This is a genomic window from Azospirillum rugosum (assembly GCF_017876155.1).
Taxonomy (GTDB): Bacteria; Pseudomonadota; Alphaproteobacteria; order Azospirillales; family Azospirillaceae; genus Azospirillum; species Azospirillum rugosum.
Window position 1 is genome coordinate 1 of the sequence record NZ_JAGINP010000022.1, and the last position, 56,567, is coordinate 56,567.

At 69.9% G+C, this 56,567-nt stretch carries 49 protein-coding genes, 1 rRNA gene and 1 pseudogene (1 of these 51 running past the window's edge); 33 read left to right on the forward strand and 18 right to left on the reverse strand.

Annotated features, from left to right (window positions below; genetic code table 11):
* Positions 1–267: ribosomal RNA gene (locus J2851_RS25905) — 16S ribosomal RNA — on the reverse strand; the annotation flags it as partial.
* 728 nt (positions 268–995) lie between these two features.
* Between J2851_RS25905 and J2851_RS25910 the strand changes: the two genes are divergently transcribed.
* The 3 genes from J2851_RS25910 (at position 996) to J2851_RS25920 (ending at position 4,028) form a co-directional block, all read left to right on the forward strand.
* On the forward strand, positions 996–1,541 hold the full coding sequence (locus tag J2851_RS25910) for a MarR family transcriptional regulator (RefSeq protein WP_209769924.1): 546 nt from the start codon (positions 996–998) through the stop codon (positions 1,539–1,541).
* Positions 1,542–1,786: 245 nt separating this feature from the next.
* Entirely contained in the window at positions 1,787–2,167 is a 381-nt protein-coding gene (locus tag J2851_RS25915; protein ID WP_209769926.1) for a response regulator transcription factor, read from the forward strand.
* Positions 2,168–2,312: 145 nt separating this feature from the next.
* Positions 2,313–4,028 carry a monovalent cation:proton antiporter-2 (CPA2) family protein gene (locus tag J2851_RS25920; protein ID WP_209769927.1) on the forward strand — a complete coding sequence of 572 codons (1,716 nt, stop codon included), beginning with the start codon at positions 2,313–2,315 and terminating at the stop codon, positions 4,026–4,028.
* A gap of 1 nt (position 4,029) precedes the next feature.
* Here the strand turns inward: J2851_RS25920 and J2851_RS25925 are convergent, their stop codons facing one another.
* Positions 4,030–5,781, reverse strand: coding sequence for a hypothetical protein (locus tag J2851_RS25925; protein ID WP_209769929.1), 1,752 nt, complete (start codon positions 5,779–5,781; stop codon positions 4,030–4,032).
* A 226-nt stretch (positions 5,782–6,007) separates the two neighbouring features.
* Here J2851_RS25925 and J2851_RS25930 point away from each other — a divergent pair, with 226 nt between their 5' ends.
* Positions 6,008–6,700, forward strand: a complete 693-nt coding sequence (locus J2851_RS25930) for a uracil-DNA glycosylase (RefSeq protein WP_209769931.1) — start codon at positions 6,008–6,010, stop codon at positions 6,698–6,700.
* A 77-nt stretch (positions 6,701–6,777) separates the two neighbouring features.
* Here the strand turns inward: J2851_RS25930 and J2851_RS25935 are convergent, their stop codons facing one another.
* The 4 genes from J2851_RS25935 to J2851_RS25950 all read right to left on the reverse strand — a co-directional run bounded on the left by J2851_RS25935 (position 6,778) and on the right by J2851_RS25950 (position 10,599).
* On the reverse strand, positions 6,778–7,818 hold the full coding sequence (locus tag J2851_RS25935; RefSeq protein ID WP_209769932.1) for a sulfate/molybdate ABC transporter ATP-binding protein: 1,041 nt from the start codon (positions 7,816–7,818) through the stop codon (positions 6,778–6,780).
* A 14-nt stretch (positions 7,819–7,832) separates the two neighbouring features.
* Positions 7,833–8,690, reverse strand: a complete 858-nt coding sequence (cysW, locus tag J2851_RS25940; RefSeq protein ID WP_209769933.1) for a sulfate ABC transporter permease subunit CysW — start codon at positions 8,688–8,690, stop codon at positions 7,833–7,835.
* On the reverse strand, positions 8,680–9,465 hold the full coding sequence (cysT, locus tag J2851_RS25945; RefSeq protein ID WP_246500941.1) for a sulfate ABC transporter permease subunit CysT: 786 nt from the start codon (positions 9,463–9,465) through the stop codon (positions 8,680–8,682). The genes cysW and cysT overlap by 11 nt, the downstream gene beginning before the upstream one ends.
* 108 nt (positions 9,466–9,573) lie before the next feature.
* Positions 9,574–10,599 carry a sulfate ABC transporter substrate-binding protein gene (locus J2851_RS25950; protein ID WP_209769935.1) on the reverse strand — a complete coding sequence of 342 codons (1,026 nt, stop codon included), beginning with the start codon at positions 10,597–10,599 and terminating at the stop codon, positions 9,574–9,576.
* 323 nt (positions 10,600–10,922) lie between these two features.
* On the opposite strand from J2851_RS25950, the gene J2851_RS25955 reads away from it, so the two are divergent.
* A complete protein-coding gene (locus tag J2851_RS25955; RefSeq protein WP_209769936.1) occupies positions 10,923–12,086 on the forward strand; it encodes a hypothetical protein in 1,164 nt (387 codons plus the stop codon).
* Between the two features lie 95 nt (positions 12,087–12,181).
* Here the strand turns inward: J2851_RS25955 and J2851_RS25960 are convergent, their stop codons facing one another.
* On the reverse strand, positions 12,182–12,634 hold the full coding sequence (locus J2851_RS25960; RefSeq protein ID WP_209769937.1) for an RrF2 family transcriptional regulator: 453 nt from the start codon (positions 12,632–12,634) through the stop codon (positions 12,182–12,184).
* Between the two features lie 158 nt (positions 12,635–12,792).
* On the opposite strand from J2851_RS25960, the gene J2851_RS25965 reads away from it, so the two are divergent.
* Positions 12,793–13,425 (forward strand): MBL fold metallo-hydrolase, encoded by a 633-nt coding sequence (locus J2851_RS25965; protein WP_209769938.1) that lies wholly within the window; start codon positions 12,793–12,795, stop codon positions 13,423–13,425.
* A gap of 21 nt (positions 13,426–13,446) precedes the next feature.
* Here J2851_RS25965 and J2851_RS25970 read toward each other — a convergent pair whose 3' ends face one another.
* On the reverse strand, positions 13,447–14,940 hold the full coding sequence (locus J2851_RS25970) for a hypothetical protein (RefSeq protein WP_209769940.1): 1,494 nt from the start codon (positions 14,938–14,940) through the stop codon (positions 13,447–13,449).
* 172 nt (positions 14,941–15,112) lie between these two features.
* Positions 15,113–15,625, reverse strand: a complete 513-nt coding sequence (locus tag J2851_RS25975; protein WP_209769942.1) for an OsmC family protein — start codon at positions 15,623–15,625, stop codon at positions 15,113–15,115.
* Positions 15,626–15,813: 188 nt separating this feature from the next.
* Between J2851_RS25975 and J2851_RS25980 the strand changes: the two genes are divergently transcribed.
* From J2851_RS25980 to J2851_RS26000, 5 genes are all read left to right on the forward strand, one after another.
* The gene (locus J2851_RS25980; RefSeq protein WP_209769944.1) at positions 15,814–16,905 is read left to right on the forward strand and encodes a TRAP transporter substrate-binding protein; all 1,092 of its coding nucleotides are present in this window, start codon (positions 15,814–15,816) and stop codon (positions 16,903–16,905) included.
* 267 nt (positions 16,906–17,172) lie between these two features.
* Positions 17,173–18,183 (forward strand): quinolinate synthase NadA, encoded by a 1,011-nt coding sequence (gene nadA / locus J2851_RS25985; RefSeq protein ID WP_209769945.1) that lies wholly within the window; start codon positions 17,173–17,175, stop codon positions 18,181–18,183.
* A 23-nt stretch (positions 18,184–18,206) separates the two neighbouring features.
* Positions 18,207–19,856 carry an L-aspartate oxidase gene (locus tag J2851_RS25990; protein WP_209769946.1) on the forward strand — a complete coding sequence of 550 codons (1,650 nt, stop codon included), beginning with the start codon at positions 18,207–18,209 and terminating at the stop codon, positions 19,854–19,856.
* The gene (gene nadC, locus J2851_RS25995) at positions 19,841–20,674 is read left to right on the forward strand and encodes a carboxylating nicotinate-nucleotide diphosphorylase (RefSeq protein WP_209769947.1); all 834 of its coding nucleotides are present in this window, start codon (positions 19,841–19,843) and stop codon (positions 20,672–20,674) included. The genes J2851_RS25990 and nadC overlap by 16 nt, the downstream gene beginning before the upstream one ends.
* A 115-nt stretch (positions 20,675–20,789) precedes the next feature.
* On the forward strand, positions 20,790–22,070 hold the full coding sequence (locus tag J2851_RS26000) for an acetylornithine deacetylase/succinyl-diaminopimelate desuccinylase family protein (protein ID WP_209769948.1): 1,281 nt from the start codon (positions 20,790–20,792) through the stop codon (positions 22,068–22,070).
* Positions 22,071–22,213: 143 nt separating this feature from the next.
* Here the strand turns inward: J2851_RS26000 and J2851_RS36395 are convergent, their stop codons facing one another.
* A complete protein-coding gene (locus J2851_RS36395) occupies positions 22,214–27,607 on the reverse strand; it encodes a trifunctional serine/threonine-protein kinase/ATP-binding protein/sensor histidine kinase (protein ID WP_209769949.1) in 5,394 nt (1,797 codons plus the stop codon).
* Between the two features lie 492 nt (positions 27,608–28,099).
* On the opposite strand from J2851_RS36395, the gene J2851_RS26010 reads away from it, so the two are divergent.
* Positions 28,100–28,465: a DUF427 domain-containing protein gene (locus J2851_RS26010; protein WP_209769950.1), complete on the forward strand. Its 366-nt coding sequence runs from the start codon at positions 28,100–28,102 to the stop codon at positions 28,463–28,465.
* 12 nt (positions 28,466–28,477) lie between these two features.
* Here the strand turns inward: J2851_RS26010 and J2851_RS26015 are convergent, their stop codons facing one another.
* Entirely contained in the window at positions 28,478–28,684 is a 207-nt protein-coding gene (locus J2851_RS26015) for a DUF6494 family protein (RefSeq protein ID WP_209769951.1), read from the reverse strand.
* Between the two features lie 261 nt (positions 28,685–28,945).
* Here J2851_RS26015 and J2851_RS36050 point away from each other — a divergent pair.
* Positions 28,946–29,122, forward strand: a pseudogene (locus J2851_RS36050) (acyl-CoA dehydrogenase family protein); the annotation flags it as partial.
* A gap of 298 nt (positions 29,123–29,420) precedes the next feature.
* Positions 29,421–30,215 carry an SDR family NAD(P)-dependent oxidoreductase gene (locus J2851_RS26025; RefSeq protein ID WP_209769953.1) on the forward strand — a complete coding sequence of 265 codons (795 nt, stop codon included), beginning with the start codon at positions 29,421–29,423 and terminating at the stop codon, positions 30,213–30,215.
* 18 nt (positions 30,216–30,233) lie between these two features.
* On the opposite strand, the gene J2851_RS26030 is transcribed toward J2851_RS26025, so the two are convergent.
* The 5 genes from J2851_RS26030 to J2851_RS26050 all read right to left on the reverse strand — a co-directional run bounded on the left by J2851_RS26030 (position 30,234) and on the right by J2851_RS26050 (position 34,378).
* A complete protein-coding gene (locus J2851_RS26030) occupies positions 30,234–32,540 on the reverse strand; it encodes a hybrid sensor histidine kinase/response regulator (RefSeq protein ID WP_209769955.1) in 2,307 nt (768 codons plus the stop codon).
* Positions 32,541–32,798: 258 nt separating this feature from the next.
* Positions 32,799–33,236 (reverse strand): diheme cytochrome c, encoded by a 438-nt coding sequence (locus J2851_RS26035; RefSeq protein ID WP_209769956.1) that lies wholly within the window; start codon positions 33,234–33,236, stop codon positions 32,799–32,801.
* 11 nt (positions 33,237–33,247) lie between these two features.
* The gene (locus J2851_RS26040; RefSeq protein WP_209769958.1) at positions 33,248–33,691 is read right to left on the reverse strand and encodes a DUF1924 domain-containing protein; all 444 of its coding nucleotides are present in this window, start codon (positions 33,689–33,691) and stop codon (positions 33,248–33,250) included.
* A complete protein-coding gene (locus J2851_RS26045) occupies positions 33,688–34,236 on the reverse strand; it encodes a cytochrome b/b6 domain-containing protein (RefSeq protein WP_209769960.1) in 549 nt (182 codons plus the stop codon). The genes J2851_RS26040 and J2851_RS26045 overlap by 4 nt, the downstream gene beginning before the upstream one ends.
* On the reverse strand, positions 34,223–34,378 hold the full coding sequence (locus tag J2851_RS26050; protein WP_209769962.1) for a hypothetical protein: 156 nt from the start codon (positions 34,376–34,378) through the stop codon (positions 34,223–34,225). Before J2851_RS26050 ends, J2851_RS26045 begins: the two co-directional genes overlap by 14 nt.
* 113 nt (positions 34,379–34,491) lie before the next feature.
* On the opposite strand from J2851_RS26050, the gene J2851_RS26055 reads away from it, so the two are divergent.
* From J2851_RS26055 to J2851_RS26065, 3 genes are read left to right on the forward strand one after another with little or no spacing between them, the layout of a single operon-like run.
* A complete protein-coding gene (locus J2851_RS26055) occupies positions 34,492–34,845 on the forward strand; it encodes a PepSY domain-containing protein (RefSeq protein ID WP_246500933.1) in 354 nt (117 codons plus the stop codon).
* A 4-nt stretch (positions 34,846–34,849) separates the two neighbouring features.
* The gene (locus J2851_RS26060) at positions 34,850–35,509 is read left to right on the forward strand and encodes a response regulator (RefSeq protein WP_209769963.1); all 660 of its coding nucleotides are present in this window, start codon (positions 34,850–34,852) and stop codon (positions 35,507–35,509) included.
* Complete coding sequence (locus J2851_RS26065) at positions 35,506–36,918, forward strand: sensor histidine kinase (protein WP_307420199.1); 1,413 nt, start codon at positions 35,506–35,508, stop codon at positions 36,916–36,918. The genes J2851_RS26060 and J2851_RS26065 overlap by 4 nt, the downstream gene beginning before the upstream one ends.
* A 48-nt stretch (positions 36,919–36,966) precedes the next feature.
* On the opposite strand, the gene J2851_RS26070 is transcribed toward J2851_RS26065, so the two are convergent.
* Positions 36,967–37,137 (reverse strand): hypothetical protein, encoded by a 171-nt coding sequence (locus J2851_RS26070; protein WP_209769964.1) that lies wholly within the window; start codon positions 37,135–37,137, stop codon positions 36,967–36,969.
* Positions 37,138–38,005: 868 nt separating this feature from the next.
* Between J2851_RS26070 and J2851_RS26075 the strand changes: the two genes are divergently transcribed.
* From J2851_RS26075 to J2851_RS26085, 3 genes are all read left to right on the forward strand, one after another.
* A complete protein-coding gene (locus J2851_RS26075; protein WP_209769965.1) occupies positions 38,006–38,725 on the forward strand; it encodes a LuxR C-terminal-related transcriptional regulator in 720 nt (239 codons plus the stop codon).
* 188 nt (positions 38,726–38,913) lie between these two features.
* The gene (locus J2851_RS26080) at positions 38,914–40,806 is read left to right on the forward strand and encodes a PAS domain-containing protein (protein ID WP_209769966.1); all 1,893 of its coding nucleotides are present in this window, start codon (positions 38,914–38,916) and stop codon (positions 40,804–40,806) included.
* Between the two features lie 5 nt (positions 40,807–40,811).
* Positions 40,812–41,180, forward strand: a complete 369-nt coding sequence (locus J2851_RS26085; RefSeq protein ID WP_209769967.1) for a response regulator — start codon at positions 40,812–40,814, stop codon at positions 41,178–41,180.
* A 17-nt stretch (positions 41,181–41,197) separates the two neighbouring features.
* Here the strand turns inward: J2851_RS26085 and J2851_RS26090 are convergent, their stop codons facing one another.
* Positions 41,198–42,880 carry a methyl-accepting chemotaxis protein gene (locus J2851_RS26090; RefSeq protein WP_209769968.1) on the reverse strand — a complete coding sequence of 561 codons (1,683 nt, stop codon included), beginning with the start codon at positions 42,878–42,880 and terminating at the stop codon, positions 41,198–41,200.
* Between the two features lie 368 nt (positions 42,881–43,248).
* On the opposite strand from J2851_RS26090, the gene J2851_RS26095 reads away from it, so the two are divergent.
* The 13 genes from J2851_RS26095 to J2851_RS26155 all read left to right on the forward strand — a co-directional run.
* A complete protein-coding gene (locus J2851_RS26095; RefSeq protein ID WP_209769969.1) occupies positions 43,249–44,067 on the forward strand; it encodes a prepilin peptidase in 819 nt (272 codons plus the stop codon).
* A gap of 338 nt (positions 44,068–44,405) precedes the next feature.
* Positions 44,406–46,289 (forward strand): secretin N-terminal domain-containing protein, encoded by a 1,884-nt coding sequence (locus J2851_RS26100; protein ID WP_209769970.1) that lies wholly within the window; start codon positions 44,406–44,408, stop codon positions 46,287–46,289.
* A gap of 18 nt (positions 46,290–46,307) precedes the next feature.
* Positions 46,308–46,775, forward strand: a complete 468-nt coding sequence (locus J2851_RS26105; protein ID WP_209769972.1) for a hypothetical protein — start codon at positions 46,308–46,310, stop codon at positions 46,773–46,775.
* 16 nt (positions 46,776–46,791) lie between these two features.
* Complete coding sequence (locus J2851_RS26110) at positions 46,792–47,496, forward strand: hypothetical protein (RefSeq protein WP_209769974.1); 705 nt, start codon at positions 46,792–46,794, stop codon at positions 47,494–47,496.
* Between the two features lie 76 nt (positions 47,497–47,572).
* Positions 47,573–48,193 (forward strand): type IV pilin protein, encoded by a 621-nt coding sequence (locus J2851_RS36400; protein ID WP_209769976.1) that lies wholly within the window; start codon positions 47,573–47,575, stop codon positions 48,191–48,193.
* An 8-nt stretch (positions 48,194–48,201) separates the two neighbouring features.
* Positions 48,202–49,839, forward strand: coding sequence for a bifunctional serine/threonine-protein kinase/formylglycine-generating enzyme family protein (locus J2851_RS26120; RefSeq protein ID WP_209769978.1), 1,638 nt, complete (start codon positions 48,202–48,204; stop codon positions 49,837–49,839).
* Positions 49,836–52,160: an ATPase, T2SS/T4P/T4SS family gene (locus J2851_RS26125; RefSeq protein WP_209769980.1), complete on the forward strand. Its 2,325-nt coding sequence runs from the start codon at positions 49,836–49,838 to the stop codon at positions 52,158–52,160. Before J2851_RS26120 ends, J2851_RS26125 begins: the two co-directional genes overlap by 4 nt.
* Positions 52,161–52,179: 19 nt before the next feature.
* Entirely contained in the window at positions 52,180–53,223 is a 1,044-nt protein-coding gene (locus tag J2851_RS26130; protein WP_209769981.1) for a type II secretion system F family protein, read from the forward strand.
* Between the two features lie 41 nt (positions 53,224–53,264).
* Positions 53,265–53,945 (forward strand): type IV pilin protein, encoded by a 681-nt coding sequence (locus J2851_RS26135; RefSeq protein ID WP_209769982.1) that lies wholly within the window; start codon positions 53,265–53,267, stop codon positions 53,943–53,945.
* Between the two features lie 8 nt (positions 53,946–53,953).
* A complete protein-coding gene (locus J2851_RS26140) occupies positions 53,954–54,712 on the forward strand; it encodes a type IV pilus modification PilV family protein (protein ID WP_209769983.1) in 759 nt (252 codons plus the stop codon).
* Positions 54,709–55,437, forward strand: coding sequence for a prepilin-type N-terminal cleavage/methylation domain-containing protein (locus J2851_RS26145; RefSeq protein WP_209769984.1), 729 nt, complete (start codon positions 54,709–54,711; stop codon positions 55,435–55,437). Before J2851_RS26140 ends, J2851_RS26145 begins: the two co-directional genes overlap by 4 nt.
* Positions 55,434–56,306: a hypothetical protein gene (locus J2851_RS26150; protein WP_209769985.1), complete on the forward strand. Its 873-nt coding sequence runs from the start codon at positions 55,434–55,436 to the stop codon at positions 56,304–56,306. Before J2851_RS26145 ends, J2851_RS26150 begins: the two co-directional genes overlap by 4 nt.
* Before the next feature lie 34 nt (positions 56,307–56,340).
* Positions 56,341–56,567, forward strand: the 5' end (the start) of a protein-coding gene (locus tag J2851_RS26155; RefSeq protein WP_209769986.1) for a hypothetical protein. Its footprint extends 1,783 nt past the window's final position; the window shows 227 of its 2,010 coding nt (coding positions 1–227); it begins with the start codon at positions 56,341–56,343; its stop codon lies beyond the right edge, outside the window.

A 56,567-nucleotide genomic window follows, 5' to 3' on the forward strand; every position in this document is an offset into this window, starting at 1 on the left:
CTCTCAGACCAGCTACCGATCGTCGGCTTGGTGGGCCGTTACCCCGCCAACTACCTAATCGGACGCGGGCCCCTCTCTCGGCGTAAACTTTCCCCCGAAGGGCACATCCGGTGTTAGCGTCCGTTTCCAGACGTTATCCCGAACCATAAGGCAGGTTCCCACGTGTTACTCACCCGTGCGCCACTGAGGCCGAAGCCTCCGTTCGACTTGCATGTGTTAGGCATGCCGCCAGCGTTCGTTCTGAGCCAGGATCAAACTCTCAGGTTCAAGATGGGCCATCGATCCATGAAGGACCAGCCCACTTGATCAGGACCGCTCAAAGCGTCCCTACCCAAGCTTTCGAAACTGTACGTCTCATACTGCTTGACCAGGATGCTCCAGGCGATCCCGCGATTTGCCGATCCCCAACCGGAGACCAGCCCGCGGACCACAACGGCTCATCACCGCCGCCTGCGCATCCCTTCTCGATTTCACGTTTTACAATGTCCAAGATCCGAACCCGATCGACCCGACGGCGTCGCATCCGGTGAACCGGCTGCTGTGCGCCCAAAGGTCTGGAAGATCGGAGAGGCACGATCGAATGTCGCGCCGGCAGAGGGTTTATTTAGCGCTTTCGGCAGAGGGCGTCAAGCCCTTTGTTTCGTTTCGGCCAAACCGTCTAGCCACTTTCGTGCCGGACGGCCCAACACCGCGCCAATCCCCTGCCCCGTTCTTCCGGGGTTTTCCCCGTCGGTCCAAGGCCTTGCTGGCCGTGTCCGCCGGGGAGCGGGTGTTTAAGGGAACGGCGGACCTGAGTCCAGGAAAAAAGCCCAGGCGAATAGACCTGACCCGGATTTTGCCACAGGCCCTGCGATGGGTCTCGCCCGCGGGCCTTGCCAAAGGGCCTGGCACCCACCTTTTGCGCGACATGGCGCCCGATGGACAGGCTCGCCCTCTCCTCTTATGCTTCACGGGAATCGTTGCGAACATCGAAACGGCGTCTGGCGCTTTCGGGCATGAATTCGTTTTCCGGCAAGAAGGAACTCGGCAGGCGCCCCAACGCACGCGCGACGGCCGAGGTGATGGCGCAGGTGCTGCGGACCACGGCCAATCTCGCCTTCACGGAAGGCCTCAACCCGGCGCAATGGGCGGCGCTGCGCTATTTTTCGCAGGCGAACGCAACCGCGTGCAGCGTCGTCGCCTTCGCCCGCCACCACGGCACCACGAAGGGCACGGCGAGCCAGACGATCGCCGCCTTGCAGAAAAAGGGATTGCTGGACCGGCAGCGCAGCGAGACGGACCGGCGGTCGATCAGCCTGGCCCTGACGGACCGCGGCCGCTCCATCCTGACCCACGATCCCCTGAACGAGGTGGCCGCGGCCATCGCGAGCCTCAGCGATCCCCAGCACGGCGCGCTCGCCGACGGGCTGGACCAGGTGCTGCGCACGCTGCTGGTCCGCCGTGCGCAGCGGTCCGGCGACCGGGCGGGAGATCCGGCCGAAGAGTTGGGCGGAGATTTGGAAGACGGTGGCGGCGGGGAAGAGGGTGCGGCGGCGGATTGACCGTCGTGGTCGCAGTCGCTAAAGCGAATTTGCATTCGCTTTAGATTCATATGGCCTCATTCGCCGGCCGGGCTTCGGTCGCACGTGCGACCGGGCCCGCGGTCGCGGTCCAAAGCGGATTGCAATCCGCTTTAACACCTCGCATGGTTCTTGTGCAAAGCATCATCGCGCCCCTCGCGCAGCCCTGGGGCATAGCCGGCTCCGCCCCCGCTCACGGCAATCACGATTTTTGAAAGGCGTCGTCGATGGCTCGGATTTTGGTGATCGATGACGTGCCTTCGGTCACGGCTCTGCTGCGCCTGCTGCTGGAAGGCCGGGGCCATGCGGTCGCCGAGGCGCATGACGGCGCCGCCGGGCTGAAGGCGATGGAGGCGGCCCCCTTCGACCTCGTCGTCGTCGACATGATGATGCCGGGCATGGACGGAATTGAATTGGTCAAGCGCCTGCGCGACCGCGGCGACCACCCGGCGGTGATCGCCATGTCCGGCGGCAGCGACGAGTTTCCCGCCGCCTATGCCTTGAAAATCTCGGAGATGCACGGCGCCGACCGGCTTCTCTACAAGCCGTTCGGCAACGACGAGTTCCTGGACGCGGTTGCGGAGCTGCTGGGCCATCCGTCGTCATGACGACGAGCGGGGTGGCCCCACGTCCTTTGTGAACATTCCATTTTCGGTGCCGGTGCACTTGCGGTGACCGGCGTTCCCGCCGCATACAGTGCGTGCCCGCCCCGACCGGAGCGGAAACCCGCCTGCCCTCCGACCATTTGCGGCCATGCACGATCCTCGCCTTCTTCTCGACGTCCTGTCCCTTCTGCTGGCCGCGGTGGTGATCGTGCCGGTGTTCCAGAGGCTGCGCGTCCCCGCGGTGCTGGGATACCTGGTGGCGGGCGCCCTGTTGGGACCGCACACGCCGGGACCGGTGGTCGATGTCGAGCTGCCGCAGCTCCTGTCCGAGTTCGGCGTGGTGTTCCTGCTCTTCGCCATCGGGCTGGAGCTGCCGCTGTCCCGGCTGCGGGCGATGCGCCGCTACATCTTCGGGCTGGGGCTGATGCAGGTGCTGCTGACCAGCGCGGCCATCGGCGGCGCGGCCCTGGCGCTGGGCGAGAGCGCGGCGGCGGCGCTGGTGATCGGGGGCATGCTGGCCTTCTCCTCCACCGCGACGGTGCTGAAGCTGCTGGTCGAGCGGGGGGAGACGGTGGCCCGCTTCGGCCGCATCTCCGTCGCCGTGCTGATCTTCCAGGATCTGGCGGTGGTGCCGCTGCTGGCCCTGCTGCCGCTGCTGGCGGGCGGCGACACCAGCATTCCGGAGGCGCTGGCGCTCGCCGCGGCCAAGGCCGTCGGGGCGGTCGGGGTGATCATGCTGCTGGGCCGATTCGTGGTGCGCCCGGCCTACCAGTTCGTCGCGTCGGCCAAGAGCCCGGAGGTCTTCACCGCCGCCAACCTGTTCGTGGTCCTGGCGGTCGGCTGGCTGACCGCCGAGGCCGGCATGTCCATGGCGCTGGGCGCCTTCCTGGCCGGCATGCTGCTGGCCGACACCGCCTTCCGCCACCAGGTGGAGGCCGACATCGAGCCGTTCCGCGGCCTGCTGCTCGGCCTGTTCTTCATGACGGTCGGGATGACGCTGGACCTGCCGGCCATGGTGGCGCGGGCCGACGACATCCTGGCGCTGACCGCCGCGCTGCTGGCCGGCAAGAGCATTCTGCTGTTCGCGCTGTGCCGGCTGTCCGGGCTGGGGCTGGCCACCGCGCTGCGAGTCGGGCTGCTGCTGTCGCAGGGCGGCGAGTTCGCCTTCGTGCTGGTCGGCAAGGCCACGGGTCTGGCGGTTCTGGACGCCGAGACCGGCCTGCTGCTCTCCTCCTCCGTCGCGCTCAGCATGGCGGTGACACCGCTGATCGGCCTGCTGGCGCACCGGCTCGCCCAGGCGATCGAGGCGCGGCTGGGTGCGGAGGCCTTCGGGATCGAGACCAACGACCTGAAGGGGCATGTGCTGATCGCCGGCTACGGGCGAGTCGGGCGGGCCATCGCGCGGCTGCTGATGGACCACAACATTCCCTTCGTCGCGCTCGACCTCGACCCGCAGCGCGTCGCCCGGGCGCGGGCCGATGGGCTGCCGGTCTATTATGGCGATTCGAGCCAGGTCGGCGTGCTGCGCGCCGCCGGCATCGAGCGGGCGCGGGCGGCGGTGATCACCGTCAACCGGCCGGAGATGGCGGAGCGCGCGCTCGACTCGATCCGCCGCACCGCCCGCAGCGTCACCATCGTCGCCCGCGCCCACGACCTGGAGCGCGGTGCGGCGCTGACGCGGGCCGGCGCCACCGCCGTGGTGCCGGAGACCATCGAGGCCAGCCTGCAGATGGCCAGCCTCGTCCTGCGCAGCGCGGGCGTGGAGGCCGAGGCCGTGGACCGCAGCCTGAAGGCCGTGCGCGACCGCGGCTACGCCGACCTTGCCGAACGTCCCGGCGACGAGAGCCAGGACAGCGCGGCCTGAGTTATTTGCTCACCTTCCAGAGGTCGAAGACCGTGCCGCGGTAGCGCTCCTCCACCCCATCCGGCGTCTTCAGGCCGAACTGGTGGAAGGTGTTGGAGAACATCAGCAGCACGTAGTCGTACTTGTCCTTCCAGCCGACATAGTGCGCGCAGGGCTCCACATGGTCGCGCTGGGTGGCCAGTTCCGGATGGTCGAGCAGCCGCACGTCGACCGGCACGCCCTCGTAGATCGCCATGCAGCGGTCGCGGAAGGGCTGGGTCACGGTCAGCGGCTGCTTGCCGGGGTGGCTGAACAGGGTCGGCACGAAGGCGCGCCGCTCGATGGTGATCAGCGACGGCAGGTGGATCAGGCTGGGCAGCGCCACCAGGGCGGAGCGCCAGGGCGGCTGGGTCTGCACGAACTCCTTGGTGTTGCAGCAGCCCGCCTGCTCCCCGGCCCAGACGAGCAGGACGTGGCTGCCCGGCTCGATCCGTTCCGCGGCCCGGCGCAGGTCCGCCACATCGTCCTGATAGCCGTACCAGTTGGACAGCAGCACGCCGGTGCGCAGGGTCAGCAGGCCGAGCAGGCCGACCGCGAAGACCGCCGCCGCGCGGGGCCCGCCGAAGCGGATGTCGGTGCCGGCGACCAGCAGGAAGGCCGCCAGGATCCAGAAGCGGATGGAGACGAAGTAGGTGCCGAAGAAGGGGTCGGGGACGACGAAGAAGCAGACGGCGAACAGGGCCACCGCCACCATCATCGCCCGCGACGCCCGAAGCCGCCGCGTCAGCGCCGCCAGAGCCACGCCGCCGACGACCAGGAGCAGCGTCACGGTGTCGAGCAGCGTGTTGTAGTTCAGCACCGGCGCCAGCATGTCGTTGATGCGATAGCCCCACTGCTTCAGTTCCGTCAGCTTCTTCAGGCGCCAGTAGATCTGCTTCAGCAGCAGAAGCGGCGACTGGTCCTGCGCCCCCACGGCGGCGGCATCGGAATGCAGAAGCTGCGTCCCCACCGTCACGGCGAACAGCAGGATCGGAAGCGCCAGCAGCGCCGCGAAGCGCAGCGCGTCGCGTCCGACGTTGCCGATGGTGATCGGCTTGCGGCCGGGGCCGACGTACTTGGTCGCCTCCACCGCGAAGAGGCAGAGCGCGTAGGAGCCCAGCACGATGGCGTGGGAGAAGTACAGGAACAGGGCGAACAGCGCCGCCACGGCGAGCTGCCAGCGGTTGCCCTCCAGCCGGAGCCACAGCGACACGCCGATCAGCAGGAAGGCGATGCCGAGCGAGAAGCTCATGAATCCGCCGATCAGCGTGGCGTTGTAGACGAACAGCGCCCCGCACAGCGGCCACAGGCTCCAGCGGCCGAACAGCGTCCGGTGCAGCATCAGCACGCCGACCATCGTCAGCACCGCGGCCAGCGCCACGTACAGCCGCCCGGCGACGTACAGCGGCAGGACGCTGGCCAGCGGCAGCATCACCGCTTCCATCAGCAGGTTCGGCACGGGGGTCAGCGACGCCGTGTAATGCTCCGCCAGGAAGGGGTCGCTGCGGAAGTTCAGCAGCACGTCCACCCGCGCCAGATGGTTCGGGTAGTCCAGCATCGGCGGCATGTCCACCAGAAGCAGCGGCAGCACCAGCAGGACCAGGATGATGGCGAGCGGCAGCGCCATCGTCAGGGATTGGGCCCCCAGGGACCGGTTCGACAGGGATCCGGATGGGGCGCCGGTTCCAACCCTTGCCCCGATCCAGACCCCCTCGTGCCGGGGTGCCTGCGTCATTCCGGGGTGCTCCATCCGCCTCTCCAGCTTTGGGTGCAATGCGGAAGGGACAACACCCCGATGCTGCTGATCGTCAAAAAGCAATGGCGGTATAGCTTAGGCTTCGGAATTAGCCCCCCGCTCCGGACGGGACCTGGGCTATGGTCGAAATGACTACACCCGGCGGGCGCCGCCCGCCGTTTCCCTCACCCGAGATGACGAGCGCCCCGCCTCGCCGGACAAGCCTATGGACAGCCTGGACCGTTTCCTGGACACCCTGCGCCGCCGCGCCGTCGGGCCCGGCGTGTTCCGCCCCTGGACCGATTGGACGGCGGGTGTGGACATCGGCCGCGACGCGCCGGACATCCGGCTCGCCAACCTCAGGGCCTATCTGGCGGCGAGGGTCGGGCGGGCCGATCTGGTGCTGATCGCGGAAGCGGTGGGCTACCAGGGCGCCCGCTTCAGCGGCGTGCCGATGACCTGCGAGCGCACGCTGCTCGGCGCCAAGCGGCAGGTGCCCCACGAGGCCGTGTTCGCCGGCCCGAAGCGCCGCACCAGCGCCGACGCCATCGCCCGAAGTGCTGCGGAGCGCACGGGCGGCTTCTGCGAGCCGACGGCGACGATCGTGTGGACGACGCTGCTCGGCCTGGGTCGGCCCGCCGACCGCTTCGCCCTGTGGAACAGCTTCGCCTTCCACCCGCACCGTCCGGGGGAGCCGCTGACCAACCGGACGCCCACCGACCGCGAGGTGGCGGAGCAGGCCGACCTTCTGGACGCCTTCCTAGCGCTGTTCCCGGGCGCGCGGGTCGTTGCGGTGGGGGAAACCGCGCGGCGGCGGCTGGCGGAGCACGGGACGAGCGTGCCCGCCGTGCGCCATCCGGCGAATGGCGGGGCCACGGCCTTCCGGGAGGGGGTGGCGAGGATCGTCGGCGGGGGGTGAGGGTGGGCTGGGTGGGACGTGGTCGCGCTGGGCCCCCACCCTAACCCTCCCCCATCTTCGACGGGGGAGGGGACTGGTCACCGCCGCGGGAACACCCGGGCGCGGTCGATGTGGACGGCGCAGCGGTCGCCGGGGCGCAGGCCCAGGAAGGACAGGCGCTCGCGGTCCATCTCCGCCTCCAGGGTCAGGCCGGCGAGGTCCACCTCCACGCGCGCGTCGGGGCCGACCACGTGGATGCCCGACACCCGGCCGGGGCCGCCGGCGCTGGGGCTGAGGCCGAGGTCGTGCGGGCGCACGTAGGCGATGGCCTCGCCCTGCACCCCGTTCTCCGTCGGGATCGCCAGGGCGCCGTTGGCGACGCGCGCCACGCCGTCCGCCACCGTGCAGTCGAAGCGGTTCACCTGCCCCAGGAACTCGTAGACGAAGGCCGAGGCCGGGTGGTCGTAGACGTCGGCCGGGCTGCCCACCTGCTCGATTCGGCCCTGGCTCATCACCACGACGCGGTCGGCCAGCTCCAGCGCTTCCTCCTGGTCGTGGGTGACGAAGACGGAGGTGATGTGGATGTCGTCGTGCAGCTTGCGCAGCCAGCGCCGCAGCTCCTTGCGGACCTTGGCGTCGAGCGCGCCGAACGGCTCGTCCAGCAGAAGCACCTTGGGCTCGATGGCCAGCGCGCGGGCCAACGCCACGCGCTGCCGCTGCCCGCCCGAGAGCTGTGCCGGGTAGCGGTCGGCGAAATGGGCGAGCTGGACCAGCTCCAGCAGCTCCATGACGCGGCGCTTGATCTCCGACCGGCCGAAGCGCTGGGCGCGCGGGCGCACCTTCAGGCCGAAGGCGACGTTCTCGAACACCGTCATGTGGCGGAACAGCGCGTAGTGCTGGAAGACGAAGCCGACCTGCCGTTCCCGCGGGCTGAGGCCCAGCGCCTCCTCCCCGTGCAGCTGGAGGCTGCCGGAGTCGGCGCTTTCCAGCCCCGCCATGATGCGCAGCAGCGTCGTCTTGCCCGAACCGGAGGGGCCGAGCAGGGCCAGCAGCTCGCCGGAGCGGACCTCAAGGTCCACCTGATCGAGCGCGCGGTAGTGGCCGAACTGCTTGGTGATGCCGGAGACTTGGATTGCCATGGCCTGACGTCGCCTCAATGCCGGGTCGCCGCCAGCTCGGCCCCGAAGCGCCACTCCAGCACCGTCTTCGCCACCAGAGTGACGAGGGCAAGCATGGCCAGCACCGAGGCCACCGAGAAGGCGGCGACGAAGTTGTATTCGTTGTAGAGAATCTCGACGTGCAGCGGCATCGTGTTGGTCTCGCCCCGGATGTGGCCGGAGACGACCGACACGGCCCCGAATTCGCCCATCGCGCGGGCGTTGCACAGCAGCACGCCGTACAGCAGGCCCCACTTGATGTTGGGCAGCGTCACCCGCCAGAAGGTCTGCCAGCCGCTGGCGCCCAGCACCAGCGCGGCCTCCTCCTCCTCCGTGCCCTGTTCCTGCATCAGGGGGATCAGCTCGCGCGCGACGAAGGGGAAGGTGACGAAGATGGTGGCGAGCACGAGGCCGGGCACCGCGAAGATGATCTGCACGCCCTGCGACTTCAGGAACGGGCCCAGCACGCCGTGCAGGCCGAACAGAAGCACGTAGATGATGCCGGAGATGACCGGCGACACCGAGAAAGGCAGGTCGATCAGCGTGATCAGCAGGCCCTTGCCGCGGAAGTCGAACTTGGAGATGCACCAGGACGCGGCCACGCCGAACACCAGGTTCAGCGGCACGGCGATGGCCGCGACGATCAGCGTCAGTTGGATCGCCGACAGCGCGTCGGGCTCGACCAGCGCGTCCCAATAGGCGTCGACGCCGCGGTGCAGCGCCTCCACGAAGACGGCGACGAGCGGCAGCACTAGGAACAGCAGCAGGAACCCCAGCGCCGACAGGATCAGAAAGCCGCGCACCCAGCTCCGGTCGTCCAGCGCCGGGCGTTGTCCGCTGGTCTTAGCGAGCATGGCGCGACCTCATCCAGGCTTGCAGAAGGTTGAGGAGCAGCAGCAGCGCGAAGGACGCCGCCAGCATCAGCGTGGCGACGGCGGCAGCGCCGGCATAATCATACTGCTCCAGCTTGATGACGATCAGCAGGGGCACGATCTCCGACACGCCGGGCATGTTGCCGGCGATGAAGATGACCGACCCGTATTCGCCGACCCCGCGGGCGAAGGCCAGCGCGAATCCGGTCAGCAGGGCCGGGAACAGCGACGGGAAGACGACGCGCCGGAAGCTCTGCCAGCGCGTGGCGCCGAGCGAGGCGGCGGCCTCCTCCTCCTCCGGCGGCAAATCCTGCAGGATCGGCTGCACCGTCCGCACCACGAAGGGCAGGCCGATGAAGGTCAGCGCGATCGCGATGCCCAGGGGCGTGAAGGCGACCTTCAGCCCGAACCAGTCCATCAGCAGCTTGCCCACCCAGCCGTTCGGCGCGTAAAGCGCGCTGAGCGCGATGCCCGCCACCGCGGTGGGCAGGGCAAAAGGCAGGTCGACCAGCGCGTCCACGATCTTGGCCCCGGGAAAGCGGTAGCGGACCAGCACCCAGGCGACGATGAAGCCGAACACCGCGTTGATCGCGGCGGCCAGCAGCGACAGGCCGAAGCTGATCTGGAAGGCGGCCAGGACGCGCGGGGTCAGGACCGCGTTCCAGAAACCGGCCCAGCCGAGCCCGGCGGCCTTCACCGCCAGCGCGGCGAGTGGCAAAAGGACGATCAGGCCCAGATAGGCCAGGGTGAAGCCCATCGTCAGGCCGAATCCGGGAATGACGCTGGGTTTCTTCAGGACGCTCAACACCGCGCGCCCCTGCGAGGGGAGCGCGGCACCGTCGGTTGAGGATGCCGCGACCACGGATCAGCGGCCCTTCTGGTAGATCTGGTCGAAGACGCCGCCATCCGCGAAATGGGTCTCCTGGGCCTTGCGCCAGCCGCCGAAGGTCTGGTCGATGGTCACCAGATTAACATTGGCGAAGCGGTCCGCATACCGGGTTGCCAGTTCCTTCAGGCGCGGGCGGTAGAAGTTCTTCGCGGCGATCTCCTGCCCTTCCGGGCTGTAGAGGAACTGGAGATAGGCCTCGGCGAGCTTGCGGGTGCCCTTGCGATCCACGACGGAGTCCACCACGGCGACCGACGGTTCGGCCAGGATCGACAGGGACGGCACGACGATCTCGAGCTTGTCGGCGCCGAACTCCTGGAGCGACAGGTAGGCCTCGTTCTCCCAGGCGAGCAGGACGTCGCCGATGGCGCGCTGGGTGAAGGTCACCGTGGCGCCGCGGGCGCCGCTGTCCAGCACCGGCACGTTCTTGAACAGGTCGGCGACGAAGGCCTTGGCCTTGCCCTCGTCGTTGTTGTTCTGCGCCAGCGCGTAGGCCCAGGCGCCCAGGTAGTTCCAGCGGGCGCCGCCGGACGTCTTCGGGTTGGGCGTGACGACCGCCACGCCCGGCTTCACAAGGTCGTTCCAGTCCTTGATCTGCTTCGGATTGCCCTTGCGCACCAGGAACACGATGGTGGAGGTGTAGGGGGCGCTGTTGTCCGGCAGGCGCTTCATCCAGTCCTTCGGCAGCAGCCCGGCGTCGGCGATGGCGTCGATGTCGTAGGCGAGCGCCAGCGTGACCACGTCGGCGTCCAGCCCGTCGATGACCGAGCGCGCCTGCTTGCCCGAGCCGCCGTGCGACTGCTTGATGGCGACCTTGCCGCCGCCGTCCTTCTGCCACTTCTGGGCAAAGGCCTTGTTGATCTCGACGTAGAACTCGCGCGTCGGGTCGTAGGAGACGTTCAGCAGCGTGTTCTGCGCCTTGGCGGCGGTCGCCCCCAGGGTCGTGCCCAGGACAGCGAAGAGAACGCCCGCGGCCAGGACGGACAGGCGGTGACGGAACGGCATGACGCTCTCCCTCTGTTGAACCGCCCCTTTTTTGAAGAGGACTGGCTGTGCGAAACCGGCGGGTGGCGGAGGGCAGCGACGCCCTCATACCACAGTATTTACCGGAATGGACTGTGTTATATTTTCTATATCTCCCGTAGAGTTTGCCAAATCGCACGGGATGGCGCAAAGCCATTTTTTGCCACGCCGCGCGCAAGGCAAGCCGATTTCACAGATGCCCCCGTTCGCGCAGCCCGACCTTGCCAGACGGATCCCGTTGGTAGCGAAGCCCTGCTTCGGTATCATGAAAGAAGTCCACCCGCCCTTTGCCGATGCCGACCGCCATGACGCCAGCACCCCTTTCCCCCGCTTTCCTGACCGCCCTGCTGGAGGCCGAGCGCGCGCTCGGCCGCTTGGCGGAGGTGGTGGAGGAGCCGGTGCGCCGACAGCGCCTGTGGGCCGACGCGGCGCGGCGCGAGGCCTGCGCCGCGGCGCGCCTCGACGGCGTCGCGGTGGACGCTACCGAGTTCCTGGTGGCGACCGTCAACACCGACCTCGTCCCCACCGCCGGCCGCGGGGCGGCGCAGTCGGTCCGGGCCCTGTGGCAGGGCGCCTTGTTCACCCAGGGCGTCATCACGGCGCCCGCCGCCTATGACCAGGATGCGGCGCGGCCCGCTCCCGCCGCGGGTGCGGCGGCCGACGCGTGGCGGGCGGTGGCGGAGCTGGAGGCCAGCCTGGCCGATCCCGGTCTCCTCGATCGCCTTGGCCTGGACGACGAGGACGGCGACTCGGACGATGGCGAGGCGGCGCCGCGCACCGAGGCGCCGCAGCCCTGGACGCTGCGCTGGGTGGAGGCGCTGTGGCGCTGCCTTCAGGCGGAGGTGTCGGGGCGCGATCCCGGCCGCCTGGTCCTGTCGCCGGAGCGCGAGGACGATGCCGCCACGCTCCTCCAGCGGCTCGACACGGCCGGGCAGGATCCGGGGATGCTCGGCGCGGTCGGCACGCTGGCGGACCTGCTCCGCCCGGCGCCGGACCTGCGCATCCCGACCTGGGCCGTGCCCGCGGCGCGGCTGATGGGCGCGCTGGCGGTGGCGCGGACCTGCCGGGTGCCGCAGGTCTGGCTGCCGATGTCGGTCGCCTTGCAGACCGAGCGGACCGCCGCCGGCATCGCCGCGCGCGGGCGCGACGAGGCTTGGCGGCTGTGGCTGACCGACGCGGTGGCGGAAACGGCACGGCGTGAGCGGCGGCGCGCCCTGGCGCTGGACCAGACGGCGGAGGGCTGGCGGCGGCGGGTCGGGTCGAAGCGCCGCAACTCCCGCCTGCCGGACGTGCTGGATTTCCTGTTCGAGGAGCCCGCCTTCACCGTCCGCCGCGTGCAGAAGCGCCTGGGCAGCACCTTCCGCGGCGCGCAGTTGCTGGTGGACGAGCTGCTGGAGGCCGGCATCGTCCGCGAAGCCACGAACCGCGCGCTCGACCGCGTCTTCGTGGCGACGGACCTGATGCCGTAAGAGGGCTATGTCGGGTTGCGCTTCGCTCCACCCGACCTACGAGGGTCGAACCGTAGGTTGGGTGCAGCCGCAGGCGGAACCCAACACCGCGCCCGTCAAATGTCGAAATTGACCGGCAACCCGCCGGTGGCCTGCCGGTGGCGCAGCGCGTCGGCGAGCGACTGGTTGTCCAGCACGTTCGCGGTGGCGTCGCGGACCTGCACCATCAGCCAGCGCACCGAGCAGGTGGCGGGGTCGATGCAGTCGTCGCAGGGACGGAAGGAGTTCTTGCTGGCGCAGGGGATCGGCGCCAGATGCCCGTCGATCAGGCGGATCACCTCGCCGAAGGAGATCTCCGCGGCCGGGCGCGCCAGGCGGTAGCCGCCGCTCTTGCCCCGCTTGGCGAACAGCAGGCCGTGCTTGCGAAGCTCGACCAGGATGGCTTCCAGGAACTTGCGCGGGATGTTCTCCCGCTCCGCGATCTCCGCGATCAGGACCAGCTCGTCGTCGGTCCGTTCGGCGAGCATGATCAGCGCGCGCAGGGCGTATTTGGCTTTTTGCGACAGCATTCGGTCCGGATCCGCTCCTGGCGGCGGCTTGGAAAGGAAAATGGAGAAGCCTACCCCATATAGCCGCGCCGTTCGGGAAATGGTACCGGATCTTGCCCCGCCCAACGCCGGCGCGTAAGGTCCAGGCCGATTTATCACCGATTCGCGAAGGACGCGGCATGCAGACCATCATTGTCCCGGTCACTCCGTTCCAGCAGAACTGCACGGTGCTCTGGTGCCCCGAAACGATGAAGGGTGCGGCCGTCGATCCGGGCGGGGAGATCGACCGCGTCCTGCGCGCCGCCGAATCGAAGGGCGTGACGCTGGAGAAGATCCTGGTCACGCACGGCCACATCGATCACGCCGGCGGCGTCGCCGACCTCGCCGACCAGTTGAAGCTGCCCATCGAGGGGCCGCATCCGGAGGACAAGTTCTGGATCGACGGCATGCCGATGCAGAGCCAGATGTTCGGCTTCCCGCCGGTGCGCGCCTTCACCCCCGACCGCTGGCTGGACGAGGGCGACACGGTGACCGTCGGCAACCTGACGCTGGACGTGCACCACTGTCCGGGCCACACGCCGGGCCACGTCGTCTTCGTGCACAAGCCGAGCAAGCTGGCCATCGTCGGCGACGTGCTGTTCCAGGGCTCCATCGGCCGCACCGACTTCCCCAAGGGCAACCACGGCGACCTGATCGAGTCGATCCGGACCAAGCTGTTCCCGCTGGGCGACGACGTCGCCTTCATCCCCGGCCACGGCCCGATGTCCACCATCGGGGAGGAGCGGCTCTACAACCCCTTCCTCAACGACTGATACGGACGGCGCGGCGGTGTCTCACGCCGTCACCCCGTGCTTGAACAGGGGCAGGTCCATCAAGCTGTTGACATAGGCGCCGCCGGTGAGCGCCTTGGCGTCGACCTTGTCCTTCTGGGCGTCCATCGCCCCCTTCAGCATGCGCGCCAGGGGTGAGACGCTGTCGACGCGTTCGGGCGTCGCCCCTTTCCGGCTCATGCTGCTCTCATAGCCGAACTGGGCCGCCGCCCGCTTGACCGACCAGTTGACCGAGGCCTTTTCCTCGCCGCTCGCCGTGTCGAGGAAGGCGACCGCGGCGCGGTAGGCCGCGGCCGGGTCGGTGCCGGTGGGGTCGGCGGCGGTCATCGCCTCCTTCTGCTGGCGGGCCATGACGGACTGGGCGGCCGCCTGCTCGTTCTTGGAGAAGCCGCCGCCGCTGTTGCTGGCGATGGCGAAGAGGGAGCGCCGGTCGAATCCGCCGAACAGGGCGTTGACGTCCGCCTCGTTGTTGAGGTTCACCCCCTTGCCGGCCTTGGCCATGGCGGCGTAGCCGGCGTCCAGCACCGACCGGGCCTCCGCGGTCACCGCGGTGAAGCTGGCGAGGCCGGGCGCCTCCTCCTGCGTCACCTTGACAATGGTGCGCAGCGCAGCCTTGCCGGTGGCCGCCTCCTCCTCCGCGGCGGAGGGTTCGGACTCGGGCAACCGGTCCTTGACCGTCCCGCGCCCGACGCCGGGAATGTCCACGTCCGCGGCGTAATCGGCCAAACCGTTGCGGTACAGCTTCGGGATGAAGCCCAAATCCATCATCTTGTCGGCCGCCGCCTTGCCCTTCACGTCATTCTTCGGCAGCAGGCCGAAATCCTCGTCGCCTTCCTCCAGGCCGGTGAAGTCGAGCGCCTGGAACTGCTCCGTCCCCTTCTTCAGGAAGTGGCTCATCACCGTGCCGAGCACCTCCAGCGGATTGCCGCCGGCCGTTTCCTCCTCTTCCCGATTGATGTCCGCCGTTTCCTTGCTGAACTGCTCGTAGGGACCGACCATGCGCGCCTGGAAGGCCTCCTGGTCCTTGTCCTGTTCGAAGGCGGCGTGGGCGGCGTCCCGTTCCGCTCCGAGGGCCTGCATGGCCTTTTCCATGCGCTCCATCTTGTGGTGGAGCGCCTTGTCGGCGGCCGCCCCCTTGGCCGCCCAGGCCTTGTCCTCCTCGTCCTGGGGTCGTTCCCGCATGAAGCGGCTCTTGACCGCGTCGGTGGCGAGGGAGCGCAGGCCGAGCGACACCTCCTTCTCAGTCATCTGGCCGGATTTGACGAAGCCATCCAGCATCGCGCGGGCCTTGGAGCCCAGGGAGGCGAAGACCTTGCCCGCCACCCCGGTCAGGGACTTGGCGAGCCCGCTGACCTCGACGCTGTCGTCAAGAACGGTCTGCGTCTTCGTCGCCGTCACCGCCTTCCAGGTGCCGGTGGCCACGTCGTTGGCCGAGATCGGCTTCCACTTGGCGGTGGCGGCGCTGGCGGTTCCGAACAGCCCGTCGATGGCAGACATGAGCTCCCCCCTTCGGTGTTGCGCTTCCACCGCCCAGCGCCGCAGCCGGCCGCCGCAGGATGAAAGATTAATAGCGTGTCCTGGTAATTTTTCTCCCGATACCGTTATCAGGTCGTTAATGATTCTACCGTGGATTACACTTTCCCGGAGAAAGTTCACCCTTCCCGCGCCATCACGCCCCGGCGTTGATGCTCAGCGCGAGCGGCGGCGGGCTGGCGAGCGTCTGGTAGACGACGCAGTAGCGCTCCGTCAGCTTGGTCAGCGTGGCGATGCGTTCCGGCGGTTCGTCGGTGTCCAGGTCGAAGCGCAGGCGGATGGACCGGAAGCCGACCGGCGCGTCCTTCGCCACGCCCAGCGTGCCGCGGAAGTCCAGGTCGCCTTCCGCCGAGACGGTGCCGCCGCGCAATTTGAACTCCAGAGCGGTGGCGACGGCCTTCAGCGTCACGCCGGCGCAGGCGACCAGCGCCTCCAGCAGCATGTCGCCGGAACAGGCCTGGGTGCCCGGCCCGCCGGTCGCCGGGTGCAGCCCGGCCTCCACCAGCGCGCGGCCGGTGTCCACCTTGCAGGCGATGCCGGTGTCGTCCAGCGCCCCCTTGGCCTTCAGCGTGACGACCGCCGATTCCGGCGCGTCCTTGTACTTGTCCTTCAGCGGCGCCTGAAGCGCCCGCAGATCCTGCGCGTCCATGCCCGTGCGTTCCCTCATTGCCATTCTGATTGTGGGCGGAACGGATGATGGCCCGCGCGCAAGATCAAGACAATGATGCTTTTGACGGCGCACGGCGGCCCTGCGTCCTCGCGGGTGGCGGCCGGCGACATTTTCGGCTAAACCCCGCGCCATAAACAGAATGAAAAGGGACGGGAGTCACCCCTGCCATGAAACGTCGTGCCTTTCTGACCAGCGCTGGCGTCGGCCTCGCCGCCACCTCCGTCGCCGCACCGGCCATCGCGCAGAGCCAGCCGGAGATCAAGTGGCGCCTGGCGTCGAGTTACCCGAAGAGCCTGGACACCATCTACGGTGCGGTGGATCTGATCGCGCGGCGCGTCGCCGCGGCGACCGACAACAAGTTCCAGATCCGCACCTTCGCCGCCGGCGAGATCGTCCCGGCGCTCCAGGTCCTGGACGCCGTGCAGAACGGCACCGTCGAGTGCGGCCAGTCCGCCGCCTATTTCTACATCGGCAAGGACCCGACCTTCTGCTTCGACACGGCCATGCCCTTCGGCCTGAACACGCGCCAGCACATCGCCTGGATGATGCACGGCGGCGGGCTGGAGCTGATGCGGGAGCTGTTCCGGGAACACAACATCTACAACATCCCCGCCGGCAACACGTCCGCCCAGATGGGCGGCTGGTTCCGCAAGGAGATCAAGACCACCGAGGACCTGAGCGGCCTGAAGATGCGCGTCGGCGGCTTGGCCGGCACGATCATGGGCAAGCTGGGCCTCGTGCCGCAGCAGTTGGGCGGCGGCGACATCTACCCGGCGCTGGAGCGCGGCACCATCGACGCGGCGGAGTTCGTCGGCCCCTACGACGACGAGAAGCTGGGCTTCCACAAGGTCGCCAAATACTACTACGCGCCGGGCTGGTGGGAGGGCTCCGCCCAGATCCCGCTGATGATCAACATCACGGCGTGGGAGCAGCTGCCGGCCTCCTACAAGGTCATCCTGGAGCAGGCCTGCTGGGAGGCCAACGCCTGGATGATCGCCAAGTACGACACCGTCAACGCGGCGGCCCTGAAGCGGCTGGTCGCCAGCGGCGTGCAGCTGCGCGCCTTCCCGCGCGAGGTCATGCAGGCCTGCGAGAAGATCGCCTACGAGCTGTACGACGAGCTGTCGGCCAAGAACCCGCGCTTCAAGAAGGTCTACGACGCCTGGAAGCCCTTCTGCGAGGAAGAGCGCCTGTGGTTCCGCGTCGCCGAGAACTCCTTCGACGCTTACATCTACGCCCAGTCGGCGCAGCGGAAGTAAAACCACAGAGGCACGGAGACACAGAGAAGGCCGTAGGTTGGGTGGAGCACAGCGTAACCCAACAGGGTCTTCCATGCGGAAATGTTGGGTTGCGCTGCGCTCCACCCAACCTACGGAACCCTTTCTCCGTGCCTCTGTGTCTCTGTGGTGAAACCGGCTGCGAAAAAGGCGCCTCCCGCCCCGGGTGGCGCCTCTCATTTTCCCCCTTGATATGCTCAGTTCGAGCATTTATGGTTTTGCTCATACAGAGCATTAAGGGGATGCGTCATGCCCGCCACCAGCGCTCTCGCCTACACCGCTGACATCGCCGAGGCCACGCGGCCGATCTATGAGCGCGTGAAGCGCGTGATCCCCGCCGTCGAATGGCCGTTCCACGCCCCGCTGGTCCACGAGATCAACCGGCTGAAGCGCGAGCGGAACGCCGTCATCCTGGCCCACAACTACCAGACGCCGGAGATCTTCCACGGCGTGGCCGACATCGTCGGCGACAGCCTGGCGCTGGCCGCCAAGGCCACGCAGACCGACGCTGATGTCATCGTGCTGGCCGGCGTGCATTTCATGGCGGAGACGGCGAAGCTGCTGAACCCGGCCAAGACCGTGCTGATCCCCGACACCGGCGCCGGCTGCTCGCTCGCCGAATCGATCACCGCCGCCGACGTCCGACTGCTGCGGGAGCGGTATCCGGGCGTGCCGGTGGTCGCCTACGTCAACACCTCGGCCGAGGTGAAGGCGGAGGTGGACATCTGCTGCACCTCCGGCAACGCGGTGGAGGTGGTGGAGTCGCTGGGCACGCCGCGCGTCATCATGCTGCCCGACGAGTATCTGGCGAAATACGTCGCCACCCAGACCAGCGTCGAGATCATCGCCTGGAAGGGCCATTGCGAGGTGCATGAGCGCTTCACCGGCGACGAGATCCGGGAGTTCCGCGGCCGCTTCGACGAGTTGGTCGTCATCGCCCACCCGGAATGCCCGCCGGACGTGCTGGAGGCCGCCGACTTCGTGGGTTCGACCGCCCGCATGGTCGATTTCGTCGCCGACCGCCGGCCGCCCCGCGTGCTGATGGTCACGGAATGCTCGATGAGCGACAACGTCGCCGCGGCCTCGCCGGAGACGGAGTTCGTGCGGCCCTGCAACCTGTGCCCGCACATGAAGAAGATCACGCTGGCGAACATCCTGGAGTCCTTGCGCACGCTGGAGCCGCAAGTGTCCATCGCGCCGGAAGTCGCCGAACGGGCGCGCCGCTCCGTCGAGCGGATGCTCGCCGTCAAGCCACGCTGATCGTCATCAATAGGGAGGCCGCCATGGTCACCCCCTACACCGTCCCCTACACCGTCCAAGACTCGGACGTGGTCGTCATCGGCTCCGGCCTCGCCGGGCTGATGACCGCCCTTCACCTCGCCCCGCGCGCCGTCACGCTGCTGACCAAGACGGCGGACCTGCCCAGTGGGTCGAGCAACCACGCCCAGGGCGGCATCGCCGCCGCGGTCGGCCCCGGCGACGGGCCGGAGGCGCACGCCGCCGACACCGTCGCGGCGGGCGCCGGCTTCGTGAACGCCGACGCCGCCCTGCTGCTCGCCCGCGAGGGGGCGGTGCGGGTGCGCGCCCTGCTCGACGCCGGCCTGCCCTTCGACCGTGCCGCCGACGGCGCCCCGTTGTTGGGGCGGGAGGCCGCTCATTGCGCGGCGCGCATCGTCCACGCCGGGGGCGACGCCACCGGCCCGACCCTGGTCGCCGCCCTGGCGGAACGGGTGCGCGCCACGCCGTCGATCACGGTGGAGACGAACGCCTTCGCGGTGGACCTCGCCGTGCGGCACGGGCGGGTCTGCGGCGTGCTGGCCTGCCATCCCGAGGGGTGGGTGTTCCACCGCACGCCGCGCGTCGTGCTGGCGACCGGCGGCATCGGCGGAGCCTTCGCCCGCACGACAAATCCGCCGGAGGCCACCGGCGACGGGCTGGCGCTGGCCGCCCGCGCCGGGGCGACGCTGGCCGACGTGGAGTTCGTGCAGTTCCACCCCACCGCCCTGGCGGTGGACGCCGACCCCGCGCCGCTGCTGACCGAGGCGTTGCGCGGCGCCGGCGCCCTCCTCCTCGACGGGCGCAGCAGGCGCTTCATGGCGGACGAACACCCGCTGGCCGAGTTGGCCCCGCGCGACGTGGTGGCCCGCGCCATCGGCGCGCGGGTCGCGGCCGGGGAGGCGGTGACGCTGGACCTGCGCCCGGCGCTGGCCGCCAAGCCGGACGGCTTCCCCACCGTGCTGGCGCTCTGCGCCGCGCACGGGCTCGATCCCTGGAAAGAGCCGATGCCGGTGGCGCCGGCCGCCCATTACCACATGGGCGGGGTGGTCACCGACCGTCTGGGCCGCACCGACCTGGACGGGCTGTGGGCCTGCGGCGAGGTCGCCTGCACCGGCGTGCACGGAGCCAACCGTCTCGCCAGCAACTCCCTGCTCGAGGCCCTGGTCTTCGGCGCCCGCGTCGCCCGCGACGTGGCGGAGCGCCCGCTGCCCGCGCTGCCGCCCTTCGCCCTGCCCCAGCCGCCCGCGGTGGCCGGCGGGGTGGGTGCTGCGCTGATCGACGCCATCACGGCGGAGGCACGGGGCACGCTCTACCAGGGCGCCGGGCTGGTGCGCGACGGCGCGGGCCTGCGGGCCGCGCGGCAGCGGCTGGACCGGCTGGCGGTCGCGCTCGACGTGCTGCGCGGCGACGGGCCCACGGATGTGGCGTCGGTGCGGCGCTGGGGCGAGGCGCGCAACCGGCTGCTGGTCGGGCGTCTGGTCGTCCACGCGGCGCTCGACCGTTGCGAGAGCCGCGGCGCCCACTTCCGCACGGACTTCCCCGCCGAGGATCCGGCGGCCCAACGCCACGCTTTCACCCTGAAGGACCTCGCCGGCAGCGCCGGCGCCCTGATCACCCAGATCGGCACGGGAGACGCCGCATGCTCCATCCTCTGATGTTTGAACCGATCGTCCGCGCCGCGCTGGCGGAGGATCTCGGGCGGGCCGGCGACGTCACGACCGACAGCATCATCCCGGCCGACGCCATGGCCACCGCCCGGCTCAATGCGCGCAAGGACGGCCGCGTCGCCGGGCTGGAGGTCGCCATCGCCGCCTTCCGCACGCTCGACCCGGCCGTGGAGGTGACCATCGAGCGCCCGGACGGCAGCGACGTCGCCCCCGGCGGCACCATCGCCACGGTGACCGGCCGCGCCCGCGCCCTGCTGACGGCGGAGCGCACGGCCCTGAACATCATGGGCCGCCTGTCCGGCATCGCCACCGCCACCCGCGCCCTGGTGCGGGAGGTGGAAGGCACCCGCGCCCGCATCGTCTGCACCCGCAAGACCACCCCCGGCCTGCGCGTCCTGGAAAAGCACGCGGTGCGGCTCGGCGGCGGCTTCAACCACCGTTTCGGGCTGGATGACGCGGTGCTGATCAAGGACAACCACATCGCCGTGGCCGGTGGCATCCGCCCGGCGGTGGAGCGCGTCCGCGACGCCATCGGCCACATGGTGAAGGTGGAGGTGGAGGTCGACACGCTGGAGCAGCTGGAGGAGCTGCTGTCCCTGCCGGTCGATGTGGTCCTGCTCGACAACATGGACCCGGCGACCCTGCGCCGCGCCGTCGCCCTGGTGGACGGCCGGCTGGTGACGGAGGCGTCGGGCAACGTCAATCTGGCCACCGTGCGGGCCATCGCGGAGTCGGGCGTGGACATGATCTCCGTCGGCTGGCTGACCCACAGCGCCCCGAACCTGGACATCGGCCTCGATATTTGAAGCCGTTCCTGTGCGACGTGTGTTGGGTTGCGCCTGCGGCTCCACCCAACCTACGGGCTCGACATCGGGCGGGCCTTGCCCGATCCTTCCGCGAAAGGATACGCGGGAGGACGCATTGTCGGCTGACGTGAAGGAGTCCCTGTTCCGCCGGATCGAGGAGCGGCGCGACGAGCTGGTCGCGCTGACCCGCGACCTGATCCGCATCCCCACCGTGAACCCGCCGGGCGACGTCTATACCGATTGCGCGGAGTTCATCGGCCGGCGGCTGGCCGCCCGCGGCTTTCAGCTGGAGTATGTGCGGGCCGAAGGCGCGCCGGGCGACAGCGACCGCTACCCGCGCACCAACGTCATCGCCCGGATCGAGGGGCGGCGCCCCGGCGCCTGCGTGCATTTCAACGGCCACATCGACGTGGTGCCGGCCGGGCGCGGCTGGACCGTCGACCCGTTCGAAGGGGTGGTGAAGGACGGGCGCGTCTATGGCCGCGGCGCCTGCGACATGAAGGGCGGCATCGCCGCCTCCATCATCGCGGTGGAGGCGATCCTGGAGGAGGGCATCCCCTTCGCCGGCGCCCTGGAAATCTCCGGCACGGTGGACGAGGAGTCCGGCGGCTATGGCGGCGTCGGGCATCTGGCGAGGCTCGGCTACTTCTCCCGCCCGCGCGTCGACCATGTGATCATCCCGGAGCCGCTGAACGTCGACCGGGTGTGCATCGGCCACCGCGGCGTCTGGTGGGCGGAGATCGAGACGAAGGGGCGCGTCGCCCACGGCTCCATGCCCTTCCTCGGCAACTGCGCGGTGCGCCACATGGGCGCCGTGCTGCACCGGATCGAGACGGAGCTGATCCCGCGCCTGGCATCCAAGCGCACCGCTATGCCCGTGGTGCCGGAGGGTGCCCGCCAGTCCACCCTGAACGTCAACGCCATCCACGGCGGCCAGCCGGAGGACCGCGAGGGCCTGCCGAGCCCGGTCGTGCCCGACAGCTGCCGCATGGTGATCGACCGCCGCTACCTGATCGAGGAGGACCCGGAAGCGGTGAAGGCGGAGATCGTCGGCATCCTGGACGACCTGCGGCGCGAGCGCCCCGGCTTCGACTACGAGCTGCGCGAGGTGCTGGCCTTCCTGCCGACCATGACCGACGCGGACGCGCCGGTGGTGCGCGCGGTGGAGGCGGCAATCCAGACGGTGCTGGGCCGCCCGGCGGTGCAGGTGGTGTCCCCCGGCACCTACGACCAGAAGCACATCGTGCGCGTCGGCCACCTGAAGGACTGCATCGCCTACGGCCCCGGCATCCTCGACCTCGCCCACCAGCCGGACGAGTATGTCGGCATCGACGACATGGTGCATTCGGCGCAGGTCATGGCGCTGGCGACGTTGGAGTTGCTGGGGGCGCGCTGATCCCCTCTCCCTGCCCCGCAGGGAGAGGGAGGGGCCCGCACCGAAGGTGTGGGAGGGTGAGGGCAAAGTCTTCCCGAAAAACCAAGCCCTCACCCTCCCGCTTCGCGGGCCCCTCCCTCTCCCGCCGGAGGCGGGCGAGGGGATTAGACCGGCGCCACCCGCGGGAAGCGCAGCGTGAACCGCACCCCGGCCCCCAGTTCGCTCGTCACCTTGATGGTCCCGCCCAGGCGCTGGGCGACGAGGTTGTAGACGATGTGCAGGCCGAGGCCGGTGCTGCCCTGGGCGCGGCGGGTGGTGAAGAAGGGGTCGAAGATGGCCGGCAGGCTGTCCGGTGCGATGCCGCGGCCGTCGTCGGTGTAGACGATCTCCACGCTGTCGGCGTCGGGCTCCGTCACCGCGATGCCAAGCTGGCCGACATGCCCGGCCTCGAAGCCGTGGACCAGCGTGTTGGAGATCAGGTTCGTCAGGATCTGGGCGAGCGCGCCCGGGTAGTTGTCGAGCTGGATGTGCTCCGGGCAGTCCACGGTCAGCTTGTGGCCCGGCTTCTGCCACATGGGGCGGAGGCTGAGCACGAGGTCGCCGATCCAGTCGTCCAGCGTGAAGACGCGCCGTTCGTCGCTGGTCTGGTCGGCGGCCACCTGCTTGAAGCCCTGGACGAGGTCGGCGGCGCGGCTGAGGTTGGCGAGCAGAAGGGTCGTGGAGTCCACCGCGGTCGTCGCGTAGGCGTCGAACTCGGCGCGGCGCAGCTTGCCGGCCTCGATCCCCTTGGCGATGCGCTGGGTCTCGTCGGACAGGAAGGAGGCCGCGGTCAGCGCCACGCCCAGCGGCGTGTTGATCTCGTGCGCCACGCCGGCCACCAGCTGGCCGAGTGCGGCCATCTTTTCCGCCTGGACCAGCTGCTGCTGGGTTTCCTGCAGGCGGGCGTGAGCGGCGCTGACCTCGTCCAGCGTCCGGCGCAGCACCTCCGACTGTTCGCTGAGCGCCCGGGTGCGGTCGGCCACCTGCCCTTCCAGGTTCCGGTTGAAGGCGGCCAGCTCGTCGTAGAGGCGCGCGTTCTCCAGCGAGATGGCGATCTGCGCCGCCAGCAGCCGCGGCGCCTCCAGCCGCTGGTCGACGAAGGCGTTGGTGACGAGGTTGTTCTCCAGATAGAGCAGGCCGACCAGCTGCCCCTGGCGGGCCAGCGGCAGGGTCAGCACCGACTTCGGCCGGCGCGCCCGGATGTAGGGATCCTCGGCGAAGCGCGGGTCGGCCACGGCGTCGGCCAGCACCACCGGTTCCAGCACGCGGGCGGTGTAGGCGACGACCGTCGCCGGCAGGCGCGGCCCGCCGTCGTCGGCCGGGCTGTCCGGGTCCAGCGCCGGCAGGGCGCGGTAGACGTCCGCCGACTCGTCGCCCTCCGCCGCCAGCACCAGATGGCCGTCCGAGCGGCACAGCAGGAGGGAGCCGCGCTCCGCCCCTGCCACCTCGAACACCGTGCGCAGCAGCCGGTCGACCAGCGCCTCCCGGTGGATTTCGCCGGAGATGGCCTGGGCGGCCTTCAGCACCGCCTCGATGTCCAGCGCCCCGGTGTTCAGCCGGTCGGTGGAGGAGGAGCGGCGCGTCGCCCCCCGCTGCGTCCCGTGCCCCTGGGCCGCCAGCTCGGGAAAGCGGCGTTCCATCTCCGCCACCTTGGCCCAGGCTTCCCAGCGGCGGTAGACGTCGCGGGCCTGGGTGCGGTGGAAGAGGGAGAGCGCGCCCATGCCGCGCTCCGCGTAGAAGTCGGCGGCGCGCTCGTTGGCGGCGGCCAGTTCGTGCGTGAAGCCGGACTCGCCGGCCGCGGCGATGGCGGCGGCGTAGCGCAGGGCCGCGGCCTCCGGCTTGTTCAGCAGGCGCAGCTGCTCGGCCTCCAGCAGCAGCAGCCGGTGGCGGTGGTTGGCCGGGCCGACGGCCGTGCTCTTGCGGAACCAGCGGATCGTCCGGTTCAGCGCCCGCCCGGCGCGCCGCCGCTCCGCCTGGGTGGAGAAGGGGCCCATCGCCTCCACCAGCCCGCTCTCGAACAGGGCGACGGCCTGCAGGTAGTTGCCGCGCTGGGCCTGGGTGTAGCCGGCGAACTCCTTGCGGATCGCGCGGGCCTCGGTGGCGGCGCCGAACATGCGGGCGATCTGCATCTTGACCAGCAGGAAGCCGGCGACCGCGAAGCTGTTGTTGGCCGCCTTCAGATCGGCCAGCGTCTTCTCCTCGTCCAGGTAGCGGCCGGTCAGGCGCCAGGGCGTGGCGGTCCCCTGGCGCAGGTTCTCGATGGCCTGGGACAGCCCGGCGACCAGCGGCGTGTAGAACTGGAAGCCGATGCGGGTCAGCCGGCGCAGCACGTCGTGCGACTCCGCCTCCAGCCGCGACAGCTCCGTCCCCATGTGCCAGCCGATGCGCAGCCACGTCACCAGCGTGTAGCCGGCGTCGTCGCTTTCCCCGCCGTTCAGCGCCAGCTGGTGCGCCTCCAGCATCGCCGGGCGGATCTCCGACAGCGGCTTGACCCAGTGCAGGCCGTAGTAGTTGGAGACGTACATGGCCTGCCCGGCCCGAATGGACCGTGTGCCGGCCTCGGCCAGATCCATCGTGCGCTTGGCCGAGCGGTAGGCGGACCGGCGCAGGCCGGCGCTGGCGGCGATGGCCGCCCAGGTGACGTGGGCGCCGGCCGTGAAGGTCGGAACGCCGGACCCCAGCGCGATCCGGATGTTGCGCATGGCGATCGGCACCATCAGGTCGCGCCGTGCGACGAACGCGGCCGTTTGGAGGACCGACAGCAACCGGATCGCCATCTGGACGCGCGCCAGCTCCGCCGGGTCGGTGGCGGGCCGCGCCGGCCGGCGGCTGTGGCGCAGCATGGCCCAACCGCCGCGAGCCAGCGCGGAGAGGATCGACAGCGCGCTGCCGCGCCTGGGCAGATGGACGCCCAGCGCCCGCACCGCCCCCAGCCCCAAGTCCAGCGCCTGGCGCAGGTCGCCGCGCACCGTCGCCGCGCTGACCTGGAAGAAGCGGGCCGGCACGGCGTCCGCCGGGTCGCGGACCTTGGACACCAGCGCCTCCGCCAGCGCGTCGGCCTTGGCGTAGTCGCTGCCCATGCAGGCGGCCCCGACCGCCGCCAGCGACAGCTCCAGCATCAGGGGGTAGTCGGCGGCCCAGCCCTCGTCCCCCATGAAGGCCAGCCCCGCCTCCGCGTAGAGGGCGGCGGGCTCGAAGGCGGCCGAGGCGTTGGCCTGCTTGGCGGCCTCCAGGTTCAGCCGCGCCATGCGGTGCCGTTCCTCGGCGTCGGTGACCAGCGCCACGCCCTGGTTGACGTGGGCGATGACGTCGAACAGCCGTTCGCTGCGTTCGCCGGCTTCGCCCCCACCGGCGCCGCGGGCGAGCAGCAGCCGACCGATGGACAGGTGGGTCGCCGCCCGCTCCGCCTCCGGGATCAGGGCATAGGCGGCCTGCTGCACGCGGTCGTGCAGGAAGCGGTAGCGGCTGGTGAGCAGCGCGCTCGCCTCGTCCTCGGACATCGCGCGCGTGCCGTCGGAGGCGTAGCGGTAGGCGTCGCCGACGGGGAGGACCATCTCCTCCCGCAGGCCGGGCCACAGCGCGCCGGCCAGGTCCGGCACCGGCCGGTCGGCGGCCACCGCCAGGGTGCCCAGGTCGAAACTGTTGCCGACGCAGGCCGCGAGGCTGAGCACCCGCTGCGTCTCCGCCGGCAGGCGCTGCATCTTGGCGACCATCAGTTCGACCACGTTGGCCGTGCTGGCGTGCCCGGCCACCGCCGCCTGGTCCCAGCCCCAGGCGCCGGCCGCGGGGTCGAATCGGACCAGCCCGGCCTCGACCAGTGACAGCAGGAACTGCGCCAGGAAGAAGGGGTTGCCCTCGGTCTTGGCGCGGCACACCTCGGCCAGGGCGGCCACCTCCCGCTCCTCGCGGCGCAGCGTGTCGGCGACCAGCCGGCGCACCGCCGTCTCGTCCAGCGGCCCCACGGCCAGCGACTCGACGTGCGTGCCGGAGTCGCGCACCGCCTCCACCATCTTGTGGAAGGCGTGGCCCGGCGGCACCTCGGCATCGCGGAAGGCGCCGATCAGCAGCATGTGGCGCAGGTCGGTGCAGCCCGCCAGCTTGGCCAGCAGGTCCAGCGACGGGCGGTCGGCCCATTGCAGGTCGTCCAGGAAGACCACCAGCGGCCGTTCCGGCGTGGCCAGCGCCATCACCAGGTTTTGGAAGGTCATCTGGAAGCGGAACTCGCTCTCCACCGGCCCCAGCGGCGGCACCGGCGGCTGTTCCCCCAGGATCAAGGCCAGCGACGGGATCAGCTCCGTCACCACGGCACCGGTGGAGCCCACCGCCTGCGCCAGCACGGCGCGCCGTTCGGCCAGTTCCGCCTCCGGCTCCGCCAGCAGGCGGCGGGCGAGCTGGTCGAAGGCCTGGATCAGCGCGGAATAGGGGATGGCGCGCTTGACCTGGTCGAACTTGCCCTCGACGAAATGGCCGCGCTTGGCGGTCATCGGCTTGTGCACCTCGTGCACCAGCGCCGACTTGCCGATGCCCGGCGACCCGCCGACCAGCAGAAGCTCCGCCCGCCCGCCGCACACCCGCTCGTAGGCGGCGAGCAGGAGCCGCGCCTCCTCCTCCCGCCCATAGAGGCGTTCGGGGATGCGGAAGCGCTCGCTGCGGTCCTGCCGGCCCAGCGCGAAGGCGGGCACGGGCCGGCCGGCCTCCAGCGCCTCGATGCAGGCCTCCAGGTCGGCCTTCAGGCCGTGGCCGCTCTGGTAGCGCGCCTCCGGGTCCTTGGCCAGGAGCTTCAGCACGATGTCGGACACCAGGGCGGGCACCGACGGGTCGAGCTGGCAGGGCGGGACGGGTGCCCGGGCGATGTGGCCGTGCACCACGGCCAGCGTGTCCTCCCCTTCGAAGGGGACGTGGCCGGTCAGCAGCTCATAGAGGGTGGCGCCCAGCGCGTAGAAGTCGGCGCGCCAGTCGACGGAGCGGTTCATGCGGCCGGTCTGCTCCGGCGCGATGTAGGGCAGCGTGCCTTCGAAGGCCTGGGCGGCGCTGGCCGCCTCGCGGGCCAGCTCGGCGGCAATGCCGAAGTCGATCAGCTCGACCGTGCCGGACTGCCGGTTCCAGATGATGTTCGCCGGGCTGACGTCCTTGTGGATGACGTTGCGCGCGTGCACGGTCCCCAGCGCCGCCGCCGCCGCCGCCGCGATCCGCAGCGACTCCGCCACCGTGGGGCGGCCGGCTTCCAGGATGCGGTCCAGGCTGGCGCCGCCGCGGTCGCGCATGACCAGCGTCAGGCCGTCCCGCCCCTCGTCGAGGTCGAGCACCTCCACCACCCCGGCGGCGGCCAGCGTCCGGGCGAGCGCGAACTCCCGGCGGAAGCGCGGCACATCGGAGGAGTTGGGGCGCGGCCGTTCCAGCCGCTTCAGCACGATCGGCAGCCCGTCGTCCAGGCGCACGCCGCGGTACACGCTCACCAGCGCACCGTGGTGAAGCTTCTCCCCAACCGAGTACTTGGACGCGACGGCCAGACCTTCCATTCACAACCCGTTTTCCGCAGCGCGGCGCCCTGGTCGCCCCGTGTTAGTCCGCCAGCCCCGCGGCTCGCGCACAACCCAATGGTTTAACCCCTTCATACCACTAGAGACGGCGCACGGAAATCGACTTGCTGGATTTCGTATGAATGGCGCTCCCGCAGGGCTATCGCATTTGGCGCCAAATCCCTCTCCCGCCCCGGGAGAGGGTGGCCCGAAGGGCCTCTCGCGCTGGCTTACGGCCAGCGCTGACGGCGTCAGGCGGATGCCAAGGGCATCCGCTGAGAGCCGGGTGAGGGTGCCGACAAGGATCAAGTCGCTGATCGTTGGAAGACCCTCACCCTTCCCACGCTTCGCGCGGGTCCCTTCCCTCTCCCGGGACGGGAGAGGGATTTCAAGTGCAATTGCCCTGGGCACTCCCGGCCGGGGGCTTGACCGGGCGGTCGCAAGGCCCGACCTCCATCACGGCGCCGCCGCGCCGGAAGGAGCATCGTCCCCATGAAGATCCCCGGTCCCGACCACCCCATCACGATCACGCCGAATCCGAACCGCGTCCGCGTCGTCTTCGCCGGGCGCGTCGTGGCCGACACGACGCGCGCCCTGTCGCTGAAGGAGGCCAGCTACCCCGCCGTCCTCTACATCCCGCGGGAGGACGCCGACCTGTCGGCTTTCGAGCGCACCAGCCACGCCAGCCACTGCCCCTACAAGGGCGACGCGGCCTACTACAGCCTGCGCGTCGGCGACCGGCGGGCCGAGAACGCCGTCTGGACCTACGACACCCCCAACCCCGCCGTGGCGGCGATCCGGGAGCATCTGGCCTTCTACCCCGACCGCGTGGACCGGATCGAGGAACAGCCGGCCTGAGCCCGGCTCCCGCTATTCAAGCGGAATGTCGCCCTTGATCTCGTGCGACAGGTCCAGGCCCTCGATGGTCAGGACCACGCGCGCCTTCAGCGTTTCGTTTCCCTTCAGCGTGCCGGCGGCCAGCGCGTCGTTCACGGCGCGCTCGATCTCGCGTTGCGAGGTCACGCCGACCACCTTCAGGAACTTCCGGGTGCCCATGTTGAAGGTGTCGTCGTTCATGGCAACTCTCCTTTGATGACGTCTCCCTGCCCATAACCAACAGAGAATAGCCGCGGGTTCGCACCGGCGGCGGGCGCAAAGGGGGAGCCGCATCGGGGAGGACGACCATGGGCCACCGCGCGCCCGTCGCTGAGCTTGCAACGCACAGCGTGACCAGCCAGCGGCCGGACGGGACGCGCAACGCGTTTCGACTTCAGCGTCTGAAGGACAAGCTCGGCAACCGGCCCAACGCCTCGGCGGAGATCGAATACGACGCCGCCGATGCGCCCGGTGCTCGCCGACCTCGCGCCGGAGAGCGAGGCGGCCACGGCGCTGGTCCTGCGCGTCGCCAGGGCCTTCGACGAGGGGAAGACCGATCCGGCGGCGCGCGCCTTCGCCCGGCTGGCGGTCGCCATCATGAAATACTGGGTGACCAAGCGCTGCCCCGCCCTGGTCTATGAGGCGCTGGAGTGCCACGGCGGCAACGGCTACGTGGAGGACGGCGGCATGCCGCGGCGCTCGCCGCGCTGGAGGCGGAACTGGACTCGGCCCGCGGGCTGGACGGGCGGCTGGACGGCTGGGTCCGCAACACCCGCGCGCTGTTCGCAGATCCTGCAACGCTTGAGCTTCAGGCGCGCCGGCTGGTGGAACGGCTGGCCCTGGAGATCATTGGGGCCTGTGCTTCGGCACGCTGCCGTCTGGCGAATCCGGTCGCGCGCCCTACCCTCACACGCAGTCTCACAAAAGGTCCCCTCCCATGAACCTCGATCTCAGCAACCGCCGCGCCCTGGTGACCGGATCCACCGCCGGCATCGGCTTCGCCATTGCCCGCGAGCTTGCCGCGCTGGGCGCCACGGTGGTGGTCAACGGGCGGTCGGCCGACGGCGTCGAGCGCGCGGCCAAGCGCATCCGCGACGCGGTCCCCAACGCGTCGGTGGAGCCCATCGCGCTGGACGCCGCCACGGCGGAGGGGGCCGACGCGCTGATCGCCCGCGTGCCCGCCGTGGACATCCTGGTCAACAACCTCGGCATCTTCGAGCCCAAGCCCTTCTTCGAGATCCCCGACGAGGACTGGCGCCGCTTCTTCGACGTCAACGTGCTGAGCGGCATCCGCTTCGCCCGCGCCTACGCGCCGGGCATGGCGCAGCGCGGCTGGGGCCGCATCCTGTTCATCTCCAGCGAATCGGGCCTGAACATCCCGAAGGAGATGATCCATTACGGCATGAGCAAGACCGCGCAGCTCAGCGTCTCCCGCGGGCTGGCGGCGGAGCTGGCGGGAACGGGGGTGACGGTGAACGCCGTGCTGCCCGGCCCGACCCGGACGGAGGGGGTGGAGACCTTCCTGAAGGACATCGCCCGCAACACCGGACGCAGCGTGGAGCAGGTGGAGGCCGACTTCTTCCGCAACGAGCGCCCGTCCTCCCTGATCCGCCGCTTCGCCGAGCCGGAGGAGGTCGCCAACCTCGCCGCCTACCTGTGCAGCCCGGCGGCCTCGGCCACCACCGGGGCGGGGCTGCGGGTGGACGGCGGGGTGGTCAGCACCATCGCGTGAGGCGGGCGCTGGACGGACTCAGGCCGGGACGCCGAGCGCCTCGTCCAGCAGCGCCTTCAGGTCGCGCACGGCCAAGGGCTTGTGCAGGACGCGGTAGCCGCCGGCTGCGATCGCGGCGATGAGGTCGGGGGCGGTGTCGCCGGTCAGGATCACGCTGAGCGCCGGCCGGGACAGCCTGGCCTCCACGGCGCGGAGCACCTCCAGGCCGGTGACGCCGCCGTCGAGCCGGTGGTCGGCGATGACGAGCGCCGGCTGGTCCGGCGCCGAGGCCAGCCGGTCGAAAGCGTCGGCGGCCGTGGCGGCGGCCAGCACGGTCCAGCCCAGCTGTGCCAGCAGAAGCGACAACCCCTCGCGCACCAGGGGATCGTCGTCGACGGCCAGCGCGACGGGCCGGGCGGGCTGCCGGCCGTCCTGGTCCCCGCCGCCGCCATCCTCCGCGCCCGGCGCGCTCCGGCCGGAGTCCATGTCCAGCGGGATCGCGATGGTGAAGCAGGAGCCGCGGCCGGGGACGGAGGCGACCTGCACCCGGCATTCCAGCAGCACGGCCAGCCGGTGCACGATGGCCAGCCCGAGGCCCAGCCCCTTGCCGCGGTCCCGCGCCGGGTTGGCGATCTGGTAGAATTCCAGGAAGATCCGCTCCAGATGCTCGGGCGGGATGCCGATTCCCGTGTCGTGCACCTGGATCAGCAGGCGGTCGCCGCGCCGCCGGCAGCCGACGAGGATGCGGCCCCGGTCCGTGTAGCGCAGGGCGTTTTCCAGCAGGTTGCGCAGCACCCGCTCCAGCAGCGCCGGGTCGGTGCGCACGGTCAGCGACGACGGGACGACCCGCAGCTCCAGCCCCTGCTCCGCGGCGCGCAGCCGGTACTCATCCTCCAGGTCGTCGAGGACATGGTGCAGCGGCACCGGGCGCAGGTCGACCGGGACGGCGCTGGCATCCAGCTTGGAGATGTCCAGCAGCGCCTCCAGCATGCGGCACAGCGCCTGGACCGACGTTTCCAGCTTGCCGACCAGGGCTTCGGCCGGGTGGTCGGCCAGCCGTGCCCGCAGTGACCCGGTCAACAGGACGAGCGACTGGACGGGCTGCCGCAGGTCATGGCTGGCGGCGGCCAGGAAATCGGTCTTGGCCTGGCTGGCCCGCTGCGCGGTGTCCAGCGCCTTCACCGCGGCCTGGCAGGCGCGCTGCGCCTCCGCCCGGGCGGCCTCCGCCTCCGCGCGGGCCTGCTCCGCATCGCGGACCAGCGCGCGCTGGACGGCGATCTCATCCTCGGCCAGCCGGTTCCGGTCGCGCTGAATGCGGTCGATCTGGTCGAGCATCATGTTGAAGGCGCGCGCCAGCCGCCCGACCTCGTCGTCGCTGCGCACGGTCGCGCGCTGGCCGGAGCAGCCGTCGCGCAGGACGGCGCCGGCCAGCTGTTCCAGGTCGCGGAGCGACCGCGTCAGGTGGTTGCCCGCGGTGCGGCAGCCCACCACGATCAGTACCAGGGCCGCCAGACCCACCAGCGCATAGGCTGACAGGCCGATCCCGGCCTGGGCCGGCTCCGGGGCCTTCGGCGCGTCCAGCCGGATCGTCAGGCCGAGGGCGGCCAGCCGGTCCGGCAGCTGAAGCGGGATGTCCGTCCCGAACCACCCCGCCGCCGGTTCCGCCGGGGCGGATCCCGCGTGCCGCAGGTGGGCCTGCGGGTGCAGGACCAGCGCGTTCAGCGGAAGCTTGTAGAGCAGCGCCCCCTGCTGCGACAGGGTCGCGGAGTGGACCAGCATCTCCGCCCCCAGCAGGAAGGGCCGGCCGTCATCCTCCACCACCGTCGCCACGGGGCGCCCCGACCCTGCCGCCGCCGCCAGCCACGCCATGTCCCGCGCGGTCACGCCGCCCATCCGGTTGTCCGCGATCGCCGTAATCGTGGCGTCGGTGTAGACGAGCGACACGGGGACTCCGGCCACGCGGTCGAAGCTGCGCAGGAACGGGACGAGGTCCGTCTTGCGCACGGTTCCCCGCGCGATGGCCGCGGCGATGGCGTCGTTGTCGGCCAGATCCTCCATGGTTCGGACGACGGCGGTCAGCAGCTCCTCCGTCTGGCGCGCGACGAGGGTGGCGTTGGCCCGGACGTTGCCGCGGTGCTGCGCCAGCAGGCTGTCGCTCGCCATCCGGTGCAGTTCCGCCCCGACGACGATCACCAGCAGGACCGACAGCGTCGCCGACACGAACGCGAAGCGGTGGGCGAGCGGACGGGAGACGCGGCGCCCCGGCGGTCTGAGGAACGGCAGGCTTTCGAACAGACCGGCAAAGACATGCGAAAAGACCGCCGTCGCGCCATGGGAATCGCGCATGCCACACCCCGAGAACAATCACAGATTTCATCGTTCGCCGAAAAGTCTGCGGGGTTCACCCGGTGGGGTCAATTCGACCGATGTAAAGAGAGCACGACTCCAAAACGGATCCGGCGACTCTTTTTCCAAAGCTATACACCTCCATATAACCTATGCGGGGCGAAGCAATGATTCATCGGCGGAACGCAGCAATGAAACCGCCGCGGCACAGGAATCGGATCGATGTGTCCGGCCCGTCCATACGAGGTCGTATGGACCTCAGTCGTCCTCGTAGAGCCCCTGGGGGGCGGTGCGGTGGCACGCCTCGCAGTTGACCTTGGACACCACGCCGGGCCGGGTCCAGGCCTCGGGGCGGAGGCGGTGCTCCCGCACCCACCAGGGCTGTTCGGTGATCCGCGCCAGCCCGCCGTCGCCCCGGACGGCGGCGTTGCCCGTCAGGTAGGCGCGGATGTCCGCGGCGACGTCGGGCGCCAGGGCGGCGCTTTCGCCGAAATGGTCGTTGAGGTTGTCCATGATCCGGTTCCAGCTGGCCGCTGGCAGAAGGCCGGGCTGGAAGGCCATGTGGCACTCGCCGCATTCCTTGCGGGTCGGCTCGTGGGTCACCGGGCGGACCCGCTCGAACGGGTTGGCAAGGGCGGGGACGGCGGCCGCCAGGACGAGCGCGCCGGCGGCGATGATGCGGTGGGGAAAAGGCATGATCGTCTTCCTTACTGGCCGGCGAGATAGGTGATGAAGTCCCCCTTCTCCGCGGCCGTGCAGGCGCGGCCGAGGACGTTGGGGCAGTCGCGGTCGAACCGCTTCTCCACCTCGGCGCGGTCGGTGAAGCGCCTGGGGTTGGCGGAGACCGCCATCGGCTCGATGGCCCGGCCGGTCTTCGCGTGCCGGCCGGTTGCCGCCGGGTTCGGCGTGTGGCAGGCGGCGCAGGCGTTGGCATCCCCCTTGCCGCCCGCGTGCGGGCCGAGGTAGAGCGCGCGTCCGCGGTCCGCCGAAAAGCCGGCGAAGCTTGGCGCCTCGGCTTTCGCCTGGGCGGCGTAGCCGTCGAGGATGGCGCTGCGGGCGGCGCCTTCACCGGCGGCGTAGGCCACGCCCGCGCCAACGGCGAGCAGGGCCACCGTGGGCAGGAGGATTCGTCTCAAGGCGTGCGGGATCATGGGACAGAAGACTCCGTTCGGTTGAGCCGCACCGCGCGCCGGGCGGCGGCGGTTTTCAGCGCGTGCAGGGCGAAGACGAGGGCGAGGTGGGCGATCACGACGGCCAGCGCCCAGTCGGCGACCGCCTCGTGCAACCGCTCGACCGGCGTTGCGAAATCAGCGACCGCCCCGGTCAGCGCGGCGCCCCCGACCACCGCCAGCAAGGCCATGGCCATCCAGGCCAGCAGGGGGCTGCGCTGGACGCGGGCGCGGGGATCGCCGACGAGAAGGCGCGCCATCCACCCCATCGCTGCCCCGGCCGACGGGCGCGGCAGGCGCAACGGCCCGGATGGAGCGACCCAGGCCGCGGCCAGACGCACCGCCAGCGCCGCGAGCACCGTGTAGCCGGCGAATTGGTGCATGCCGTAGGTGTCCTCGTCGCCGGTCAGCCAGCTGACCAGGAAGGCCCCCGACAGCGTCGCGTGGAAGGCCAGCAGGAACAGCGTCTTGCCGGGCAACGGCCGGCGTTTGGCGGGTCCGGGGGCGGAGACGTCAATCGTCGTCATGCCCGCCTCCGGACAGGACGGACAGCAGCGCGCCGGCCGTGCCGGCAACGCCCTGCCCCATCGTCACCGCCTGGAAGGAGAAGGCGGCCAGCGCGACCAGCAGCGCCGCGGCGGCGGCCTGGATCATCATTCGGCGGATCATCCGCGGACTCCGTTTCGGTGGCTTCCAAAGATGCCCGGATGATGCGCGGGTCCCGCTGAACGGAGGCTGAGGGGCGCGTTCAGGTGCCATTCAGGCTTGGGTGTGCTTAACTGATGCCCATGCCGCCGTTCCGCCTCATCATCCCGACGCTCGCCCTGCTCGCCGGGCTGGGCCAGGCCGCGTCGGCCGACGACGGGGACGGGAACGACCACGACCGCGCCCGCGACGCGCTGCGCTCCGGCCGCGCCCTGCCGCTGGAGGAGATCGTCGCCAAGGCCAGCGCCGACTTCCCCGGCGAGATCCTGGACGTGGAGTTTGAGGACGAGGACGGCAGGATCGTCTACGAGATCAAGACCATCACCGCCGAGGGGCGCATCCTGAAGCTGAAGTACGACGCCGCGACCGGCGAGCTTCTCCAGGTGCGCGGGCGGCACGGCCATCATAACGGCCACCGGGGGAGGAAGTGAGGCCATGCGCCTGCTCGTGGTGGAGGACGACCCGGCGCTCAGCCGCCAGCTCGCCGGCCGGCTGGAAAGCGCGGGCTACGCCGTCGATGTCGCGGACAACGGGGAGGACGGCCAGTTCCTGGGCGAGACGGAGCCCTACGACGCCATCGTGCTCGACCTCGGGCTGCCGCGGGTGGACGGGCTGTCGGTGCTGCGCAACTGGCGCGCCCGGGGGATCGCCGCGCCGGTCATCATCCTGACGGCGCGCGGCGCCTGGACGGAGAAGGTGCAGGGAATCGACGCCGGGGCCGACGACTACCTCGCCAAACCCTTCAGCATGGAGGAGTTGCTGGCCCGCATCCGCGCGCTGATCCGCCGGTCCAAGGGCCACGCCTCGGCCGAGATCGCCTGCGGCGGGGTGGTGCTGGACACGCGGTCGGGCCGGGTGACGGTGGACGGACAGCCGGTGGATCTGACCGCGCACGAGTACCGCGTGCTCGCCTACCTCATGCACCGCATGGGGCAGGTGGTGTCGCGCGCCGAGCTAACCGAGCACATCTACGCCCAGGATTTTGACCGCGATTCCAACACCATCGAGGTGTTCATCGGGCGCCTGCGCCGCAAGCTGGGCGTGGACGTCATCAAGACCGTGCGCGGCCTCGGCTACAAGGTGGAGGAGCCGTGAGTGCCGATGCCGCGCGCCAGAGAGAGATCACCGGTGCGGTCACCGGGTCCCTGCGGTTCCGCCTGCTGGCCGGGGCGGCGGTGTGGATCGCGCTGGCGCTCGCCATGGCCGGGGCGGTGCTGTCCGGCCTGTTCCGCGACCACGTCGCCCGGCGCTTCGACGCGGAGCTGACCACCCACCTGAACCAGCTGGCCGCCCTGGCCGACACCGGTGCGGACGGCGCCCCGGTGTTGCGCCACCCGCTGAGCGACCCGCGCTTCCGGCTGCCGCTGTCGGGCCTCTACTGGCAGGTCAACGACACAGGCGGACCGCGGCTGCGCTCCCGCTCCCTGTGGGACGAGGCGCTGGCGCTGCCGCCTGATGAACCTGCCGATGGGGAGGTGCACCGCCACGTCGTCACCGGCCCGGCGGACCGCCGGCTGGTCGTGCTGGAACGCTCCGTCACCCTGCCCGGCGCGCCGGCCCCGCTGCGCATCGCCATCGCCGGGGACGAGGGGGAGATGGCGGGCGTCATCGCCGCCTTTGACCGGGTGCTGTGGCTGTCGCTGGGCGTGCTGGCGCTGGTGCTGATCGCCGCGGCGGTCGTCCAGGTCTCGGTCGGGCTGCGCCCGCTCGTCCGCCTGCGCGCCGAGCTGGCGGAGGTGCGCGCCGGGCGCAAGAAGCGCTTCGGCGCCGTGGCGCCGAGCGAGGTGCAGCCTCTGCTGGAGGACCTGAACGCGCTTCTCGACCATTCGGAGGAGGTCGTCGGGCGCGCCCGGCTCCAGGCCGGGAACCTGGCGCACGCGCTGAAGACCAATCTGGCGGTGCTGGCGAACGAGGCCGACGGGCTGAAGCCGGAGAACGCGCGGGCGGTCGGGGCGGCCATCGGCCGGCAGGTGGCGGAGATGCGCCGCCACATCGACCACCACACGGCCCGCGCCCGCGCCGCCGCCGCGCGCGGCCTGCCCGGCATCGCCACGCCGGTGGCCGACAGCGCCGCGGCGCTCGGCCGGGTGATGGCGAAGATCCACGCCAGCGACCGTGTGGGGGACCGGGTGGCCGTCACCGTCCGCGTCCCGCGCGAGCACGTCTTCGCCGGGGAGCGCGCGGATCTGGACGAGATGCTGGGCAACCTGCTGGACAACGCCTGCAAGTGGGCGCGGTCGCGGGTCGAGGTGACCTCGCGGCTGGAAGCCGGCGGCATGCTGGCGGTCAGCGTGGACGACGACGGGCCGGGCCTGCCCGCCGACCGCCGCGGGGCAGTCCTGGCCCCCGGCGTCCGGCTGGACGAAAGCACGCCGGGAACCGGGCTCGGCCTCGCGGTCGTCCGCGACGTGGCCCGGCTCTACGGCGGCGACGTCCGCCTGTCCGACTCGCCGCTCGGCGGGCTGCGGGCGGAGCTGGTGCTGCCGGTCGCGGACGGGTCGTGAGGGGCCTTCAGACGCCGGACGGCCCGCTCCAGCCTCCCCGCTTTACCCTCAGTGCGTCTGCTGCACCTTGCTGATGCGCTCGGTGATGGTGTCGAGGCGGCGGATCAACTGGTCCTCGTCCTCCGGCGCGATCTGCCCCTTGCGTTGGGCAAGCCGCAGGGCCGCTTGCGCCTCTTCCAGGCAATCGAGCGTGTGACGCACGTAATCGTGTTGGGCCATGGTCCGTCGCCTCCTGTGCCGTAATCAATTCGAGCACAAACAGAAAGGCGCGCGGTCGGTTCCGGACGAAACGTCCCGCTTTGCCGCGCCGTGTCCGGATTGCTGACGCAAAGGTTGTGCCCGCACCGCCGCGGGGCGACCGGGCCGCAGACATGGAACCCAAAACGATTGAACCCAAGACATACATTGAACCCAAGACATACGACGACCGTTTCGTGGCACCCCGGCGGCGGGGCGAGGGTTTCCCCCACAGGTCTGCGGACGCGGACCGGTGGCATCCACGGGCGTCACGCCATTCGATCGGGCGGGGCCAGCCCATCCTTTCTCCGGGATGCGGTGCCACCGGCCGGTGCCCCCGCCGCATCGCGCCCGCGAGCCCCCTTGCGCCCCGGCGTCTCCCGCGCCGGTCGCCGCGGCAGCCGTGCATTCCCCCCTCCGCACGGCTGCCGCCCCCATTTCCCTGGAGAAATCCGGTCGTTCCTTCCGCGGGCTTCGTCCGGAGCCGTCCCGCGCCCCGTTCCTTGTCCCCGCGCAACAAAAGCGCAAAAAAGTGACGGGCACGCCGGAGGGGCGCACCCGTCAGTAAAAGACCCGCAGGCGGAACGGCAACGCTTACGGCGCGTGACATCGGGTCGGCTCGGCGGCCTTCCCCACGCCGTCATTCCCGTCACACACGGGCAAGCAACAGGCCCGTCCCGCCGTCCATGCTGCGAACCGGACGCCATATCCCCTAGGACAAGCGAAAGCGACCACGGCGACGCATCATTTGGCCGTCTCAGGTGTTGGAATTCCAAAAGCCCCGCAGCGCGTGACGTCCCGGACACGCAAAAAAATGGCCTGGACGCGCGAAAAAGAATGGAGTCAGGGAATGAACCATCGTTTCGGTATCGATCCGATCCGCACAAGCACCATACAGCGCAAAGTCGTTCCGGGTACCGGCGGCCCCCGCATCCTCGTTGCGGATGACCACGCGCTGATGCGGCATGGCCTGGCGCTGGCGATCAAGGTCCGCTTCCCCGGCGCGTCGGTGATCGAGGCGGGCTCTCTGGCCGAGGCCATCGCCAAGGCCCGCGGCGCGGACGACCTTTCGGCGGTCCTGTTCGACCTGCAAATGGGTGACACCGACGGTCTCGCCGGGGTGGAAACAATGCTTCGCGTGCTCGACGGCGTGCCGCTGGTGGTGGTGTCCGGCACGCTCGACAGCGCCATGGTCAGCGCCTGCATCCGCGCCGGGGCCCGGGGGTTCCTGCCCAAGGGCTGCGACGTCGCGGTGCTGGACCATGCGCTGCCCGTCGTCATAGCCGGCGGCATCTACGCCCCCCTGCCCCAGGGGGTCGCCCCCGCCCAGCCCCTGTCCCCGTCCGCCGTCGGCGAGGAGAGCGGCGCCCGCATGGTGGAGGAATTGACCGAGCGCCAGCGCGAGGTGCTGAGGCTCCTGCTGCGCGGGCATTCGAACAAGGAGATCGCCCGGTCGCTCGGCGTCCTGGAAGGAACGGTGAAGGTCCACCTGCGCAGCATCATGCAGCGCCTGCGGGTCCGCAACCGGACGCAGCTCGCCCTCATCGCGTCGAAATCCGGGTTGGCCTGACGGCCTTCGGAACCCCGCCGGCCGGTGGTGGTTTTCGCCAAAGCACCCGAGCGCCAGGAACGCCGCATGGACCTACCGACCAAGGGATCCCCTAAGAAGAGGGCAACCGCGCACGCCGCGGGACAGCCATTCCAGTGCCGGCATGGCGGGCGCAAACGAGGCGGGAGCGGCCGATGCGGGGGCGGCCGATGACCGACGGCCCGGACGACGACCTGCAACGGCCCGGCCCCGACAGCCCCGGCGACGGGGAGCCGCTCGACGTGCAGGGCGGCGGGCAGAGCGCCGGCCTGCCGGCCGCCGGCGAGCATGAGGGGCACAGCGTCACGCCGCTGGGAAACCCCGGCGTCCTGCACTGGCAGAAGTCCTACATCTCCCGCCCCGGCCTGGAGGACCGCAGCAGCGTCTTCTTCGCCGCGGTCGAGATGACCCGCATGCCGATGGTCGTCGCCGACGCGCGCCTGCCGGACCAGCCGATCGTCTTCGTCAACCGCGCCTTCCTCGACATGACGCTGTACGAGGAGGAGGAGATCCTGGGGCGCAACTGCCGCTTCCTCCAAGGGGCGGAGACCGATCCGGACACCGTCGCGGAGGTCCGCAACGCCCTGCGCGAGCAGCGCGCCATCGCCGTGGACATCCTGAACTACAAGCGCGACGGCACGCCCTTCTGGAACGCGCTGTTCATCGGCCCGGTCTTCGACGAAAGCGGCGGGGAGCAGCTGTACTGGTTCGCCTCCCAGGTGGACATCACGCAGCGGCGGACGTCGGAACGCTCCATGCAGCAGGCCCAGAAGATGGAGGCGATCGGCCAGCTGACCGCCGGGCTGGCGCACGACTTCAACAACCTCCTCCAGGTCATCGCCGGAAACCTGGAGCTGGCGGCGACCCGCACCGGCGGCGACGACCTGCTGAAGCGCGCCATCGAGAACGCCGACCGCGCCACCCAGCAGGGCGCCAAGCTGACCCAGCACCTGCTGGCCTTCGCGCGCAAGCAGCGGCTCGACCCCAAGCGCATCAACCTGAACACGCTGATCGTCGAGTTCAGCGACATGCTGCTGCAGACCATGAGCGACGACGTCGACCTGCGGCTGGACCTGAAGCCGGGGCTGCCGAGCTGCACGGTCGATCCGGTCCAGCTGGAAATGGCGCTGCTGAATGTGCTGATCAACGCCCGCGACGCCATACGAGGCCAGGGGCAGGGCCAGGGCCAGGGGCAGGACCAGAGACAGGGGCAGGGGCAGTGCCAAGCGCAGGACGGCGTCAGCAAGGGCGGGCGGGTCACGGTCGCCACCGCCACGCTGGCGCTGGACGGCAACGCCCCGGCCCATCATCTGTCGCCGGGCCAGTATGTGGTGCTCTGCGTCCACGACGACGGGCCGGGCATGGAGCCGGAGGTGCTGCGCCGCGCCACGGAGCCCTTCTTCACCACCAAGGAACCCGGCACCGGCCTCGGCCTGTCGATGGTGCACGGCTTCGTGCAGCAGTCGAACGGCCGGCTGGAGATCGAAAGCGAGGCCGGGAGCGGCACCACCGTGCGCATGCTCTTCCCGGTGGACGTGGAGCGCGCCGTCCCGCCCCAGCCGGATCTGGTGCCCCAGGGCGCGCCCGCGCCGGATGCCCAGACGATCCTTCTGGTGGAGGACAGCGACGACGTCCGCGGCCTTGCCGAAGGGTACCTGCGCGGGCTCGGCTACCGCGTCCTGTCGGCGCGCAGCGGGGAGGAGGCGCTGGCCGTGCTGGAGGCCCGGGGTGCGGCCCAGGAGACAGACCGGGAATCGGTTCGGGAGTCGGTTCGGAGTCCGGGCCGGGATCCAGTTGATCTTTTGTTCACGGATTTGGTAATGCCGGGGGGCATGAGCGGGCTCGTGCTGGTGCAGCGGGTGCGTGAGCGGTTTCCGGACATGCCGGTGCTGCTGACCACGGGCTACACCGACGAACTCGCCTCGAACAACCCCGCCTCGAACAACGCCGCCTCGAACACCGTCTTTGGCCCGAGTGTCCAAATCTTGAACAAGCCTTACCGACGCACCGAACTGGCCGACCGGATCCGCGCCACGCTCAACAGCGCGCGGAGCAAGGGCTGAACCCGGTGACGCACATCCTTCTGGTCGAGGACGAGGTCCTCGTGGCGACGCTGTTCCAGGCGACGCTTGAAATGGCCGGCTACCGCGTCACGCTGGCGACCGACGGCCTCGAAGGGCTGGAGGCGGACGCCCAGGACCCCGCCGACGCCGTGGTGACCGACTTCCGGATGCCGCGCATGAACGGCGGGGAGATGCTGGCGCGCCTGCGCCAGCGCCGGGCCGACCTGCCGGCCATCATCGTCACGGGCTATGCCGGGGAGGTGGACCTGTCGGCCCCCTACACCGCGGTCGTGGCGAAGCCGGTCAGCCCGTCGGAGCTGACCCGGCGCCTGTCCCTGCTGTTCGAGGACATCGCCACGACGAAGGACTTCTGAAGGGGGGCCGCGCGGCGTCAGGCCGCGCGGATCTCGCCCAGGAAGGCGTCGACCTCCGACTTCAGCAGGGCCGCCTGCCGGGCCAACTCGTCGGAGGCGGTCTTCACGTTGCTGGTGGCGCCGCTGGTGTCCGCCTCCGCCCGCTGGATGCCGGACACGTTGTGGGAAACCTCCACCGTGCCGGTTGCCGCCTGCTGGGCGTTGCGGCTGATCTCGCCGGTGGCGGCGCTCTGCTGCTCCACCGACGCCGCCATTTCCGCCGTGGAACGGTCGATGTCGGCGACCTGCCCGATGATCGTGCGCATGGCGTCCACGGTGCGCGACGACGCGCTCTTCACCGCCGACAGGTTGGACGCGATCTGGTCGGTCATGGTGTGGGTCTGGTTGGCGAGATTCTTCACCTCGCTCGCCACCACGGCGAAGCCCTTCCCGGCCTCGCCCGCGCGGGCCGCCTCGATGGTGGCGTTCAGCGCCAGCAGGTTGGTCTGGCTGGCCACCGCGTTGATCGACGCGACGATCTGGTCCACCTGCTCGATCGCCGTGGACAGGGCGTCCAGTTCCCGCTGCGCCAGGCCGGCGCCGTCGGCCGCCGCCTTGGACCGGCTGGCCGCCAGGGAGACGCGTTCCGACAGGCCCTGGATGGAGGAGGACATCTCCTCCGACGCCGCGGCGACCGTCTGGACGTTGGCGCTGGCCTGCTCCGACGCTGCCGCCACGGCGACGCACTGGTTGCTGACCTCCTCCACCGCGGCGGACAGCTGGGTGGCGGTGGCCTGAAGCTCGGTCGCGGCACTGCCGACGCTGTTGACGATGCCGCCGACGCGGTCCTCGAAGCGGCGCGCGAGGTCGAGCATGGCCTGCCGCTTCTCCGCCCGGGCGCGCTCGTCCGCCTCCTTCGCCTCCTGCTCCATCCGGCGGTTGCGGATCAGGTTCTGCTTGAACACCTGCACCGCCCGCGCCATCGCCCCGATCTCGTCCTTGTGGTCGAGCGCCGGCACCTCCACCCCGACATCGCCGTCGGCGAGGCGGGTCATCGCGCCGGTCATGGTCTGCACCGGCTTCGACACGCTGAGCTGCATCAGCAGCCAGGCCCCCGCGGCCAGCAGGCCGACCAGAGCGACGATCAGCCCGGTCATGACCTTGGCGTGGTCGTAGGTGTCCTCGCCCGCCTTCACCGCGGCGTCGCCGCCGTTGGTGTTGATCGTGATGATGCGGTCCAGCCCGTCCATCACCTTCTGGTAGGCTTCGCGCGACCGGCCCATGAAGAGCGCCGCCGCCTTCTGGCCGTCGTTCTGGCGCGACAGGGCGAGCAGTTCCTTGTGGATCGCCAGATATTCGGCGAGCGCCGCCTTCACCTCCTGGTACACGGCCGTTTCGGCGCCCGGCGTGATGGTCGGCTCGTACTTGGCCTGGTCGGCGCGTATCACCGACAGGCGCTCCTCCAGGTCCTTTTCGACCTTGGTCTTTCCAACCTCGTCGGTGGACAGGATGTGGCGGGACTCGGCGATGCGGAACTTGCCGAAGTCGATGCTGACGGCCGAGGCATAGCGCATGCCGACCAACCAGTTCGTCCCGAGATCCCGCGCCACGTCGTTGACGATGGCCAGGCGGGATCCGGCGAAGACGCCGAGCCCGATGACGAGCAGGAACATGGCCGCGAACACGGCGGCCAGCTTGGCCTTGATGCTGATGCTGTTCATGGAGGAACACCGGAATTCGATGATGGCTGGCGGAAATGACCCACTCCCGCCAGCCGTCACGGATCGCACAGATTGCGCCGGGCGCCCTTGACGTCGATCAAAAGTGATCAAATCAAATGCAACCCAAATGTCATATTTTCGGGCGCGCCCAAGGTGGTCGACGTCGGCTTCGACATCGTGGAACGGGCGACCCGCTGAGCGGCGGCGCGCCCCACGCCTTTGCACATCCGTGCGGCAAATTTCCGCAGCGCCGTTGCCGATCGGACGACAATTTCCGATAATCGCGGTGTTGCGGCTACGGCATTCATAAGTATTCGCCGCTCCGGCCCGAACGCTTCTCCTTTTCGTTTACAAGCAAGCGTGCAGCAATGGGCATCGAGTCATGGGCGGCCCTGGCCCTGGCGGGGGTGATGATCGGCAGTTTCCTGAACGTCGTGATCCACCGCCTGCCGATCATGATCGAGCGCGCCGGAAACGGCGCCGAAGGGCGCTACGATCTGGCCTGGCCGCCGTCGGCCTGCCCCGGTTGCGGGCGCCCCGTCCGCGCGCTGGAGAATGTGCCGGTCGTCAGCTTCCTCCTGCTGCGCGGGCGATGCGCCGGGTGCGGCCGGCGCATCGGCTGGCGCTACCCCGCGGTCGAGATCCTGGGCGGCCTGCTGCCGGTGGCGTTCGGCCTTCTGCTGCCGCCGGGCCCGGTCGCCGCGCTGTCCGGGGCGCTGTTCGTCTGGCTGCTGCTGGCCATCACGGTCACCGACCTGGAGTCGGGGCTGATCCCGGACGCGCTGTCCCTGACGCTGCTCTGGTCCGGGCTCCTGGTTTCAGCCTGCGGCGGACCCTTCGTCGGCCCGGCCGATTCCGTGCGCGGGGCCGCCGCCGGCTATCTCGCGCTGCGGGTCGTCGAGGCGCTCGCGGAGCGTGCCTACGGGCGGCCGGCGCTGGGGCGCGGCGATGCCAAGCTCCTGGGCGCCCTTGGCGCGTGGGTCGGCTGGCAGGGGCTGGGCGCAACTCTGTTCCTCGGCTCGTCCATCGGCGCGCTCACCGGCATCGCCCTGATCGCAGCCCGCCGCCTGGACCGCCGCGCCGCCATCCCCTTCGGCCCGTTCCTCGCGGCGGGAGGGGTCATCGCCCTGCTGTTCGGCAAGGATTTGGCCACCGTTCTTCCAGCACTTCCTTTCGTATTCAAATAGGAAAGGACCCGTTCCTTCACGCGCTGAACAGCAAAAAGCATTCATATGTATGATTTTGAAAGTTATCGTTGATTTTCTTTAACTTATTGAGATCGCGTTGACTAAGTTGATCGGCACTGTTACGAATCACTTCTATGCGGTTTACTTTTTGCATATGAATGCATGTAAAAAAGGACGGGATTGGTCCTATGAAGTCCATATTCTATGAATTTCGTAAGATCATCACCTTTGCATTGTGCGCGACCGCCGTTTGTTTATCGCTTCCCGCATACGCAGCGGACATAACATGGAAATATCAACTTTTTGAGCGCGAATTTTTTGACGAAGACATACGCGTCGTGTTGGGCCGCATCCTGCAGGAAAACGACACGCAGGTGAGCTTCCGCCCCGGTGTGGACGGCCGGGTCAGCTTCAACTTCCGCAACATGCCGCTCCAGGCGGCGTTCAACAAGATCGTCCAGGAAAACAACCTCGAATACACGTACGACGAGACCACCCGGACCGTCACCCTGTCGGCGTCGCTGCCGGGCCGGCTGATCACGCTGGCCCACGCCACGGCGTCGCAGTTCCAGAGCGCGAAGGCCCGGCTGGGCCTGCGCGGCGACATTGTCGTCGACGACGTCAACGGCATCGCCCTGTTGCGCGGCACGCCCGAGCAGGTCTCCCGCCTGGAGGAGCTGGCGCAGCAGCTGGACCGCGCCGAACAGGCGCGCAACGCCGAGTTGGACAAGCGCCTGCAGACCGACACCGCCCGCGGGACCGAGGACGCGCAGCGCCGGGCCGCCGACGCCGAGGCGCGGGAGCGCGAGGAGCGCGCCCAGGCGCGCGCGCGCCTGCGTCAGGAGGTGTTGAGCACGCAGACCAAGGTCATCACCGTCCGCTACGCCAACGTCGGTCCGACGACGCAGATCTTCCAAGGGCAGACGGTGACCATCCCGGGCCTGGACGACACGCTGCGCACGCTGCTGGGCATCAACGAGACGAAGGGCGGAGCGGCGAGCGCCGCCAACGCCGCCGCCGCCGCCGCGGAGGCGGCCGCCAAGTCGGCCAGCGCCGCCGGCCTCAGCAGCCAGGACGTCGAGGAACTCGCCCGCATCCGCCGCGAACTCGGCCTGGTGCCGCCGGTCATCTCGATCGACCCGCGCTCCAACGCCGTCATCGTGCGCGGATCGCCGACGGCCATCGCGGACGTGGAGCAGCTGATCGCGCGGCTTGACCGCCCATTGCCGCTGGTGGAGATCGAGGTGATGATCGTCCGCGCCCGCCGCGGCGTCGCGGAGGAACTGGGCATCCGCTGGGGCGGGGCCGCCCTGCTGACCTCCAAGGGCGATTCCTACGGGTCGGCCTTCTCCACCGGCATCGACCAGAAGAACCTGGTCGCGCCGACCAACGCGACGCAGCAGCAGGTTCCCTCGCAGATCACCAGCCAGACGGGGGCGGGCGGGACGTCGACGCAGATCAACAACACGTCCTTCGTCTCCACCCCCGTCCAGCCGCTGAACCCGCTGACCCTGCTGCCGACCACGCTCGGCGGCTCCCTGGCCAGCTTCGTGTTCCGCGGCAGCGACGTCGCCCTGCAGGCGCAGATCAACGCGCTGTCGCAGGCGCAGAAGCTGCAGACCATCGCCGCACCGCGCGTCACCACGCTGAACAACCTGAACGCCAAGATCACCAACGACCGCACCCAGTACCTGGCGATCCCCCCCGCCCCGAACGCGCCCGGCGGCTTCCAGGAGGTCAAGGCCGGCCTGATCCTGAACATCACGCCGTCGCTGATCGGCCAGGAGGACAACGCCGAGCAGGGACAGATCCGGCTGAACATCAACGCGTCGGACAAGGACATCACCCTGGCCCAGGGCCGCCCCACGCTGACCGGCAACGAGGTGCAGACCCAGGTCATCATCCGCAACGGCGCGACCTTCGTCATGGGCGGCCTGATGAACGACACCCGCATCGAAGGCAAGGACTCCGTGCCGCTGCTGTCGGACATCCCGCTCCTGGGCGAGCTGTTCAAGTCGCGCAATTCGGTGTCGGACCTGGAAGAGACGATCTTCTTCATCACGCCCCGGATCGTGCAGCCGAACAGCGAGTTCGCCCAGGACATCGCGCAGCACCGCTACCTGGACGGCCAGCGCGCGAGGCTGGCCGAGATGCGGCAGGACGTGCAGTCCAGAAGCCAGCTCATCGACCTGAACCCGTCCTTCATCGAAGAGGACGAGTGAAGCGGAAGGGGCACGGCCATGCTGCGCATCATCACCTCGATCAACGTCCTGGTGGGCATCCTCGCCCTGGCCGCCGCCGTCCTGGCACCGCCGCTGCTGGACCTCCTGATGGCCGGGGCCGCGCGGGCCGGCGCGGAGAAGCAGGTGCTGCTGATCGCGGACGCCGAAAGGCGGATGTTCGGGAACCGCGAACGCTTCGTCATCTTCAGTTCGCTGCCGCAGAGCACCGCCGATGCGGCGAACCAGCTCGGCGTCACGATCGCCCAGGGGGACTTCGTCTTCGACGCCTACAGCGACCCGCGCAACGCGCTGGTCATCCGCGCCTTCACGGCCCCCGCCGCGCTCAACCGCGGCACGCTGCCCCCGATGCTGTTCCGCTACACGATCCGCGAGGCCGGCGGCACAGGCTCCGGCGAGTGGGTGCGCCTGTCCGACAAGGCGCACGGGCTTCTCGGCCTTCCCGACACGCTTGCCGCCCTGTTCTGACTGGAGACTCCGACCGATGAGGCCCGTCCCCCTCGCCGCCCTCGCCGCCGCCTACGTGCTGACCGCCCCCGTGCTGACCGCTTGCGTGCAGACCACGGGGACCGGCACGGGCACGGCGGCCATGGGCACGGCGGCCGTGGTGACGCCAGCGGCCGACGCCGGATCCGCCGTCGCGCTCCGCCCGCCGGGCACCCCCGCCCGCCCGGCGGTCGCCCTGGCCCCGCCGCAATGGCGTGTGGGCGACACGTGGCAGTACAGCGACGGCTACGGCATGCGCGTGACGGAGGTCAACGGCCCCGCCGCGCGCTTCCAGCGCACCGACGCGCCCGGCCAGTGGTACATCGCGCGCGGGCCGTTCCGCGAGCAGCTGCAGTCGCGCAACGCCCTGCGCCAGGTCGTCTTCCAGTCCGAGGACCCGCAGCGCCTCTACACCGTCCCGCCCGGCGAGCCCGTGGTCTTCCGGCGCGAGTACATGCGCAACGGCGTGCTGGTCCGGCACCGCACGTCGTGGACGGTCGAAGGAACCGAGACGATCACCGTTCCCGCGGGCACCTTCGACGCCGTCATCCTGGTGATGCGCACGCGCAGCACGACCGGCAACTGGACCGCCTACGAGCGCTGGTGGTACGCGCCGGCGGTCCGCAACTACGTGCGCATGGAATTCAAGTACGGCGAGGCGCCCGACAACGCGCGCGTGCTCACCGCCTACAGCCTCAAATGACTACGCCCACACATGACCGGCGCCCACAGATGACAGCCGCCCGGCGACACCGGTGCCGAAGCAAGGAGCAGCATCCATGAACGCCAGCGCGAAGACGCAAAAGGGCTTCACGCTCGTCGAGCTGATGGTCGTCGTGGCGATCATCGGCATCCTCGCCTCCATCGGCATCCCCCAGCTTACCCGCTTCGTCCGGCAGGCCGAGACGAGCGAGCCGGCGGAGCGCATGGCCGACATCGCCCGCAGCGTGCAGGGCTACGTCGACGCCAACCCGACCATCGCCGCCGACACGCTGGCCGGCCAGGTCAACAACAAGCAGGCGATCAACGGCTGCACCACCAACTGCGTGGACACGGTCATCCCGACCGTGTCCATCCCGACGAACAGCCGCTGGCGCTACGTCGTCGGCGTCTCGGCCAACGCCACCTCGCGCGCGCTGGGCGTCTGCATCGTGGCACAGCGCTGCTCCGCGGCCGTCACCTCGGGCATCTGCAGCGCCTACGACCCCGGCGGCGTCCTGTTCTCCAACCGCGACACCAGCACGGAGATCGCCGCCGGGGCCACCGGATGGGACGGCCCCTACAACCGCATCAGCTTCATCTCCGGCAACGCGACGATGGCGCTGCTGGCCGCGGGCGCCTGCCCCGCCGTCACGATGAGCGCGGCGGCCGCATCGGCCCCGTCCGCCATCGCGCCCTGAGGCCGCCCATGACGCATCCCCCCTTTTTCACCTCCGCACCGGCAGACGGGCCCGTGCTGGTGTCGGGCTCCGCCCGCTTCCGGGATTGGCGCTGGCTCGGCGAGGGGGGGACCTCGACCGTCTACAAGGCTTACGACGACGCGCTCGGCTACGACGTCGCCATAAAGGTGCTGCGCGCGGACAGGCTGTCGGACCCGGAGCAGCGCCGGATGCTGCTGCCTAGCCTGTCCGCCGAGGTGGTGATCTCCCGACGCCTCCGCCACCCGAACATCTGCTCCGTCCACGACCTATACGAAGGGGAGAAAGGGGTTGGCGTGGTCATGGACATCGTGGAGGGAAGCGAACTGCGCGACTGGATGAAGTCAAACGCCAACGCCCTGCTCGACACCGCGCCGCAGCGGCTGGACCTGCTGCGCACGCTCACCCAAACGCTGGCGGTGGCGCACCGGGAGATCGTGCACCGCGACCTGAAGCCGGAGAACGTCGTCCTGCGGAACGACAACGTCCGCGAGCCGGTGATCATGGACTTCGGCTTTGCTCTGCTGGGCAAGGCATCCGCCGACAGCATGGTGTGGCTGTCCTTCCGCTACGCGGCGCCCGAACAGTATCTCGCCCCGCAGGCGGTGGACCGCCGGGCCGACCTGTGGGCGCTGGGCGTGATGGCCTACGAGCTGTTCGCGGGAGAGGTGCCGCCCAACTCCCTGAAGGACGTCAAGCAGACCGGCCGGGTGCCGCGCATCCCCATCGACGAGATCGAACCACCGAGCCGGCGCAACGCCGCGGTGCCGCCGGCGCTCGACCGCATCATCCTCCGGCTGATGGAGTACGAGCCGGACCGGCGCTTCCAGACCGCGGGCGAGGTGCTCGCCGCGCTCGACACGGTGCGGCTGGTCGAAAAGGGCTGGGTTGGACAGGGCGCGCGGACGGACGGCCGCCGGTCGCGCGCCATCCGCGTGGAAGGCGGCGACTACAACGTCGGTTCCAACGCCGGGAGCAAGGCGCGAAAGAACGAGGGGACTGGACGCCGCGTGCGCGTCACACCCTTCCTGATTGACCCCTACCCGGTCACCCACGCGGATTACGAGGCCTTCGCGAAGACGACCGGCCACGCCCTGCCCCCCTTGCCCCACCGCAACACCGGAAACTTCGCCAGCCATCCCGTGGTCGGGATCACCCACGCCGAGGCGACGGCCTACGCCCGCTGGGCCGGGGGGTTCCTGCCGACCGAGGTGCAATGGGAATGCGCCGCGCGCGGTGGCGTGCCGCTGGTGGAGTATCCCTGGGGCTCCGACCCGCCGGGACCGGCCGTCGCGAACATCGATGGCGCCGCGCGGAACACCACGCCCGTAGGATCCTTCCCGTTGGGGATGAACCCGCTGGGCATCGGCGATTTGTGTGGCAACGTTTGGGAATGGTGCCGGGACATCTACGATCCAGATTTCCTCCGCGCCATCCCGAAGGATGTCGTGGACCCGGTCAACGACGGGCCGGTTGGACCGCGGGTGCTGCGCGGCGGCAGTTTCGAAAGCCTTTCCGTGCAGGGCCGCTGCGCCTTCCGCAACTGGGCGGCTCCGGACGAGCGGCGCTGGGACTTCGGGTTCCGCGTGGCCTATGCCGCGGACGACGATGGGAACCCGACGGCATGACGACCGAAGCGCCGAACCCGGTTCCTGCCCAGGCGCGCCCCGCCATCCGCATCCTCATGCGCCTGCCCCGCGGGGAGGAGGAGACGATCGACCTCGGCGGCGAGTCCGAACGCTATGTGGTCGGACGTTCCGACGCGAACGCCACGCTGGTCGACGTTGCGGTTCCCGACAGGCACGTGTCGCGCCGCCATTGCGTCGTGGCCTGGAACGGCGAGCAGGGGGCCTGGACGCTGGCGGACCTGAACAGCGCCAACGGAACCAGCCTGGACGACACCCCCGTGGGCGACCGGCCGGTGGTGCTAGCCGACGGCGCCCGCGTGAAGCTCGGCGCCACGCAGCTGACCTTCATCTTCCACGCCGCCGGTTCCGGCGAGACCTGGACGGCTCCGCCAACGGTGGACACCGAGCCTATCCCGCCGGACGGTGCGCTCGCGGCGGAGCCTTTTCTCGGAAGCGGAAGCCGGGATCTTCGCATCGGCCGGCACCTTCCCGACGCGGCCCTCCTCGACCGGCCGCAACCGGGTGTAGACCGGATGACCACGGAGCCCGTCCCGCCGGCCGACGCCGCCGTGGAGCGGCGCAGCACGGCAACGCCTCCGAACCCGGACATCGCGCTGGGCAGCGTCGCCCGCCAGCTGGTGGACGTCGGCTTGCTGACCCAGGCCCGCGCGCTGTCCCTGTCGCAGGGGGCGCGGGATTCCGGGATCACCTTCTTCCGCGCGGTGGCCGAGGATCCCCAGGCCCGGTTCATCGACGACATCTACCGGCTGGTCGCCTTCACCCACGGGCTGATGCTGATCGAGTCGGAAAGGGAGCTGATCGCCAAGGCCAGGGCGACGCCCTGGCTGTCCTTCGCGCAGGCGGAACGCCGCGGGGCGGTGCTGCTGGAGGCGGAGGACGGCAAGCCCTGCTACGCCACCATCGATCCCTTCGACCTCGTTTTCCAGGATTGGGTCGAGCGCTGTTCGGGCGAGAGCCACGCCCGGAAGCTCGTGATGCCCGCGGTGTTCAAGGCCGCGCTCCGGCGCCTGAAGAACCGGTCCGACGACGACGGCAGCGTGAACCTGCTGGTCATCGACATGTCCGCGGACGAACAGCAGCGGCTCGCCATCGAGATCGAGCGGGGCGACATCCCGCAGATCGTCGACTACCACATCCAGAAGGCCGCCATGAACGGGGCGTCCGACATCCATGTGGAGCCGCTGGAAGACTGCCTGCTGTTCCGCTTCCGCGTGGACGGCATCCTGCACGAGGAAAGCTCGCTTCCCATCGCGATGCATCCGGAGCTGTCGTCGCGCATCAAGATCATCTCCGGCATGGACGTTGCGGAAAAGCGCCGCCCGCAGGACGGCCGCATCGGCACCCTGATCCAGGGCCGCCCGATCGACGTGCGCGTGTCGTCCTACCCCACCATCTACGGCGAGAAGCTGGTGCTGCGCCTGCTGGACAAGAACGCGCTCCGCCCGTCGCCGGAACATCTGGGCATGATGCCGCGCGACCTGCGCCTGCTGTACGAGAAGCTGAACGCGCCCTTCGGACTGTGCATGATCAGCGGCCCCACGGGGTCCGGCAAGACGACCACGCTCTATTCCTGCCTGGGCAGCATCGACCGGAAGGCCAGGAACGTCCTGACGGTGGAGGACCCGGTGGAATACCGGCTGAAAGGCGTCCACCAGATGCAGGTCAACGAACGCATCGGCCTGACCTTCGCGTCCGGCCTGCGCACCATCCTGCGTCAGGACCCCGACGTGATCATGGTGGGCGAGTGCCGCGACACGGAGACGGCGGCCATGGCGATCCAGGCTTCCCTGACCGGCCACATCGTCTTCTCCACCATCCACACCAACGACGCGGTCGGCGTGGTCACCCGCCTGCTGGACATGGACATCGACCGCTTCCTGGTCGCCAACGCGCTGACGCTGGCCATCGCCCAGCGCCTCGTGCGCACCGTCTGCCCGCATTGCGAGGCCCGGGTGCCGGGGACCAAGGTGCGCCGCCAGCTGATGGACGACGGCATCTGCGACCAACGGCTGGCGAGCCTCGGAATCGAGATCGGCGACGACGCCAGCTATGCCCAGGGCATGGGCTGCGTGCAGTGCCGCAACACCGGCTATCTCGGCCGGCACGCCGTGTTCGAGGTGTTCGAAATGACGAACGCCGCCCGCTCCATGATCATGGCGCCCAACTTCAACGCCGACGAATTGCGGCGCGCGGCGCGCGACGCCGGCATGACGACGCTGATCAGCCACGGGCTGCATCAGATCGAGGCCGGCCTCACCACGCACGCGGAGGTCCTCCGCGTCCTGGGCGAAACCTACTGACGGGGAAGGAGCGAAGCGCATGGCCGGCGTCAGCGCCCTCCACACGCTGATCTTCACGCAGCAGTTCGCGGCGATGATCCGCAGCAACCTGCCGCTGGTGGACGTCATGGCCAACCTGGCGGAGGAGACCCCGCAGCGCCGTCTGCGCGAAGCCATCGAGGACGTGAGCGAGGATGTCGTCCGCGGCGTCGACCTGGGCACCGCCCTGGCCGCCCATCCGCACATCTTCGACGACGTCTACGTCACCGTCGTGCGCGCCGGCCTGGAGTCCGGCCGGCTGGGCGGAGCGCTGCTGCAGATCGCCCAATACCAGAAGGTGATGCACGAGACAGGGCGCAAGCTGAAGGCGGCGCTGACCTACCCGCTGTTCGTCGTCTTCGCCTTCTTCGGCATCTTCAACGCCATGGCCTTCTTCATCCTTCCGCGGTTCGAGCAGATCTACAGGAATTTCCACCGCACCCTGCCCGTTCCGACGCAGTGGCTGCTGAACATCAAGGGATACTGGACCGAATACTGGTACCTGATCGTCGGCGGCGCGGTGGCCCTGCTGGTCAGCTTCGCCACATGGGTGTCCACCGCGGACGGCCGGGCGGTCTGGGACGAGATGAAGCTGAAGCTTCCCATCATCGGGCCGCTGTGGCGCATGAGCGCGCTGGCGCGCTTCCTGCGCACCCTGGCGGTGCAGGTGGAGAACGACGTCCCGGTCCTGGAGGCCCTGCGGCTGGCCGCCGACAGCGCCGGCAACGTCTATGTGTGCGAACTCCTGTACGAGATCGCCGACGACGTGGAGCGCGGGTTCGGGCTGGCGGATTCCTTCCGGTCGCACCGGATCTTCCACGGCATCGTCCTGCAGATGATCGCGTCGGGCGAGGAGGCGGGCATCCTGGACGAGCTGCTGACGTCCAGCGCGGATTACTTCGACAGCCTCGTGCAGGACAGGCTGGACCGCATCACCAGCCTGATCAACCCGATCCTGACCGTGGTCATCGGGCTGGCGGTGGCCGCCATGATGATCGCCAGCTTCCTGCCGGTGTTCGAACTGGGATCGATGGCCTTGCAATGACGAAACCGGCGTTCCAGCCCCCGTCCGCGCGAACCCGCCGCATGGCGGGCTTCACGCTCGTCGAGCTGATGGTGGTGGTGGCCATCATCGGCATCCTGGCCACGGTTGGCGGCAAAGTCTTCGGCAACCACCTGCTGAGCGCGAACGTCAGCCGCGCGGTCCCGCACCTGATGAACATCGCGGCCAAGAACCGCATCCACTTCAACCGCACGGGCTATTACCTCGCCACCGTGAACGAGGAGGAGATCCAGAAGAAGCTGGGCGTCGACCTGTCGGATGCCGGCGATTTCTGCTTCATGATCTTCTGCGGCGCGTCGGCGACCAACCTCTGCGGCAACTACGGCGCGTCGCCCTACACCGCGTCGATGCCGACCGCCGCCTCCGTCGGCACGGCGATCGCCACCACGGCCGGATCGCCGGCGACCGCCTTCCAGGTCGTCGCCGTGCTGCGCGAGCGTTCGGCCACCCTGCAGACCTCCGGCCCCGTCTCCGGCGCCGGCGAGTCCTGCAACCCGTCGCTGACCAACCCGCCGCTGAAGCAGGAGCCCACGGGATGGGTGCGCGCCGCCGGCACCGGCCGGGGCAGCGGCGGGCGAAGCGTGGTGCTGAGCTACCCGCCGCCGATCGACGGCCGCAACTCCGCCGCGACCGTCATCGGCACGCACAGTGTGACTCCGGAGTGGCGGCAGGGCGTGACCCTGTCCGACGCCCTGACCGACTGACCCCGGCCATGCCCCACCGTCCGCAGCCCCGCCCGCAGCACCCCGGCCAGTCCGGCCAGTCCGGCCAGTCCGGCATAACCATCGTGGAGGTGATGGTCGGGTTTGTGCTGGTGGGCATCCTGATGGCGGGGATGAACGCGGTGTGGGTGGCGGTGGCGCGGCGCGTCGACGACGCCGTCCTGCGCCAGCAGGCGGTGATCCGCCTGAATTCGGAAATGGAACGCCTGTCCATCGCCTACATCACGGGCGGCGACGCCGGCGTGAAAAGCCGGACGGTGTCGGATTACGCGACCGCGGCGCCGATGGCGCCGGGCTATGAGGCGGGGTCCTACATCGGCACCTCGCCCGACGGCGTCAGCCGCCGGATTTATCGGACGGGTCAGCCGGGGATCGAGTTCGCCGACAGGAATCAGACGGGCGGCGTCGACTTCGACGAACCCATCGCCGACGACAAGGAGAATGCGCAGAAGGTCTATGGCCGCATCTTCTACTTCGACAACGACACCGCCTCCACGACGAGCGACGACCGGAACCTCGTCTGGATCGACAAGGGCCGCCGTGTCGTGGGGCAACTCAGCTGGGAATTGCTGCCGGTCAACGACAGCGCCGGAACGCGGCCCTGCTACCCCGCGGGAACCGCCACGCCGTGCAACCTGCTGACGGTCTTTCTCGACTACCCGTTCCGCTTTTCGGCGGACAACCCGCGCGGGGCGATGGGGCCGGTGGAGACCATCACCCTGCAAACCATCGTGGGGCAGCGCCCATGACGGACCAGCGGGAGGACCAGCGGGGCTTCACCCTGATCGAACTGATGGTCGCCGGGACGCTGGGCCTGATCCTGATGATCGTCGTCGGCGGCATCCTGACCGACACGCTGCGCTACGCCGACGCGATCTCCAGCAGGATCGCGCTGAACCGGCACGCCCGCGAGATCTTCGACGTCCTGGCGCTTGGGGCATCCAACGCGAACGCCAACCTGAACTCCGGCACGGGATCCGACCCAAGCCCCGGTTTCCGGTATGTGTTCGGCCTGCGCAGCCGGAACGGCTCGTCCGACGTGACCGCGGGACCCTTCGCGTTGCCGCGGAGAATGCCCCACTTCATGCAGCGCGACGCGAACGACCTCTTCTCCCGCCGCTACCGGCTGGTTCTCGGCAACGGGAGCACGCCCCCCTTCGGGAACGACGCCGACGGCGACCCGACCGACCCGGCTGTCGCGACCACTGAGCGCATTCCGGCCATGAGCGTCGCCTGCACCGACACGAACACGCCCCTTCAGGGCTGCGCGGCCGGGCTGACCTTCACCGGCGTGCTCGGCTTCCTGCGGGCCGACCCGATCATGTCCCCGGCAACCACCGCCAACGGCGTCACGGCGGTGGCGATCCAGCTGATGGATCCGCGCCCGCTCGGGTCGTCGCGGTCCTATCTGGCGGGCCAGACCATCACCTACTGGATGGCTTTCGCCGCGCTTCAGCGGAGGGAGCCCTATTGACCCCGCAACCCGCCTCCGTCCGGAATCAGCGCGGATCCGTCCTGGTCACGGTCATGGTGTTCATGACGCTGCTTCTGCTGTTCGCCGGCACCTTCGTGCGCCACGTGCTGGTGTCGGAAGAGGAGGAGGTGGACCGGCTTCTGGCCGACACGCGAGTCTATTGGGCGATGATGGGCCACATGAACTACATGCTGAGCCGGGCCGGGTTCAACGGCGTGTGCGGAGGCGGGGCGAAGAGCAGGGCCGAAACGTCCTCCAACACCAATCACTCGAGCCCTTGTGGCGCGGCGCCCGACTACGGAGACAATCCGCCGACTCCCGACCCGGTCACCCTGGTGGCCACGAGCCGCAGCGTCGGCACCATCATCGGTTCCCTGCAGGACTATCTCGACAGCCAGGACGGTGCCCATGCGGAGATCCAGACGAACGGCTCCCTGGCCGATCCCGGTTTCCTGCGCTGGTACTACCCGCAGAACCTGACGACCTCCTCCCAATCCCTGATGGCGGTCAACGCGAACACCGACGCACGCTATTGGTTCGACGTCCGCGCCGTGGTCAGCGACCGGCCGAGGCCAGGCGGCGCCACCGCATCCGAACCCGACGGGCAAATCCGGCTGGATATGGAGGTCGGCAAGCTCAACACCACCGGCCATGTCGGCGGAGCGGGAGCCTTGCGCGACCTGCGCGACCGCATCGGCCGCCTGACCATCGGCCTCTGCGTCGTGGACAGCTACCAGTCCGGCACGGACTCATCCAACAAGCCCGTGCTGTTCGCCACCACCGGCACCAGCAGTTGCATCCGTGGAGTCACGACCGTCACCGACGGCGCCGCCGCCATCCAGTTCATCCAGCGCAACTTCCCGTTCTGATCCCCCCTCCGCCCCCTTCCAGCCCGGAGCCCTCATGTTCGGCCTCAAGCTCTCGAAGAAGCCAAATCCCGCCGGGGCCATGGCGACCGGCGCGGCGACCGGCGCGGCGACGATGTTCCTGCATTGCACCGACACGTCCTGGCGGCTGCGGGTGGAGGATCCCGAGAACGGCGCCGCCGCGCTGGAACGGGAGGCCGCGTCCGTGTCGCCCGGCCAGCCGAGCGAGCCGCGGATGGACGCGGTGTTCCGGTCGGCGGGGAC

What these genes read in the sequence shown, in the direction of transcription:
- J2851_RS26120 (WP_209769978.1), top strand. Translation starts at nt 48,202, where the DNA reads ATGACGCATCCCCCCTTTTTCACCTCCGCACCGGCAGACGGGCCCGTG.
- J2851_RS26080 (WP_209769966.1), top strand. Translation starts at nt 38,914, where the DNA reads ATGACCGACGGCCCGGACGACGACCTGCAACGGCCCGGCCCCGACAGC.
- J2851_RS36400 (WP_209769976.1), top strand. Translation starts at nt 47,573, where the DNA reads ATGAACGCCAGCGCGAAGACGCAAAAGGGCTTCACGCTCGTCGAGCTG.
- cysT (WP_246500941.1), bottom strand. Translation starts at nt 9,465, where the DNA reads ATGGGCTTCACCCTGGCCTATCTGGGCCTGATCGTCCTTTTGCCACTC.
- cysW (WP_209769933.1), bottom strand. Translation starts at nt 8,690, where the DNA reads ATGCTCGCTAAGACCAGCGGACAACGCCCGGCGCTGGACGACCGGAGC.
- J2851_RS25915 (WP_209769926.1), top strand. Translation starts at nt 1,787, where the DNA reads ATGGCTCGGATTTTGGTGATCGATGACGTGCCTTCGGTCACGGCTCTG.
- J2851_RS36395 (WP_209769949.1), bottom strand. Translation starts at nt 27,607, where the DNA reads ATGGAAGGTCTGGCCGTCGCGTCCAAGTACTCGGTTGGGGAGAAGCTT.
- J2851_RS25990 (WP_209769946.1), top strand. Translation starts at nt 18,207, where the DNA reads ATGGTCACCCCCTACACCGTCCCCTACACCGTCCAAGACTCGGACGTG.
- J2851_RS25965 (WP_209769938.1), top strand. Translation starts at nt 12,793, where the DNA reads ATGCAGACCATCATTGTCCCGGTCACTCCGTTCCAGCAGAACTGCACG.
- J2851_RS25910 (WP_209769924.1), top strand. Translation starts at nt 996, where the DNA reads ATGAATTCGTTTTCCGGCAAGAAGGAACTCGGCAGGCGCCCCAACGCA.
- J2851_RS26025 (WP_209769953.1), top strand. Translation starts at nt 29,421, where the DNA reads ATGAACCTCGATCTCAGCAACCGCCGCGCCCTGGTGACCGGATCCACC.
- J2851_RS26060 (WP_209769963.1), top strand. Translation starts at nt 34,850, where the DNA reads ATGCGCCTGCTCGTGGTGGAGGACGACCCGGCGCTCAGCCGCCAGCTC.
- J2851_RS26140 (WP_209769983.1), top strand. Translation starts at nt 53,954, where the DNA reads ATGCCCCACCGTCCGCAGCCCCGCCCGCAGCACCCCGGCCAGTCCGGC.
- J2851_RS26145 (WP_209769984.1), top strand. Translation starts at nt 54,709, where the DNA reads ATGACGGACCAGCGGGAGGACCAGCGGGGCTTCACCCTGATCGAACTG.
- J2851_RS26075 (WP_209769965.1), top strand. Translation starts at nt 38,006, where the DNA reads ATGAACCATCGTTTCGGTATCGATCCGATCCGCACAAGCACCATACAG.
- J2851_RS26050 (WP_209769962.1), bottom strand. Translation starts at nt 34,378, where the DNA reads ATGATCCGCCGAATGATGATCCAGGCCGCCGCCGCGGCGCTGCTGGTC.
- J2851_RS26015 (WP_209769951.1), bottom strand. Translation starts at nt 28,684, where the DNA reads ATGAACGACGACACCTTCAACATGGGCACCCGGAAGTTCCTGAAGGTG.
- nadA (WP_209769945.1), top strand. Translation starts at nt 17,173, where the DNA reads ATGCCCGCCACCAGCGCTCTCGCCTACACCGCTGACATCGCCGAGGCC.
- J2851_RS26095 (WP_209769969.1), top strand. Translation starts at nt 43,249, where the DNA reads ATGGGCATCGAGTCATGGGCGGCCCTGGCCCTGGCGGGGGTGATGATC.
- nadC (WP_209769947.1), top strand. Translation starts at nt 19,841, where the DNA reads ATGCTCCATCCTCTGATGTTTGAACCGATCGTCCGCGCCGCGCTGGCG.
- J2851_RS26040 (WP_209769958.1), bottom strand. Translation starts at nt 33,691, where the DNA reads ATGATCCCGCACGCCTTGAGACGAATCCTCCTGCCCACGGTGGCCCTG.
- J2851_RS26010 (WP_209769950.1), top strand. Translation starts at nt 28,100, where the DNA reads ATGAAGATCCCCGGTCCCGACCACCCCATCACGATCACGCCGAATCCG.
- J2851_RS26125 (WP_209769980.1), top strand. Translation starts at nt 49,836, where the DNA reads ATGACGACCGAAGCGCCGAACCCGGTTCCTGCCCAGGCGCGCCCCGCC.
- J2851_RS26035 (WP_209769956.1), bottom strand. Translation starts at nt 33,236, where the DNA reads ATGCCTTTTCCCCACCGCATCATCGCCGCCGGCGCGCTCGTCCTGGCG.
- J2851_RS25970 (WP_209769940.1), bottom strand. Translation starts at nt 14,940, where the DNA reads ATGTCTGCCATCGACGGGCTGTTCGGAACCGCCAGCGCCGCCACCGCC.
- J2851_RS25950 (WP_209769935.1), bottom strand. Translation starts at nt 10,599, where the DNA reads ATGCCGTTCCGTCACCGCCTGTCCGTCCTGGCCGCGGGCGTTCTCTTC.
- J2851_RS26070 (WP_209769964.1), bottom strand. Translation starts at nt 37,137, where the DNA reads ATGGCCCAACACGATTACGTGCGTCACACGCTCGATTGCCTGGAAGAG.
- J2851_RS25960 (WP_209769937.1), bottom strand. Translation starts at nt 12,634, where the DNA reads ATGCTGTCGCAAAAAGCCAAATACGCCCTGCGCGCGCTGATCATGCTC.
- J2851_RS25980 (WP_209769944.1), top strand. Translation starts at nt 15,814, where the DNA reads ATGAAACGTCGTGCCTTTCTGACCAGCGCTGGCGTCGGCCTCGCCGCC.
- J2851_RS25955 (WP_209769936.1), top strand. Translation starts at nt 10,923, where the DNA reads ATGACGCCAGCACCCCTTTCCCCCGCTTTCCTGACCGCCCTGCTGGAG.
- J2851_RS25925 (WP_209769929.1), bottom strand. Translation starts at nt 5,781, where the DNA reads ATGACGCAGGCACCCCGGCACGAGGGGGTCTGGATCGGGGCAAGGGTT.
- J2851_RS26130 (WP_209769981.1), top strand. Translation starts at nt 52,180, where the DNA reads ATGGCCGGCGTCAGCGCCCTCCACACGCTGATCTTCACGCAGCAGTTC.
- J2851_RS26135 (WP_209769982.1), top strand. Translation starts at nt 53,265, where the DNA reads ATGGCGGGCTTCACGCTCGTCGAGCTGATGGTGGTGGTGGCCATCATC.
- J2851_RS26055 (WP_246500933.1), top strand. Translation starts at nt 34,492, where the DNA reads ATGCCCATGCCGCCGTTCCGCCTCATCATCCCGACGCTCGCCCTGCTC.
- J2851_RS26105 (WP_209769972.1), top strand. Translation starts at nt 46,308, where the DNA reads ATGCTGCGCATCATCACCTCGATCAACGTCCTGGTGGGCATCCTCGCC.
- J2851_RS26045 (WP_209769960.1), bottom strand. Translation starts at nt 34,236, where the DNA reads ATGACGACGATTGACGTCTCCGCCCCCGGACCCGCCAAACGCCGGCCG.
- J2851_RS25935 (WP_209769932.1), bottom strand. Translation starts at nt 7,818, where the DNA reads ATGGCAATCCAAGTCTCCGGCATCACCAAGCAGTTCGGCCACTACCGC.
- J2851_RS26090 (WP_209769968.1), bottom strand. Translation starts at nt 42,880, where the DNA reads ATGAACAGCATCAGCATCAAGGCCAAGCTGGCCGCCGTGTTCGCGGCC.
- J2851_RS25930 (WP_209769931.1), top strand. Translation starts at nt 6,008, where the DNA reads ATGGACAGCCTGGACCGTTTCCTGGACACCCTGCGCCGCCGCGCCGTC.
- J2851_RS25975 (WP_209769942.1), bottom strand. Translation starts at nt 15,625, where the DNA reads ATGGACGCGCAGGATCTGCGGGCGCTTCAGGCGCCGCTGAAGGACAAG.
- J2851_RS26030 (WP_209769955.1), bottom strand. Translation starts at nt 32,540, where the DNA reads ATGCGCGATTCCCATGGCGCGACGGCGGTCTTTTCGCATGTCTTTGCC.
- J2851_RS25920 (WP_209769927.1), top strand. Translation starts at nt 2,313, where the DNA reads ATGCACGATCCTCGCCTTCTTCTCGACGTCCTGTCCCTTCTGCTGGCC.
- J2851_RS26110 (WP_209769974.1), top strand. Translation starts at nt 46,792, where the DNA reads ATGAGGCCCGTCCCCCTCGCCGCCCTCGCCGCCGCCTACGTGCTGACC.